Raw genomic sequence first — 46,436 nt, 5'->3', positions numbered from 1 at the left:
GGCTGGTTATGGCTGAGCTCAGCCATAACCAGCCCGTCCGGCATTTGAGGACGCGCCCGCAGGGTGCTCGCCGCCGCAGGCGGCAACGGTGCGGCGGCGTCAGCCGACCGGTACCCCGTCGACCCGCAGAGCGGAATGGTGGCGGCGGGCGACCCCGGGGTGGGCGCGGAGCCAGCCCTTGATCTCGTTGCGGCCGTACTCGGCGAACAGCGGATTGGCGGCGTCCTGGGTGACCCCGGGCGCCCGGTGGGCGTGCGGGAAGGGCACCGGCTCGATCCGGGCGTCCAGCCGGGGGTTGTAGAAGAAGGGCACGGAGTACCGCTCGCGGTTGCCGGGCGGGCTGACCACCCGGTGGTTGGTCGCCTTGAGGTACCCGTTGGTCGCGACCTCCAGCAGCTCGCCCAGGTTGACCACGAACGCCCCGGGAACCGGGGGGACGTCCAGGAACGATCCGTCGGGCCCCTCGACCTGAAGACCGCCGACCTCGTCCTGCAGGAGCAGCGTGAGGAAGCCGTAGTCCTTGTGCGCGCCCACCCCCTGGGCGGCGCCGTCGGGGGCGCTGCCGGGGTAGCGGACGAGCTTCAGGTGCAGATGCGGACGGTCGGCGAAGGCGTCGTCGTAGAACGAGGCCGGGGCACCGATCGAGGCCAGCAGCTCGTGCAGCAGCCGCTGGGCCACTCCGCTGACCTTCTCCACCCAGCCCAGGGCCGCGGTCCGCAGCTCCGGGAGGGCGGCGGGCCACTGATTGGGGCCCTCCAGCCACCAGTAGGCGGGCTCGTCCGCGCCGGGTACGCGGGGCGCGCGCTCGGCACCGATGTCGATCTGGTCCCGCCAGTCCCGGCTGCCGCCGGTCCGCTCGTCGCCTATGCGGGTGTAGCCGCGGAAGTGCGGGGAGTTGAGGTTGCTGATGGACAGCCGTTCCGCCTCGGGCAGAGCGAAGAACGCACGGAGCGTGCGCATCAGTTCGGCGGTCTCGCGCGGGTCGATGCCGTGGCCGGTGAGATGGAAGAAGCCGACGTCCCGGGCGGCGGAGTGCAGGGCCTCGTGGAAACGGGCGCGGGCATCGGCACCACCGGCGGCGGCGGAGAGGTCGAGAACGGGAAGCTTGTCACTCATGAGGTATCCACAGCGTGAGGGCCCGGTCGGGTACGGCGGTACGCCGGACGGCTCGCGCTGCCGTGCGCAGGGTATGCGGGCAGCGCGGTCGAGGACCGGGGAACGGCAGAAAAGCTGGAGAGCAAGAAGAAAAGAGCGCCTCGGCCGACGACGGGGGCCGGGCGGATGGGGTCAGCCGTAGTGGCGACAGGACATGCTGGTGACGCGGAGGAGGTCCACGTGGCGGCGTTTCACGAGCATGGTCACATCGGCCATCGTATACGACCGGCTGTGCGAATACCTCGGACGCCTGTCTCCTGCGGTCGCGCACCGGGCCCCGCATGAGAAATCCCCCTTCCTCGGGGCCCGTGCACCCGAGGAAGGGGGAAGTTCTGTCCGGCAGTCGCTACGGTCAGTGACCGTGGCCCTTGCCGTCGTGGCCGCCGCGGCCGTCGTAGCCGCCGTGACCGTGTCCGCCGTGGCCCTTGCCGTGGTGACCGTCGTGGCCGCCGTGACCACCGAGGCCGCGGTTGCCCGAGCCGTTGCCCGAGAGGAGCGGGATCTCGTCGAGGATGTGCGACAGCGGGTCGTCGCCGTCGTCGATCGTCGAGTTGTCGGTGCACTGCTGCTGCTGCTGCGAGGTGAGGATCGGGATGTCCTGGATCCCGATGTTGATCAGCGCGACGAGGGACTGCAGACCGACCTTGCCGATGGCGATGCACGGCTTGTTGAGCGTGCCCTGGATCAGGCTCATCTGCGGGCTCTGGTCGCCGCCGGTCTTGGTGTTGCCGTAACCGACCTTGGAAGCGTTGCCGTTGGCGACATCATGGTCGTTGCCGATCGCCATCGCGGGGCCGGCCATGGTGCCGACCGCGGAAGCCGTCAGGGCGGCCGTGGCGAGTACCTTCTTGAGCACGTCTGTGCCTTTCGATCGAATTGCGCCTCAGGGAAGCGATCTGAGTAACTCGACCCCATTTGCAGAAGTTTCGGGCATTCACTCGTTTGCTTCATCGCCCCACCAGTTGCAGCAACACCACCGGCCGGCGGCCCCTCCGGCCGTGCGCGGCGCGCCCCCGAGACGCCGGGTGCATGTGGGTGACGACTCCCGGGGCCGGCCCGCTTCCGCCTGCTACGGTGCTGCGCGCGGCGGATCGCTCGGCCGTCAGCCCGCCCGGACAGCGCCCCCACAAGCCGCGTCCGGGCGGGCTTCCCGCTCTTGGGCGGCCGGGCCGCGCTCCCGGAGGGCCGCACGTCCGCGCCGTCCTCCGGCCGGACCGGGCCGGGCTCCCGAGGGCGCCCCCCTCCGGGCGCCGCGCCGGCCCCCGGGCATCCCTCGGGCACCCTCCGGGAACGCCCCCGGTGCCGCCGCACCGGAGTCTCCCCGGGGTCACGCCCCGGCCGTGGGCACGTACGATGTGTGCATGTCGTTCCTCCGCCGCCGCAGCGCTGCCACGCCCACCGGGCCGGACTTCGACGTCCTCGCGATGGACCCGGGGGACTGGCCGGGCGACCTCGGGGCCGGGCTGCTGCCCGCACCCGACGGCACCTGCCAGGGCGTCTTCCTCCGCTACGACCTGTTCGGCGGGCGCGGCCCGGCGATGATCATCGGCAACCTCCCCGAGGGCTCGCCCGCCCGCGAGCCGGGCGAGGGCCAGGTGCCCTTCGAGGTGGCACAGCTCCTCGCCGCCCTGGGCAACGAAGAGCCCGTGCACGTGGTGGACACCGAGGACATCCCCGTGATGCACGAGGACAACCTCCTCATCGTGCGGCGCGTGAAGTGCTCCGAGGGGCGGATCTCCTGCACCCAGTTCGACCGCAGCGACGGCGTCCTCGTCACCATCGCCGCCTGGGACCGGCCCATCACCGACGAGCTGTACCAGCTCCTCAAGCCGCTGCCCGCGGAGATGTTCCAGCAGGTCTGATCACCCCCGCCGACACACCGGAGCCCGGTACACCCGTACCGGGCTCCTTCGCGCGCCCCGCTAGCGGTTGGAGGACCGCACCGTCACGTCGGACGCCTTGACGAACGCCACCCGGTGGCCGAACTGGATCTCGTAGTAGACGTCCTTGCCCCGGACCACCTTGTGGCCGGCCGGGTCGAAGGTCTGCGCCCAGAGGTATTCGCTCGTCACCTTCTGGCCCAGGGCGTACGTCTGCCCGGCGAGCATCTTGTACGGCAGCGGCGTCACCGCCTGCACCGGCACGTCCGCCGGGTACGCCTCCTTCTCCGGGTAGGCCCGCCCGTACACGGCGACCTCGCCCACCCCCTCCTTCGGGGTGACGACCTTCCCGTAGGCGTTGACGGCGGTGGCCCGCCACCACGGATTCTGGAACCACGCCTTCTGCCCCAGATACCAGATCGCCGTCCACGAGTGGTGCCGGTCGGCGATCGCGAACTGCTGCCCGGTGGAGGCACGGGCGCCGATGTCGTTGACGTCGACCGTCGAGGCGGAGCCGTCCGGGCGCAGGCCGACGTCCTTCACCAGCGGCGCCTTCGCGCTGGGCGCCGTGTGCAGCCGCACCGCGCCCGACCCGTGCGCGGCACAGGGCTTGCCCGGCTCCACGCAGCCGGTGTACGCGGGCTTGTGGGCGTCGTAGTCGGGCCGGATGGTGACCAGACCGCCGAAGGCCCCGCCCGTCGGGTGCAGGGGCTTGCCCATCAGCTCGAAGTAGTGCGCCCAGTCCCAGTACGGCCCCGGGTCGGTGTGCATGCCCCGGATGGCCGCCGGGGTCGTGCCCGGGACGTTGTCGTGGCCCAGGATGTGCTGCCGGTCCAGCGGAATGGACAGCTTCTGCGCCAGGTGCCGCACCAGCCGCGCGGAGGTGCGGTACATCTCCTCCGTGTACCAGGCGTCCGGCTGGGCGAGGAACCCCTCGTGTTCGATGCCGACCGACTTGGCGTTCACGTACCAATTGCCCGCGTGCCAGGCCACGTCCTTCGTCGGCACGTGCTGGGCGATGTGCCCGTCCACCGAGCGCACCGTGTAGTTCCACGAGACGTAAGCCGGGTCCTTGACCAGCTTGATCGTCGTCTCCCACGAGCCCTCGGTGTCGTGGATGACAATGAAGTCGGCCTTCTGCGACGTGGGGCGGTTTCCGAGGTCGTGATTGCCGTAGTCGGCCCCCTCCAGCTGCTGGTACGGCGCCGGGATCGACTCGCAGGCCACGGTGGCGGGGCACTCGACGCCCCCGTCCGCCGGCTCCTTCAGGCCCAGCCGCCGGAGCTGGCCGGTACGGGCCGCCAGGTGCGGGACGCCCGTGAGGGTGACCCGCTCGCCCGTGTCGGTGGTGCGCTTCTCACCGGAACGGATGACGTCGTAGACGTCGTCGGCGAAGGTGGCGGCCGAGCCGGAGTCCGTGGCGCCCGGATAGCCGGCCACCGCCCCGTACCAGTCGGCGGGGTTCTCGCTCAGGGGCAGCCCCAGGCGCTTCTGCCCGTCCGCGAGCAGCGCCGCGCCGCCCTGCAGATTGGCCGCCGGGTCACGGCGCAGCGCCCCGGCGGGCAGGCCGGAGAGCCGCGCCGCCCGGGCCAGGGTGCGCAGCCGCGCCGGGAGCTCACCGGACGGCGGAACGGCCGGCCGGGCGGAGCGGGCGGCGGCGAGCGGCCGGGCGGTGTCGCCGCGGGGGTCCTCACGGCGCTCGCTGTGGTGCGGGGCCGAGGCGAGGGCGGTGGCGGCGTCGGTGAGGTGCATGGGCCCGTAGCCGCCGGTGACGCTGGGCGCGCCACCGTGGGTGTCCCAGCGCGACTGCAGATAGGAGACCCCCATCAGGACGCTCTGCGGGACGTGGTACTTCGCCGAGGCGTCGGCGAACGCCCGCTGGAGCGAACCGGCGGACGCCGGCCCGGCACCGGCCGACGGCCCCGCCGAGACCACCGGCAGCAGCAGGGCGGCCGACGCGACCGCGACGGCCGCCCGGACACCGCGGCGACGGCGGCGCGGCGGTCTGGGAGGGGTCGTCCACGGTGGGGGAGCGGATCCTCGCATGGGTGGCCTCCTCGGGGCGTGCAGTGCCAGAGCGGGCGTGCGGGGCCGGACGTACCAGAGGTAGCCGCTGGATAACGATCCGTCAATCATGCGGGAGGGGCCGGGCAGGGCATGTCAACGCCCGTGCCGGGAGATCACCCGGCACGGGCGTCAAGGACCGGCGGCGCGCCGCTGGGCCGTATTGATGAACGGCGGCACGCCGCGCGGGGAGGACGCGGCGTGCCGGAGCGGACCGGGCGGGCCCGGGCAGATCTTGGCAGGGGGCGTCAGCGGGTGCCGACCGCCGCCCGTACGGCGCGCCTGGCGAGCGCGCAGTCGTCGTGCAGCCGGCGCAGCAGCAGGCGCTGCTCCTCGCCGGACTCCGCGGCGCCGGGCGCCGCCGGGGCGGGGTCGTGCAGGGCGCGCTGCACGGCCGTCTCATAGGTGCGGATCTCGCGGGTGAGGACGAGCATCAGATTGACCAGGAAGGCGTCGCGCGACACCGGCCCCGCGGCCTGGGCGTGCTGGCTGATCCGGCGGCGCGCCATGGGGGCGTCCCCGAGGACCGTCCACAGGGTGGCCAGGTCGTACCCCGGGAGGTACCAGCCGGCCTGGTCCCAGTCGACGAGCACCGGCCCGGCGGGGGAGAGCAGGATGTTGGAGAGCAGGGCGTCACCGTGGCAGAACTGGCCCTGCACGTGCGCCAGGCCGTGCAGCAGCTTCTGCAGGTCTCCCAGATCCCGGTCGGTGAGCAGACCGAGCTCGTGGTAGCGGGCGATGCGCTTGCCGTAGTCGAGCGGCATGTCGAACATGCCGGCCGGGGGACGCCAGAGGTTGACCCGGCAGATCGCGCCGAGTGCCGCCTGGACGTCCGCCCGGGGCGGGGTGTCCCCGGGGTGGCGCTGGGCGGAGGCCGGCCGTCCGGGCATCCGCTCGATGACCAGGGTGCAGTTGTCGGGGTCGGCGGCGATGAGCCGGGGGACCCGTACCGGCGGGCGATGACGGACGAACGCCCGGTATGTAGCTATTTCGTGGCGGAACCGCTCGGCCCAGGCGGGTGAGTGGTCCAGTAAACACTTGGCCACTGCCGTGGCGCGGCCGGTGGAGCCGACCAGGAGCACCGAGCGCCCGCTGCGGCGCAGGACCTGGACGGCGTTGAACTCCGGGCAGATGCGGTGGATCGCGGCGATCGCCGTGCGCAGCTGCGCGCCCTGGGGGCCGGACAAGTCGATTCTCCCGCTCAGCGGTTGGCCGGCGAGCCCCGGCGGCCGCCGGGCCCGCCCGCCCCCGAAGCCCGCTCCCGCGGCGTGGGAGGGATCGAGGTACGGTCCGCCGCCGGCGTGCTGCGGACGGAGCGGCCGAAGCGGGGCGGACACGGAGGACGAGGCTGCATACATGGGCGGAACAGATCCCTTCGTGTGCCGACGAATAGCCGCGCTCCCCGGTCCCCGGGCCGTGAGCACCCTGGGGAATGCGGTCCGGCGGCCGGGTGGCCGGGGTGGCGCGTTCCTACATCACACCCGGCCGTGGGTGGCACACCATCTGGCGAGCCCTGGCGAACCCTGGCGAATACTCGCCTGGCCCATGTCGGCCCGCTACCTTCAAGTCAGCCGAGAACCTGGGGGCTTGACGTGACGAGGGAACCCAACACCCGCCTAGCAGACCTGTTCGGTTTGGCCGGATGGTCCAAGGGCGAGCTCGCGAGACTGGTGAACCGGCAGGCGGCCGTCATGGGCCACCCGCAGCTGGCGACCGACACCTCGCGGGTACGGCGTTGGATCGACATGGGGGAGTCCCCGCGAGATCCCGTGCCCAAGGTGCTGGCGGCCCTCTTCACCGAGCGACTCGGTCGTGTCGTGACCATCGAGGACCTCGGGTTCGGCCGCAGAGGGCGTGCGGGTAAGGGCAAGTCCGCGGACGGACTGCCCTGGCCGCCTGAACGGACTGCCGCGGTCCTCACCGAATTCACGGGAATGGACCTCATGCTCAACCGACGCGGCTTGGTGGGCGCGGGCGCCGCGCTCGCCGCAGGCTCAGTACTCAGCAGCGCCATGCACGACTGGCTGCACTCCGATCCGGTACTCGCCTCCGACGCACCCCGTTTCGACGACATGCGGCTGGGCACCGCGCACGCGGACCCCGCCGGGTACGACCGCTACGAGGCGGCGCCCGTGGGCTCCACGGAGATCGACGCCCTGGAGCGCTCGGTCGAGGTCTTCCGCGCCTGGGACGCGGCCCGCGGCGGCGGGCTGCAGCGCAAGGCGGTGGTCGGCCAGCTCAACGAGGTGGGCGGCATGCTCTCCTACCACCACCCCGAACACCTCCAGCGCCGGCTCTGGGGGGTGGCGGCCAACCTCGCCGTCCTCGCCGGCTGGATGTCCCACGACGTGGGCCTGGAGCCCACCGCCCAGAAGTACTTCGTCATCGCCGCCCACGCGGCCCGGGAGGGGGGCGACCGCCCCCGGGCGAGCGAGGCGCTCTCCCGGGCGGCCCGCCAGATGGTCCACCTCGGCCGTCCCGATGACGCCCTGGATCTGATGAAGCTCGCCAAGTCCGGCTCCGGCAGCGAGACGCTGCCGCGCACCCGCGCCATGCTCTGCACGATCGAGGCGTGGGCGCAGGCGTCGATGGGCCGCGGCCAGGCCATGCGCCGCACTCTGGGCGAGGCCGAGGAGCTCTTCGTCTCCGACAAGGGCGACGTGCCCGCGCCGAGCTGGATGCAGAAGTTCCACGACGAGGAATTTCACGGCATGCAGGCGCTCGCCTACCGCACGCTCGCCGAACACGACCCCTCGGTGGCCGTCATCGCCCAGCGGCACGCCAGAGAGGCGCTGGCGCTGCGGGGGAACGACACCCTCCGGTCAATGATCTTCGACTACATCTCCATGGCGTCCGCGTGCTTCATCGGCAACGACCCCGAGCAGGCGGACACCTACGCCCGGCTGGCCCTGGTGTCGATCGGCGAGACCTCCTCGCACCGCACCTGGGACCGGCTGCGGGAGATGTACCGGCTCACCGGGAAGTACGCGGGATACCCCCGGATCGAGGAGCTGCGCCGGGAGATCCAGCGGGCGCTGCCCAAGGCGCCGAAGGCGTCCAAGACCCCGGGGAAGGGCTCCGGCAAGGACGGGAGCGCGGCCGTGTAAGGGCGGCGCCGATCCCGGGCCCGTCCGGGCCGGGTACGGACACCGCCGGGCCCGCCCTGCCCACGGCCTGTCTGTCCGCCCGTCCCGCCAGTCCGCCCGTCGCGTGGTGGCGGGAGGCTAGGAGTTGATGCGGGCGATCAGCACACAGGCGTCGTCCTCGCGCTCCTTGACGCCGAACTCCTCCAGCACGGCTCGCACGCAGTCCTGGGCGGTTCTCGCCTCGGCGAACCGCGGTGCGAAGCCCAGGAGCCGCTCGGCGACCGTTTCGGCGAAGCCCGCGGCATCCGTGGTGCCGGTCTCCGGCCCGGTGCTGTGCGGTGACTCGCTGCTGTGCGATGCCAGGCCCTCGGTGTGCAGGACCAGGACGTCCCCGGGCTCCAGGGTTTCCTCGGCCTGGCCGTAGGTGACATCGGACACGGCTCCGAGCAGCAGGCCCTCCGGGGGCCGCAGCGAGCGGCCGCGCCCCCCGCGGAAGAGCAGCGGGGCGGGGTGCCCGGCCTGCGACCAGCTGAGGGTGCGGGCGGTGGGGTCGTAACGGCAGCACACCGCGCTGCCCAGGGCGGGCTGCGCGGAGGCGTCGAGGAGGTGGTTGAGCCAGCCCATCAGGGGGCCCGGCTCGGCGCCGGTGACGGCCATGCCGCGCAGCGCGCCGAGCAGCATCGCCATGGTGGAGGTGGCGGTCACGCCGTGGCCGGTGAGCCCGCCGACGCTCAGCAGCGTCCGCCCGTCGGGCAGCCGCAGGGCGTCGAACCAGTCACCGCCGATGAGGGCGCTGCTGGACGAGGGGAGGTAGTGCGCTGCGATGTCCAGGCTGCCGGGGGCGCCCGGGGTGCCGTCGGCCGGGCCGGCCTGTGGGAACCGCAGGGAACCGCGCCAGGCCGGCAGCACGGCTTCCTGCAGCTGCACCGCGAGCCGGTGCTCGGTCCGGGCGGCGTGCCGGTGGTGCCGGAGGGAGTCGCGGGTGTCGTGGACCTCCTCCCGGCGCCGGCGCTCCTCGGTGACGTCCCGTAATACGGCCCACATGGAGGCCGTGGCGCCGTCGGCGTCCAGGACCGGCTCGCCCATCATGTGCACCGTGCGGACCGCGCCGTCACCGCGCACGATGCGGAATTCGCCGTCGATCGGCCGGCTGTCCACCAGACAGCCGGTGACCATGGCGGTGAGGAGCCCGGTGTCCTCCTCGACCAGCCAGGAGGGCAGCTCGTCCAGGGTGGGCGCGCCGTCCTCGGGCCGGCGGCCGAAGAGCTCGAAGAGCTCCTCGGACCAGCTGACGTCGTCGGTGAGGAGATTCCACTCGGCGCTGCCCGCCCGGCCGGGCGGGTGCTCCGGCGGCGGCAGGAGCCGCCCGGCCGGCGCCTCCTCCGGGCCCTCGGCGCCGGGCAGCCCGGCGCGGAGCTGGTCCAGGTGCTCGCCGAGGCCGTCGAGGTGGTGCACGGCCAGCTCCACCAGGGCCCGCTGCCAGCGCAGCTGGGGGTCCTCCGACAGCGGCTCCTCGTCGGCCGTCTCCCGCCGCACGGCGTCGATGCCGCCACGGAGCGTGCGCGTCTGCGAGATGAGCGCGTCGACGGTGCCGTGCCCGGGCTGCCGGGCGGCGGGACGGTCCTCGTGGGGGGGCGGCATGTCGTACTCCCAATACGGGCGCGGCATACGGGTGCGGCTGACGGAGCGCGGCGTTGCCGGCTCCGCCGGCTCCGTCGGGTCCGGGAAAGGGCCGGTAACGACTCTGGCACAGGGAGCGAAGGCCCGTCAGGGCTTTGGCAACACCCGATCTGGTGGTGTCGAGGGCATATGCCGGAGGCTATAGGGCAGGCATTTCGGACAGGGCTCGGCGGAATGCCTCGCTCCAGGTAGGCTGCGGGCGCTCGGAGGACATCCAGTTCCCCCTGTTCACCAGGCATAGCCCCGCAGGACACCGGCAAGAATGCCGGACGACGGAAATCCCGTTGCCAGCCGACTCCCCGCACCGGATGCTGACCCCATGTTCGATCCAGACATAGCGCCCAGCGGCACCCTGCTCGGCCTCCTCCAGCGAGGCCGCGGCGACGGGACCCTGCATGCCCTCGCGGCGCCGCGGGCCGAGGCGCTCGCGGCACTGCACCACTGCGTGCTGCGCGACCCCAGGAGTGACTGGCAGGTCGAGAACCGCTCGCTGTACTACGCCCGGCTGCACATGGACCTCGACGGCGGGTTCGACGAGATCGAACAGCATCTGTTCCACCCCGACGATCACCTTGACCCGGCGGAGGAGCGCACCGGCCTGGCCCTCGCGGTCCTCGGCCACCTCGCCTCCTACGGGCGTACCGACGCCCTCCTGCTGCTGCGCCGCTACGCCATCTCCGGGGCGAACTGGGCCTGGGCCCTCGACGAGCTGGCCCTGCGTGACGACGACACCGGTCTGCTCGGCCTCGGGGAGAGCGTGCTGGCCCGCTTCCCGGCCACCCCCGAGGGCGAGGCCGCGCTCGCCGCGGCGGTGCGCGACGCCTTCGAGCCCCGCCCCTGGCGGCTGTGGGCCGACGCACAGCAGTCCCCGGCGACGGCCGCCCGGGTGCTGGCCGCGCAGGAACAGGGCTCCTTCGACCGCTGGCAGCGCCAGCTCCGTCCCGCGGGCCCCCGGCCCGGCTGGAGCGTGCGCGAGGTGCTGGACTGGGCCCAGCAGGGCCTCGCCCTCCACCCCACCCAGCTGCGGCACGTCCCCGCGACCCGCTGCCTGACCGCCGTCGCCGGCCCCGAGGACCGGCTGGAGATCATCCGGGCCGCCGCGAGCGGCCCGGAGGCCGCCCGGGCCACGGCGCTGCGCTACCTCGCCGAGCACCACGACCCGCAGGCCCTCGACCTCATCGAGGCCGCCGCGGCCGACGCCGCCGAGCTCGTCGCGGAAGCCGCCGTCACCGCCTTCGAGCGGATGCGCAGCACCGCGGCCCTGGAGCGGGCCCGCGCCTGGATCCACCGCAACGACGCCCTCGGCGCCGCCGCCGCGGGCATGCTCGCCTGCCGGGGCGGCACCTACGACTCCGCGCTCGTGCTCAGTGCCCTGCGCCGGACGGTGCGGGCCGAGGGGCCGGACGCGGCCGTGCTGTGGGACCTCGTCCACGGGGCCGGGCGCCTGTCGATCGGCTGTGCCGCGCCCGTGCTGCGCCACGTCTACCGCGAGACCGCCTCCTCCCAGTTGCGCGGCCGTACGGCCCGGGCCCTGGCGGCCACGGATCCCTCCTTCGCCACCGGCTTCGCCGTCGAGTGCCTGTGGGACTGCGAGGAGAGCACGCGCGAGCTGGCCGCCCACCACGCCACGACGGCCGACGCCCGGGTGGTGGAGCAACTGCGCAGACTCGCCACCGACCCGGCCGAGGAGGCCGAGGTCCAGACGGCCGTCCGCAGCCGCTTTGGCACCGAGGTGCCTCCGGCGGGATGATCCCCCCATGAATCCCAAGATCATGTCTGTTGCCGGGGCCGGGACGCTGCTCATAGCCGTCGCCGCCTCCCTCGCCCCGGCCCCGCCCGCAGCGGCCGCCGCCCCCGGCGGCCTGCCGGCCCGGCCGGCGGCCGCGGCGACCGCCACCGCCGCCCCGGTGCGGATCACCGAAGGGCAGGTCGCCGAGGCCGCGCCCGGCGGTGTGCTCCTCTACCCGAGCGTGACGAGCTGTCTGACCGTGACGGTGCGGCTGCGCGACGGCGGCCTCGCCGGCGCCCACGCCAGCCTGTTCCAGGTGCCCGGCGAGTACCGCTCCGACCAGATCCTCCCGGCGCTCCGGCGCCTGGTCGGGCAGCGGCCCGTGAGCGCCGTCGAGGTCAAGGGCGCCGTCGGCGCCTGGCACCCCGGCTACTTCACCAAGGCCGTCGAGAGCTACGGCGAGGGCGAGAGCGTCCCGTTCCCGTCGGGTCCGGACGCCCCCGGGATCGCCAAGGCGGTGGCCGAGGGCCTGGGGCAGCCGGCGCGGAAGGTGACCGTCGAGGATCTTCCCGACGGGGACGTGCGGGTCGGCTGAGCCGCCCGTGCCCGATGACCTGCCCATCTGTGCGGAGCGCCGACGCGCTAGGCTCGGCGACGGCGGCCGGCCGGCGCCGGTCCACGCCCGCGGGGCGGGGACGGGCGGACCGGACGGGAAACCAGCTGCAGCCGAACGCACAGCCGTGCCAAGCTGGGGCAACGGCCGCCATGACCAGGAGGTTTTTCATGACTGACAGCACCACGTCCCAGGACGTGCCCGAGAATGACTCCGCCGAGGACGTGAAGCGGAAATTCCGGGAGGCCCTGGACCGTAAGCGCGGTCAATCGGCCGAGGGCGGCTCCGGCGGCCAGGGCCGTGACGGCTCCAAGATCCACGGGACCCACGGCAAGGCGGGCGGCCAGCGCTCCTTCCGCCGGAAGAGCGGCTGACCGCCTTCGCGCCTGTCCGTGATCAGGAACGGCGGCGCCTGAGGGCCCGCCGGACGAAGTAGACCGCCAGCACGATCAGCGCCACCACGAACAGGGTGACGAGGATCAGCAGCACGATCAGGAAGACCCCGAGCTTCTTGAAGAAGCTTTTCTTCTTCTTCTTTTTCTTCGGCTTGGCCGCGGTGCTGTGGTGATCCTTGGCGGTGGCCCGGTCGCCGTGTGCCGTGTGCTGCGCGGCGGCCCCGGCCGCCGCCGCGGTGCCGGCGGCCTCGGTCCGCCCGGCCTCGGTCTGCGCGGTCGTGGCCTGTGTCGTGGTCTGCGCGGCCACAGTCCGCGCCGCCGGGCTCATGGCCGAGGCGGACGGGGCCGTCAGGGTGGCGCCCAGTGCCAGGGCCAGGGCCGCGACGACTGAGGCCCTGCGGGCCCCGCGCCCGCGCCGCCGCCGGGCGGCGGCCCCTTCCGGCCGGCCTTCGTGCCGCTCGTCGTACTGCGGTTCGGCGGTCATCCACGCCCCCATAGGTGTTTCACGGTAGTGCCTGCTTGCTCGGGCGGCCCGGCGGCCGGGCCCGGGGGCCCGGCCGCCGGAGCGCGTACCCATTATCCGCACAGCCGGGGCCGCCCGAGCAGGGCGCACGGCGGCTCAGCCGGTCGTGACGGGCTCCTGGAGCTCGGTCACCCAGGCGTCCGGGTCCTCCGGGCTCTCGAGATAGACCTCACGCGCGTACCCCGCCGAGCGCCGGCCGCTGGTGTCGATCCACCGGGCCAGGGTCTGGGCGGTGGTCAGCACCCCGTCCATGGAACCGCGGTGCACGACCGTGGCGGCGCTCCCGATCGCCGGCAGGTCCACGATCGTCACGTCGAGCCCGGCGCGGGGCGCCACGGCGACCGTCATCCCGGCGTGCACGACGATCGTGCCGTCCTGCGGCCCGTCCTCGTAGTAGGCGACGGCCGGCCCCGCCGGGCTCACCCCGGCGGCCTCCAGCCGGCGGCACAGCTCCGCGAAGAGCGGCTGGATGACCGGCCCGATGTCCTCGGGCGCGAAGCTCGCGGCGATACCGGACAGTTCGGCCAGCCTGACGGCCGGCACGCTCTTGACCACAACGTCGTCGGTGGGCATGTGTCCCTCACTTTCGATCGACCGGAGCCTCGCCTCGACATGGGCGAGCCGCAGGGCGTCAGCGGCCATCGCCGCCTCCAGGTCCGCGCGCCGCAGCCGGAGCATGCCGCGCAACTCCCCGGTGTCCACCTGCTCGTCCAGGACCGTGCGGACCTGTTGGAGGGTGAAGCCGAGATCCTTCAGGGCGATGATGCGGTTGAGCCGGGCGAACTGGCCCGCCGCGTAGAAGCGGTAGCCGCTGACCGGGTCGACGCGGGCGGGGCGCAGCAGCCCCAGGGCGTCGTAGTGGCGCAGCATGCGGACCGACACGCGGCCGTGCTTGGCGAACTCTCCGATACTGAACATGACGTCCCCCAGTGCAGGGCCTGACACGGTGGCAGGGTCAAGGCTCCCTGTCCGCGGGCCCTTTCTCGTCGGCTGTCTCCTCGGGCGCGAGCGGTGCGAAGCCGCCCGCTCAGGGCATCCTCGCCCCTCGGCGCCGACGCGCCGGACTCCGCGGAGCGGCGCCCCACCGGCCCCCGGCCGCGGTTCAGGCGGTGCGCTGCGGAGCGGAGCCGAAGCGGGCGACGAGTTCCTCGTAGTCGTCCTCGCTCAGGAATGTGAAGCCCAGCCCTTCGAAGGCCGCGATCTCCTGGGGCGTCGGCTCGCTGTGGTACTGCCGCCGGGTCCGGTCCTGCGGCTGTGCGGCGGGCCGGTGGCCCTCGGCGAGGCCGGGGAGCGCCTGGAGGAACAGCTCCACTCCTCGTACGTACAGCTGGGGGAGGTGCCAGAACAGCGAGCGCGTCCGGTCGACGGGGATGTCGTCGCTCGCGATGACCGGCCCGGTGTCGATGCCCCGGTCGATCTCGTGCAGGGTGCTGGTGAGCTTCTGTTCGCCGGCGATCATGGCGTGCATGGGCGCTGCCAGCCCGGCGTACCGGGGGAGCGCTCCCGGGTGGACGTTCAGTGTCCCCAGGGGCGGCAGTTCCAGGACGGGTTCCTTGAAGATCTGGCCGAAGCGCACGGACAGGATCAGGTCCGGCCGGAACTCCCGGGCGACGGTGAAGCCGTCGCCCTTGTTGATGTCCGTGAGGCGGTGGAACGGGATGCCGTGCCTGCGGGAGAGATGGCGGTAGGTCAGCAGCTCGCCGGCGGGCCGGGGGAGGGCGTCCAGCGGGGGGAAGACCCGCCGGTCGGTCAGGTTCCGCTCGAACCACCGCTGGCGTTGCAGGGGATTCCCCGAGCTCAGGTCACCCGGTGGCGGGTCCTGCAGGGCCACCGCCACCGTGTGGCCGCCGAGTTCCGGCAGCAGGCGGTTCAGGGCCACACAGACCACGAGATCCCGCTGGGCACACACAAGGATGCGCACAGGTCTTCCTCCTCCGGGCGGCCGGGCCTGGGAATCAAAGGCTCTCAGACCACGGGGGGCCGGGCATCTCCGGCGGCCGGGCGGGTGCCCGCGGGCTCAGCGGCACGGCGAGCCGCACGGGACCAGCAGGGCCCGGCGGCCGGCCTCCGCGGCCGACCGGAGGCCGTCCGGGCCCGGCCCCGCGGCGCGGTGGACGGAGGCGGTGAAAGCCGGCGGGCCGTGGCCCTCCCAGGTGGGTCACTCCCTGCCGTCCGGCGGGAGCCGGGCCACCACGGCGCCCGTGCCCTCCGTGGCCGCCGGGCTCACGCCCGGCCGCGGCAGGCCCCTCCGGCGCCCGGCCGTGCCCGAGGGCAGGTGCGTGCGGGCTGCCGCGGCCAGGGTCGTCACGGAGGGAGCCGGACGCTGCGGGAGTGACGTCTGAGCCGGACGTCTGAGCCATGGGCCGATCGGGCATGCCCCCCCTGACCATCCGGCCCCCTGATGATCCGGCCCCCGGGCTCCGCTACCGCCGGAGCAGCTTCGCCTCGACCTCCGGGTCCAGCCCGAGCACGGGCCGGTCCGGCCGCTGGGGCGCCACGCCGCCCAGTTCCCGCAGCCACGACCAAGTATCGGCCACCGTCTCCGCCACGGGGCGGCAGCGCAGCCCGGCGGCGAGCGCCTTGGACACGTCGCCCTGGTGCAGGGTGTCGTACAGCTCGCCCCGCGGCACCCAGACCGGGAGGTCCATCCATGGCTGGACGCCCGCGGCGAGGATCGGCCCGGGGTCGGTCCAGCGCAGCTCGGCGTCGGATCCGGTGACGCGCTTGCAGCTCTCCAGCAGCTCGCCCATGGTGGTGTGCCCGGGCGGACTGATCAGGTTGTACGGGCCGTGCAGGCCCCCCTCGACGGCGTCCAGGATCCAGGTGGCCAGGTCGCGCGCGTCGATGTACTGCAGCCCCAGATCGCGCGGCCCGGGCGCGAGCACCGGCCCGCCCCGCGCGATGCGGCTCAGCCACCACGGCAGCCGTCCGATGTTCTCGCGGGGGCCGAGGATCAGGCCGGCGCGCGCCAGCAGCGCCCGGTCCCCGAAGGCCGCGGTGACCGCGAGTTCCCCGCCGCGCTTGGCCGCGGCGTACTCGACGTCACCGGCGTCCGGCGAGCCCTCCACCACGGGCCAGTCCTCGGCGTGCCCGGCCGGGGAGGGATAGGTGTACACCGAACCGCTGGACACGTACACATAGCGGCCGACCCGCCCGGCCAGCGCGTTCGCGGCGTCGCGCACCACGCTCGGCGCCGCCGACCAGGTGTCCACGACGGCGTCCCACTCGCCCGTGCCGAGGCCGGCCAGACCGGCCGGGTCGAGACGGTCGCCCCGCACGGAGGTGGCGCCCGGCGGCGGCTCGTGGTGGCCGCGGTGGAGGACGGTCACCTGCCAGCCCCGGGCCAGCGCCGCCTCGGTGACGGCGTATCCGACGAACTCTGTTCCACCCAGCATCAGTAGTCTCATGCCCCCGACCCTGCCCGCCGCGGGTCGCCAGGGGAAGCGGCGCATGCTCTCAGCGAATCCGCCGAGAGCGGACGGCCGGTCGGGGGAAATCCGCGTCCGGTCAAGGCGTGCCGCGGGCCGGTGACGCCGGGGCGCGGGCCGGGCGCGCGGGGAGGCCGCGGATCCACCGCATCACCGGCATGCCCTCCGGGTACAGGGCAACCTTAGTGAGAGGGGGGAGAGTTGCTTCCGGTTGCGTCCCCGGCCGGACTCCCGCCGCGGGTTCCCCGGTGACGGCGCGCGGGGAGCGGGGGATGTACCCGCTGAACAACGGGCGCAACAGGCAAGCCGGACAGCCGTCATCAGGCCGATCTCCGGGCGCCCCGTGCTGGGTGTGACCCCTGGGGCCCACGGCGTGCGCGCAACTCCCCGGTCCCGTGGCGGCGGAGGTCGGCACAGGTCAACGCCGCGACGGGCGTCACCCTCGCCCCGGCCGGGGGCCCGCCGGGGCGCTCGCGGCACCCCGGCCGATTCCGGCCAGCGATCCATGAATGCCGTACGGCTCATGGGAGTTGGGCCGACGCGATCTCCGGGCATGGCGCACTATATGGCTGGGCGGTCGAGCGAGGCCGTGATGCCTCTCCGGGCGCGGCACCGCCGTGTCCGGCGCCCGCGCACATCGTCATGCGGCCCGGGCTCCGGCCGCAGGGCCGGGGCCCGGGCATCGGTGCCGGGGCCGTGGGGGAGGAGTAGCGGGCGGTCGGGTGGGGAGGCGCGACCGCGACGGGGCCGCCTTGGGGATGTTCGGGGATCGTTCGATGTGGGGGTCGGCGCCGGGAGCGGTGCTGCGCACACGTCTTGACCGGACGGCAGCGCACGCCGTGTGCGCGCCGTTCTGGGGGGAGAAAATCATGGGTCGTACGACCCGTCTTGCCGCAGCGTGCGCTGCGGGCGTCCTGCTCGCGGTGGCCGTTCCGGCGACCGCCGCACACGCCGCGGAGCCGGTGCCGCGGATCGACCTGCGGGTGCTCGTCGTCGACGACGGCGGCCCCGCCACCGAGGCCATCCGCGCCGAGCTGGAGGAGGCCGGCACGCCGTACACGACCGTCGAGCTCTCCGCCGCCGGCCGGCCACGCGTCGACGAGGCGTTCCTCAGCGACACCGTGGACGGCAGACCCCGCGCGAAGTACCAGGGCGTGGTGCTGCCCAACGACAACCCGTTCGGGCCCGGATCGCCGGAGATGGCCGCCCTGGCCTCCTACGAGAAGCGCTTCGGCATCCGGCAGGTCGACGCCTACACCTATGCCCGCCCCGCCGTGGGCCTGAACACCCCGCAGGAGGCGGGATACAGCGGCTCCCTGGACGGCACGTCGGCGCAGGTGACGGGGGACGGCGCGGCCGGCCCGTTCGCCTACCTCAGGAAAAACGTTCCTTTCGAGGACAACGACAGCGCGGTCAACGAGAGCTGGGGCTACCTCGCCACCCCCCTGGAGAAGCAGGCCGAAGGCGCGGCGTACACCAGCTACCTGGACGCCCCCGTACCCGGCGGCACGGCCCGCGGCTCGCTGATCGGCCAGTACACCCACGACGGCCGCAGCGAACTGGTCGTCACCTTCGTGGCCAACCAGTACCAGAAGCAGTTCCGGCTGGTCTCCCGCGGCATCGTGGAGTGGCTGACCCAGGGGGTCCACCTGGGCGCCTCCCGCAACTACTTCGGGGTGCACGTCGACGACGTCTTCGCCTCCGACGACCGGTGGGACAGCAAGCTCAAGTGCACCCCCGGCGACGTCGACTGCCCCGGCAACCCCGGCCCCCAGCACCCGCCGATCCGGATGACGGCCGCCGACGCGGGCTACGCCAAGCAGTGGTCCGAGCGCCACGGCCTCACCCTGGACCTGGCTTACAACGGCGTCGGCAGCGAGGAGTACCGGGCGGAGCACGGCGGCGCCGCCGACCCGCTCCTGCGGCAGCTCGCTGCGGACCAGAAGTCCTACCGCTGGATCAATCACACCTACACCCACGCCTTCCTGGGCTGCGAGCAGAACACCACCGCCGTGCCCTGGAAGTGCGCCACCGACCTCCTGGGCCGGGTGCGCTGGGTCAGCCGTCAGACGATCGACGGGCAGGTCAACGACAACCTCAACTGGGCCGCGCGCCAGGGGCTGGTCCACGACAAGGACGAGCTGGTCACCGGTGAGCACTCCGGCCTGCGGACCCTGCCGCAGCAGGGCGAAGACAACCCCGAGCTCGCCCCCGTCCTCACCAAGAGCGGCGTCGGCTGGATCGCGAGCGACAACTCCCGCGAGCCGCAGCAGCGCAAGGTCGGCACCGCGCTGACCGTGCCCCGCTACCCCATGAACGTCTACTACAACGTCGGCACGGCGGCCGAGCAGACCGACGAATACAACTGGCTGTACACCAAGAAGTCCGACGGCGGCAGCGGCACCTGCGAGAACTCCACGACCACCACCTGCCTGAAGGCCCCCCTGGACGTCCGGACCGGCTTCACGTCCTACATCGCCCCCCTCGAAGGGCGCATCGCCCTCGGGCACGTCCTGGCCAACGACCCGCGGCCGCACTTCATGCACCAGTCCAACCTCGCCGAGGAGCGCATCGGCTACACCGTCATGGAGCAGGTCCTCGGCGACTACAAGGACCTCTTCGCCGACAGCACCCCGCTGGTCAACCTCCGCATGCGGGACGTCGGCGCCGAGCTGGGCAAGCGGGCCGCGTGGAAGGCCGCCCTCGCCTCGGGCAAGGTCACGGCGTACCGGATCGGCTCCGCCGTCACCGTCACCGCCCCCGCGGGCGTCGCCGCCACGGCGACCCTGCCGGACGGGACCGTGCAGGTGCAGGGCGGCGGCGCCGGCGTGCCGTTCGGCGCCGCCTACGCCGGGCGGCGCTCCGGCTGGGCCGAGCCCGCCGCCGGACAGGCGCAGATCACCTTCACCCTGCCCGCAGGCGCCACCCCCGCGGCCCGCGCGCTGCCGGGCGACGCCGCCCGGGTCCAGGCCCCGGCCGCGGCCCTGCCGGTCCCCGAGGGCACCGGCAAGCGCGTCCCGTACGGCCCCGGCGGGACCGCCCGCCCGTGAGCCGCGCCGCCGTCGCTCCACGGCACCGCCCCGTCCGCGCCACCTCATGCCGCGCCATCTTGGGAGAGAACCGAATTTCATGCACGGACCGCTTGCCGAAACGGCATTCGACAAGCCCTCGGTGACCCTGCTCACCGAGGGGACCTACCCGCACAGCCACGGCGGAGTGAGCGTGTGGTGCGACCAGTTGGTCCAGGGCATGCCCGACATCGACTTCCGGGTCATCGCGGTGACCGGCACGGGCCGGGAACCGCTCGCCTGGGAACTCCCCGCCCACGTCCGCGGCGTGGCCGTCCACCCGCTGTGGGGGCCGCCGCCCGCCGGCCGCGCACCGCGCGGCCGGGCCCTGCGGGGCTTCCTCACCGCCTACGAGCAGTTCCTCCTGGCCCTCCTCGACCCCGCGCAGGAGCACCACTTCCCGCGCGCCTTCTACCGCCTCGCCGACCACGCCGCCACCGGCGCCCTGTCCGCGGCCCTGCGCGGGGAGGCGGCGGCCCGCGCCCTGGTGCGCGTGTGGAACCGCCCGCACCTCGCCACGGCCGCCGCCCGCCCCACCCTGCACGACGCGCTGCTCGCCACGGACCTGCTGGAGCACGCCCTGCGCCCGCTCGCCGCGGACCCGCCCGCCGACGGCGTCACCCACGCCGTGAGCGGCGGGCTCGCGACCCTGCCGGGCCTGCTCGCCCACCACCGCCACGGCACGCCCTTCCTCCTCACCGAACACGGCATCTACCTGCGCGAGCGCTACCTCGGCTTCCGGGCCGAGCCCTACCGCTGGCCCGTCAAGGCCCTGATGCTGGGGCTGTTCCGGCTGCTCGCCGTGGAGAGCTACCGGTGCGCCGCGCTGGTGACCCCGGGCAACCGCTACAACCGGCGCTGGGAGGAACACGGCGGCACCCCGCCCGACCGCATCCGCACCGTCTACAACGGCGTCGACCCGGCGGCGTTCCCGCCCGCCGGCCCGGAGCCGGAAGTGCCCACGCTCAGCTGGGCGGGGCGCGTCGACCCGATCAAGGGCCTGGAGACGCTGATCACCGCCTTCGCGACCGTCCGGGCGGAGCTCCCCACCGCGCGGCTGCGCCTCTTCGGCGGCACCCCGCGCGGCGGTGAGGGCTACCGCACCGCCTGCGAGAAGCTCGCCGCGGAGCTCGGCGTCGGCGAAGCGGTCGTCTTCGAGGGGCGCGTCGAGGACATCCGCGACGCCTACGCGGCGGGCAACGTGGTGATGCTCTCCAGCATCAGCGAAGGCTTCCCGTTCACCCTGATCGAGGCCATGTCCTGCGGGCGCGCCACCGTCTCCACCGACGTGGGAGGGGTGCGCGAGGCCGTCGGCGACGCCGGGCTGGTCGTCCCGCCCCGCGACCCCGCGAGCATGGCGCGGGCCGCGCTGAAGCTGCTGCGCGACGCCCGACTGCGCGCCGAGATGGGCGAGGCGGCCCGGCTGAGGGTGATCGAGCAGTTCACCCTCCGGCAGACGATCAACGCCTTCCGCGACATCTACTGCGACCTCACCGGGCGCCGCCGGCAGCCCGTCACCCGCCCCTGGCGCGACCACCGGACCCGGCAGGACCGGCACTCGGGAGCGCCCGTCATGGCCCTGGCCGCGGGCGGTGCCGGATGAGCGGATTGCTGCGCCTGGTACCGGACGAGCCCGAACCCGCCCACGACCTCGCCACCACCGCCGAACCCACCCGCCGCAGACCCGGGCCGCGGTGGGCGGCCGACCCCGTCGACGCCCTCGCGGAAGAACTGGCCGAGGTGTGCGCGGTGGCCGTGCACCCCGACGAGATCGCCGCCGTCCTGGAGGCCGACGGCCTCACCGGCGAACAGATCACCGAACGCTACGGCCGGCGGGACGCCTTCGAACTCGCCGCCGAGCTCTACGCCCGGGTGCCCCGCAGCCACCCGGAGCCCGCCCCCCGCGCCGACCCCTGGAAGGCGCGCCCCGGCCCATTCGCCCTCAGGGCCCTCGTCTTCACCCTGCCCGGCTTCGGCTACTCCCTCGGCGCGCCCCTGATGACCGGCGCCCGGGACGGCTACGGGATGCCCCTGGGCACCGTCGGCCTCGTCGCCTCCGCACTGGTGGCCTGGGCCTGGAACCAGGGGCTCGCCCACCGCGCCTACGTCCGCCTGGCCTCGGGCGGCCGGCCCGCGGCGGGGCGCTGCCTGCGGTGGGGGGCGCCCCTGGGCGCCCTGCTGGCCACCGCGGCCGCGCTGACGGTCCCCGGCACGGCCGGTGTCCGGTCCTTCGCGGCCGGCCAGGCCCTCTACCTGGGGGCCGCCACCGTGCTGCTCGTCCTCGGCCGGGAGCGGCTGCTGCTGCTCACGCTGCTCCCGACCGCCGCCGGAGGAGCCGCCCTCCTCGCCGTCCAGCCGCCCACGGCGCTCCGCGTCCTGCTGCTGCTCACCACCCTGGCAGGGGTGCTCGGCGTCGCGGCCCACGAGATCCTGCGCACCGGCAGGGACGCCCCGGCCGAGCCACCGGACCCGCTGTCACCCCTGGCCTCGCTCCCGTACGGCCTGTTCGGCCTCGGCTGCGGGGTGCTGACGACGCTGGCCGCGCTCGGTGACGTCCTGCGCCACACCCCCGGGGCCCGGACGGCCGGCGCCGCCGTCATCGCGCTCACCCTCAGCATGGGGGCGGCGGAATGGCTCCTCTACCGCTGCCGGGGCCGCTCCCTGGCGGCGCTCGCCCGCGCCACGACCCCCCGCCGCCTGCTGGCGGGCGTCGCCCGGGTGCTCGGGGGGTGCGTGGCCGGATATCTGGCGGCCCTGACCGTTCTCGCCCTGGCCACCGGGGCGCTGTGGCAGGATGGCCCGCCCCTGACGGCCCGTCGGCTGGCCGCGCTGCTGGCGCTCGGGGCGGTCCTGTGGACCGGACTGCTCCTCCAGGCGTTCGCCGCCGCCTGGATCCCGGCGGCGGTGTGCCTCGCCGCCGCCGGGGCCGAGACGGCCGCGCTCGCCCTGGACGTCTCCGCTCCGGCCACCGTCCAGCTCGTCGTCTGCACCGGGGCGGCCGCCGCCCTGCTCACCGTCGCCACCGCAACGCTCGGCAGGCTCACGACCCACCGCTGAGGCACCGCCCGCTCCGCCGCTCCGCCCGCCCGCTCGCACAAGGAGACCAGCATGTCCGACCCCGCTCCCGTCGCCGTCACCGGCGCGGAAGGATTCATCGGCTCGCACCTGGTGGAGGCGCTCGTCGCCGCCGGCCACCGGGTCCGCGCGATGGTGCAGTACAACTCCTTCTCCTCCTACGGCTGGCTGGAGGACCTCGGCGAGGAGACGATGTCCCAGGTCGAGGTGGTCCTCGGCGACGTCCGCGACCCCGGCTCGGTGCACGGGCTGCTCGCCGGCACCGAGGCCGTCTACCACCTCGCCGCGCTGATCGCGATCCCGTACTCCTACCGCGCCCCGCACAGCTACGTCGAGACCAACGTCACCGGCACCCTCAACGTCCTCGAAGCCGTACGGCACCTGGGCATACCGCGGCTGGTCCACACCTCCACCAGCGAGACCTACGGCACCGCGCGGACGGTGCCCATCACCGAGGACCACCCCATCAACACCCAGTCGCCGTACGCCGCCTCCAAGGCCGGCGGCGACCGCCTCGCCGACAGCTATCACGCCAGCTTCGGCCTCCCCGTGGCGACCCTGCGCCCCTTCAACACCTTCGGCCCCCGCCAGTCCATGCGCGCGGTGATCCCCACCGTCATCGGGCAGGTCGCCGCCGGACAGCGCGTCATCACCCTCGGTGACCTGCGCCCCACCCGGGACTTCAGCTACGTCAAGGACACCGTGGCCGCCTTCCTCGCCCTCGGCACCGCCCCCGCCGCCGACGTCGTGGGCCGCACCTTCAACTCCGGCACCGGTGAAGAGATCTCCATCGGCGACCTGGTGACCCTCATCGGCAAGGTCATGAACACGGAACTGGACGTCCGCGCCGACCAGGAGCGCGTCAGGCCGGCGGCCTCGGAGGTCATGCGCCTGGTCTGCGACGCGACCCGGCTGCGCGCCGCCACCGGCTGGGCACCCGCCCACACCCTCGAAGAAGGGCTCGGCCACACCGCCGAGTTCTTCCGCGACCCGCTGAACCTCGGCCGGTACAAGGCCGGCATCTACAACGTCTGACGCGACGGTACCGCTCGCCGCGCTGTCACCCACGCAGAGAGGAACGGCCATGCACGCAGTCATACTTGCCGGAGGCAAGGGTGTCCGGCTGCGCCCGTACACCACCGCCCTGCCCAAACCGCTCGTGCCCATCGGCGAGGAACACGCGATCCTGGAGATCGTGATGCGCCAGCTGGCCAACGCGGGCTTCACCAGCTGCACCCTGGCCATCGGCCACCTCGGCCACATCATCCGCGCCTACGTCGGCGACGGCTCCCAGTGGGGCATGAGCGTCGACTACACCACCGAGGAGAGCCCGCTCGGCACCATGGGACCGCTGCTCACCATGATCGACCGGCTGCCCGAGCACTTCCTGGCGATGAACGGCGACATCCTCACCGACCTCGACTTCGGCGACGTCCACCGCACCCACGTGGCCTCCGGGGCCCCGCTGACCATCGCCACCTACGCCCGGCAGGTGAACATCGACTTCGGGGTCCTGACCACCGACTCCGGCCGCGTCGTGGGCTTCGCGGAGAAACCGAGCATGGACTACCGCGTCTCCATGGGCGTCTACGGCGTCTCCCGCAGCGCCCTCGCCCGCTACACCCCCGGGCTGCCGCTCGGCTTCGACGAACTGGTCCTCGACATGCTGGAGGCCGCGAACCCGCCGCACGCCTACGACTTCGACGGGTACTGGCTCGACATCGGCCGCCCCGACGACTACGACCGCGCCAACCGGGAGTTCTCCCTGCACCGCGACATGCTGATCAAGGGAGCGTGAACGGTCCGCATGCGCATCCTCCTCCTGGGCGCCACCGGCTTCCTGGGCCGGCACACCGCCGCACGCCTGCGCGCCCTCCCGGGCGCGCGGGTGTGCGTCGCCGGCCGGACGCCCGGCACCGGCCTGTCCGTCGACCTGGCCGCCGCCGACCCGGGCCCGCTCGCCGCCGCGCTGCGCGCGAGCCCGCCCGACGCCGTCGTCAACTGCGCGGGCGCGGTCGGCGGCGGCGCGGTGGCCCTCACCGCGCTCAACGCCAGGGGCCCCGCCGTCCTGTGCGCGGCCCTCGCCGAAGCCGCGCCCCGGGCCCGCTTCGTCCACCTCGGCTCCGCCGCGGAGTACGGGCCCGCCGTGGCGGACCGCCCCGCCACCGAGACCGGGCCCGCCCGCCCCGTCGGCCTCTACGGCGCCACCAAACTCGCCGGCACCCTCGCGGTCACCGGCGCGGGCCTCGACGCCGTCGTCCTGCGGGTGTTCAACCCCGTCGGCCCCGGCGCGCCGCCCGCCTCCCTGCCCGGCCGCCTCGCCGCCGAGCTGCGCCGGGCCGGGCCCGAGGGCGTGGTCCGGGTCGGCGACCTCTCCGCCCACCGCGACTTCGTCGACGCGCGGGACGTCGCCGAGGCCGTCGCCCGCTCCGTCACCGCGCCCGGCCCCCTGCCTCCCGTCCTCAACATCGCCTCCGGCCGGGCCCGTCCGTCCCGGCACATCGCCGACGGGCTGATCGCGGCCGCCGGTTTCCGCGGCCGGCTGGAGGAGGACGGCGACGGCTCGCCCCGCTCGGCCGCCGTGCCCTGGCAGCAGGCCGATGTGAGCCTCGCCGCCCGGGCCCTGGGCTGGGCCCCGCGGCTGCCCCTGGACCGGTCCCTGGCCGATCTCTGGGCCGAAACGCATCCCCGCACGGCGGAGCCGGCCTGATGCCCGCCACCGCGGGGTCCACCCCGGGGCTCGAGCGCCGGCTGCTCGTCCCGCTGTACGTCCACCCGGCGGCCGACCCGCAGGCGTGGACGGCGCTCGTGGCGGCCGCGCCCACGCTCCACGGCGTGGTCCTCAACATCGCCGACGGGCCCGGGACGCGCCCCGACCCGGCCTTCGCCGCGGCGGCCGGCCGGCTGCGCGAGGCCGGCGTCCGGCTGCTCGGCTACACCGACACCGGCTACGGCCGCCGCCCGCCGCGCGAGGTCGTCACCGACATCCGCCGGCACCGCAAGTGGTACGGCGTCGACGGCGTCTTCCTCGACCAGGTGGCGGCCCACCCCGCGCTCCTGCCCCGCTACCGGCGCCTGGTGCTGCTCGCCCGGGCCCTGGGCGCGCGGACGGCCGTCCTCAACCCGGGCACCCACCCCGACCCCGGGTACGCCCACCTCGCCGACCTGCTGGTCACCTTCGAGGGCACCTGGGAGGAGTACCGGCGGGCGCGGGTGCCCGACTGGACCGCCGACCACCCGCCGGGCCGCTTCTGCCACCTCGTCTACGGGGTGCCGCCCGGGCGCGAGGAGCACGTGGCGCGCACCGCCGACGGACGGGGCGCCGCGGTGCACTGCGCGGTGCCGGGGGACGGGGCCAACCCCTGGCAGACCGTGCCGGGGGCCGCCGGAACCGGAGAGGACGCCCGATGAAAGGCCGCCGCCTCGCCGCAGCCCTCCTTGCCACCGCGCTGCTGGCGCTCGCGGGCTGCTCCTCCACGGGCCCGGACACCGAAACGGACGCCGGGCCGGACACCGGCTCACCGACCGGCTCACCGACCGGCCGGCCGGACACCGGCCGGCCCCGCACCGACCGCCCGGAGACCGGCCCGCCGCGCGGCGGCACGCCGTCACCGGAGCGCACCACGGCGCCGCCGGGCGACGGCAAGCGCGCCGGCCCGTGGCGGCCGCGCCCCGGCACGCGCTGGCAGTGGCAGCTCGACGGGCGGGTCGACACCGGCGTGGACGTCCCCGTCTACGACATCGACGGGTTCGAGAACGAGGCCCGCACCGTCGCGGAGCTCCACGCCCGCGGTCGCAAGGTGATCTGCTACATCAACGCCGGGGCCTGGGAGAGCTTCCGGCCCGACAGCAGCGCCTTCCCGGCCTCCGTGCTCGGCCGGAACAACGGCTGGGACGGCGAGAAGTGGCTGGACATCCGGCGGCTGGACGTCCTCCGGCCGATCATGGCGGACCGGATCGAGATGTGCCGGAAGAAGGGCTTCGACGCGGTCGAGCCGGATCTGACCGAGGGCTACCGCAACAACACCGGCTTCCCGCTGACCGCCGCCCACCAGCTCGCCTTCAACCGGATGATCGCCCGGCTCGCCCACGACCGGGGGCTGTCCGTGGGACTGAAGAACGACCTCGAACAGATACCGGAGCTGGTCGCCGACTTCGACTTCGCGGTCAACGAGCAGTGCGCCGAGCACGACGAGTGCGAGAGCCTGAGGCCCTTCGTCGAGGGCGGCAAGGCGGTCTTCCACGTCGAGTACGAGCTGGAGACCGGGGACTTCTGCCGCGAGGCGGGACAGCTCGGGCTCTCGTCCATGCGCAAGCGGCTCGGGCTGGACGCCTGGCGCAAGCCCTGCTGACGGTCCCGGGGAGGCGCCCCCCGGGACCGTCACGCGATGGCGTCGAGGTAGACCCAGTGCCCGTCGACCCGCACGAAGCGGCTGTTCTCCTGCTGGGCGTCGCTGTGGCCCCGGACGCTGTAGTGGGCGCGGAACTCGACCGTGCCCTCCTGGTGGAACGGCGTGCCCTGCGTCGTCCCGAGGATCTCCAGGCGGGTCCACCGCTGCCCCGGGTCGAAGTCGAGCTCGTCCGGCCGGGTGCTCGGGTGCCACGTCCGCAGCAGGTAGGCGGCGTCGTGGACGGCGAAGGCGCAAAAGCGCGAGCGCATCAGCCGCTCGGCGGTGGACGCCGCCCGCTCCCCCCGGTGGAGGCTGCCGCAGCAGTCGCCGTAGTTCTGGTCGAGCCCGCAGGGGCAGGGGGAGGCGGCGGTGACGGCCGTGCGGGGGCGGGTGTTTTTTCTGGACACCCCACGATTGTGCCCGCCCGCCGCCGCCGGGGCCTCAGCGGGCCGCGGGGAGGTACGCCAGGCCGTGCGCCCCCGCCTCGCCCCGCCGCGCCACCTCCAGGGTGGTGATCACCCGCAGCCGCTCCAGGTCGACGACGGTCACCGTGCCGGACACGACGTTGGCGACGTACCCCACGGTGCCGTCGGGCGAGGAGGTGATGGTCAGCGGGAACCGCCCGACCTCCACGTGCCCGACGGGTTCGAGGGTGTCCGGGGCGAAAACCGTCAGCACCCCGTTCTCCTGGGAGCCCAGCGTGCCGCCCGCGCCCCCGGCCGTCCGCAGCTCACCCGCGAGGACCGCGCCGGTGGACGTGGTGTGCACCGGGAAGACCAGCCCGCCGGTGGGCAGGGTCCGGACGATGTCCTCGGTGGCGGTGTCGATCACCCGGATGCCCGGCCGCGCGGCGGACGGGGCGGCGAAGTCCCCCTTGGGCGCCGCGGCGAAGACGTACCGGCCGTCCGGCGAGACGTCCAGCCCCTCGCTGCCCGGGACCGCGACGCGCCCGGCGAACGCGTCGCGCTCCAGGTCGACGACGGACACGAACGGCGCCTCCTTGTTGGTGGAGTAGCCGCGGCGCCCGTCCGGCGTGATCGCGAACCAGTGCGGGCCGTGCGCCATGACCGGGATCCGGCCGATCCGCTCGCGGGTGCCCGCGTCGAAGACGACGACCCCGCCCGGCTCCGTCGCCGTGGCCTCGACGCTGACGTACAGCCTGTCCCGGACGGAGTCCAGGGCCAGGCCGTGCGGCGCGTGGTCGGGGCTCGTGTCCAGGGTGTCGACCACCTTGCGGGCGTCGACGTCGATGACGGCGACCTGCCGGCCCTGCCCCTGGTGGGCGTGGTAGTAACCGGAGACGTAGGCGCAGCTGCAGTACAGCAGACGGCGGGCCGCGTCGAAGCACAACTCATGCGGCTCCGAGGGCACTTCGAGGACGTCCAGGAGCTCGTAGGTGGCGGCGTCGAAGAACGTGACGGTCGGTCCGCTCTGGCTCACCACGGCCAGCATGTCACGGGCGGAACCCGTGGATTCGTAGGTCATGACCGGCATCCTGAGCGCCACCGGCGGGTGACTCCAGTGCGGCGCGGGCAAGGAATCCTTGCCGCCCGCGCAATGATCCAGGTGGCGGCGGAAACCGGCGCGATCCGGCGTGAGCGGGGTCACTCCGGCCGGGCCCGGGCCCGGGCGCCTCGCCGGGCGTCGCTCTGCCGGCGGTCCGGCCCGGGTGCCCCGATCATCGGACCGGGGCGGCGACCACACGAGGAGAACCCGCATGTTCCCACCCCGGCACGGCATCCGTGCCACCCGCCGACCGCTGTCCACGGCCCTGGCGGCCGCCCTGCTCGCCCTCGCCCTCTGCCCGGTCCCCGCCACCGCCGCGGGGCCCGGCCGCTATGACCACCGGCGGTGCGGCAACACCTCCCAGCGGGTCCTGCTGACCCTGGACGACTGGCCCTACGGCGACGACGGCCGGGCCGTGCGCGTGGGCTCCTACCTCCACGGCCGGGGCATCCGCGCCGCGTTCTTCCTCATCAACGCGTACGCCGCCCGGCGCCCCGACATCACCGCGACCCTCCGCGCGCAGGGCCACTGGGTCGGCAACCACAGCCGCTCCCACCGCAGCCTGCCGGAACTCCCGGAGCGGGACGCCCGCGAGGAGATCCGCGGCGGCCTCCCCAGCACCCTGCTGCGCCCGCCGTACGGCCGCTTCGGGGACCGCGAGACCCGTATCGCCGCCGCGCTCGGCTACCGGATCTGCACCTGGACCGTGGACACCCGCGACTGGGAGGGCACCGGCGGGGAGTTCCCCGGCCCGGCGGCACTGCGGGCGGGCGTGCGCGCCGCCCCGGCCGCGGCCAAGCGCGGCGGCGTCGTCCTCGGGCACCTCTTCACCCGCTTCCCCGAAGCGCTGCCCGGCATCGTCGACGACCTCCGGAGCCAGGGCTACGGACTGTGCCGCTCCACCGGGCCCACCACGTCCCGCATCCCCTACCCGCTGGACTGCTGAGCGGCCGCGCGCGGGTCATACGCGGTGCGCGGCCGCCTCCGGATCCGCTGCGGGCCGTTCCGGCGGCACGACCAGGACCGGGCCCGGGGCGTGCCGCACGCAGTAACGGCTCACCGAGCCCGCGAGGAGGCGGTGCACCGGCCCGTGCGAGCCGCCGCCCACCACCAGCAGGTCACCGTCCTCGTGCGCGGCCTCGACCAGCAGCGGGCCCGCCGGCCCGAGGGCGACGACCGGCTCGCAGGGGACATCCCGCGGCAGGCCGCCCAGAGCGCGCTCGCAGGCGCACTTCAGCCGGTCGTGCGCCTGGTGGGAGAGCTCCCGCGCCTCCTCCTCGTCCGGCGGCCACACCGCATCGAGGTAGTCGCCCCGGGGGGAGGAGTACACGAGGACCGGGCACAGCCGGGCGCGATGACGGCGGGCCTCTCCCGCGGCCCGGCGCAAGGCGAGAAGGCTTCCGGCCGATCCGTCGACCCCGACCACGACACGGCGCACTGAATTCTGCATTTCCTCGGTCCTTTCTCTTCTCCGGCCTTCTTCCCGGCACTTCTCCCGGCGGCCTCGGGGGACCGCTTTCCGGGGTTTTCCGGGCGGCTCCCGGGCAGTGGTCGATCACCGCGCCTTCCACGCTAGAACCGCCGCGACCTCGGCGGAACCGGCCGGCCGGGCCACCGGGCGGGGGAACCCGATTCCACCGATCGGCTCCCCCTCGGAGGTAATCTCGAAGCGATGACCACACGGTGGCGGGAGCGGCAAGTCGGCGAGATGGCCGCGCAATCGTCGCGCTATGTCGCCTGGTGCCGGCTGCTTTTCCTCGTTCCGCTCTTCCTGGCGGGCCGGCAGCCGGAAGTCGATTACTTCTACCATTTCTGGTTCAACTGCCTGCTCGTCGTTTATGCGCTGTGGTCGGTGGGCCGGCTCGGGTGGGTGTACCGCCGTCCGGTCACCGGATTCCGCGGCGCGGTGGCGGCGCCTGCCGTCGACCTCCTGATCGTCACGGGGCTGGCGGTGGCGGCCGGCGGCCCGGACTCCCCGGTCCGCTACGCCTACTTCATCTGGCCCCTGGCCACCGTGCTGTGGCAGTTGCCCAAGGTCACCGCCGCGTTCGGGGCGGTCTGCATGGCGGCCTACGCGGCGATGTCGCTGCCGCACCTGCTGACCCGCGCCGGGGAGAGCGTCTGGCCGGTCGTCGTCGACGAGGCGTACGTCCTGTGGATCGTGATGGTGTGCACCCTGGTCGCGGCCCTGCTGCGGCGCCGGACGGAGACGGTCTCCGAGCTCCTCGACGCCCGTGAGCTGCTGCTCGACGACGCGCTCGCCGCGGAGGCCCGGGAGCGGGCCGATGTCGCCGACGCCCTCCACGACGGCGCGGTGCAGACGCTGCTCGCCGCCCTCCACGACCTGGAGGACGTCGAGGCCGTCGTGCCCGCGTCCGGCGCGCCGGCGCTGGAGCGGGCGCAGACGGAGGTCCGCCGGACGGTCCAGGAGATGCGGGAGATCATCTTCGATCTGCACCCGCAGATCCTGTCCGCCGCCGGGCTGTCGGCCGCCCTGGAGGCGGCCGGTGACCGCTGCGCCCGGCGCGGCGGCTTCACCGTCGACTACGACCTGAGGCTGCCGGGCCGGGTCGGCCACGAGGCCCTGCTGTACTCGACGGCCCGCGAGCTGCTGGGCAACGTCGTCAAGCACGCCCGGGCGACCCACGTCCGGGTGGGGCTGGCGGTGGAGGGCTCCGGCGCCGGGGCCGAGACGGTCCTGACGGTGCGCGACAACGGGGTCGGGTTCGACAAGCGGATCGTCCAGCGGCGGCTGCGGGAGGGGCACATCGGCCTGGCCAGCCACCACGTCCGGGTGGAGAGCGCGGGCGGCCGCCTCCGCGTGGACAGTTCCGGCGCGGGCACGGCCGTCGAGGTCCGGCTGCCTGCGGACGCGCGTCCGGCCGGGCCCGCGCCGGATGCGCCGGTCCCTTAGGAGCCCGGGGACACCGGGCCGGGCGGAACGACGAGTACCGGGCAGTGGGCGTGCTTGAGGCAGTGCCGGCTCACCGATCCGCGCAGGAGGCGGCGCACGGGCCCGTGGCTGCCCGCGCCCATGACGAGCAGGTCGCCGCCGTGGTGCGCGCAGGCCACCAGCGCCGGGCCCGGGTCGGCCCGCAGCACCCGCGGCGCGATGCTCGGGCGGTCCGCGCGCCCCGCCAGCGCCTTGTCGCACGTCCGCATCAGCCGCTCCCGGGCGGCCCGTTCCCAGTGCGCGCGGACGTCCCGGGGGGCCGGCGAGACGGCGTCGGCGGCCTCCCCGCCCGGCGGCGCCCAGGCGAGCACCGGACACAGCACCGCTCCGTGGCGGACGGCCTCCCGGGCGCCCTGCCTCAGGGCCGCCACACTGCCGGCCGACCCGTCCACGCCGACGACGACGCGCTCCACGCGCTCCACGGTCTCCGACATCTTCCGACCTCCTCGCGTGCTGCTCCGTAGCTGACCCTTCCGACGCTAGGACCCCGCCCGCCCCCTGGGGATCGGTCCGACGGGGGATGCGCCGGGGGAGACGAGGGGGCCGATCGGCCGATGCGGGCGGCGGCGTCACCGGTCCGCGAGCGGGCCGTGAGCGGCACGGTCCGCCGGATCGGGCCCGGGATGCGGGGCGCCGGGGCCCGGGTTAGGTTCCGTTCCGGGGCACAGCGCACGTGGTCCCCGAAGGGACGGCACTCCCCGTGGATCATGTCTCCTCCGCCGGGCCGCCAGGGCCGCCAGGGCCGCCCGGTGCAGCCGGTCCCGCCCCGGCGGATCCGGCCCGCTGGGCGATGCTCGCCGTCCTGTGCGCGAGCCTCCTGCTGGTGGCCATGGACGCCACCATCCTCAACGTGGCCCTGCCCTCGCTGATCACGGAGATGCAGCCGGACGCCCTGGAACAGCTGTGGATTATTGACATCTACGGGCTGGTGCTGGGCGGGCTCCTCGTCACCGCCGGCGCGGTGGGCGACCGGTTCGGCCGCAAGCTGCTGTTCATCGCCGGGTTCACCGTGTTCGGCGTCGCCTCCGTGCTCGCCGCGACCGCCGGAGTCACCGACAACATCCTCCAGCTGATCGCCGGCCGGGTCCTGCTCGCCATCGGCGGAGCCATGGTGATGCCCTCCACCCTCTCGCTGATCCGCACGATCTTCACCGACCCGCACGAGCGCACCCTCGCGATCGGCGTCTGGGCCGCCGTGGCCGGGGCGGGCGCGGCCATCGGCCCGCTGGTGGGCGGGGTCCTGGTGGACGCGTTCTCCTGGTCGGCCGCCTTCTGGGTGAACGTGCCCATCGTCCTGGTCACCCTCGTCGCGGCCGTCCTGCTGCTCCCCGAGTACCGCAGCCCCTCGCACCACGCCCTCGACCTCGTCTCCGCGCTGCTGTCCGTGGCCGGGATCATCGCCGCCGCCTGGGGCATCAAGCACCTGGCCGGCGGGTTCCGCCCGGTGGACCTGGCCGCGCTGCTGGTGGGCCTGGCCGCCCTGACCTGGTTCGTCCGCCGCCAACTGCTCTCCTCGGACCCCCTCCTGGACGTCCGGCTCTTCGCCAACCGGCCCTTTCTCGCCGCCGCGCTGGCCACCCTCATCGCCATGACGGCCATCGGCGCCGCCCTCTACCTGATCTCCCTGTGGCTGCAGTACGTCCACGGCTACGACGCCCTGCAAGCGGGCCTGCGCACCCTGCCGGTGGCCCTCGCCGCGCTCGCGTCCTCGCTGCTGACACCGTGGCTGCTGCGCCGGATCGGCGTCCGGACCGTGCTGACGGTGGGTCTGGCCGCCCTGCTGTGCGGGTTCGCGGTGCTGGCCGCAGCGCCCCAGCCCCTGGGGTACGGGGCGGTGGCCGTCGCCCTGGTCACCTTCGGCATCGGCGACGGCATGGCCATCACCGCCTCCGCGGCCGTGATGATCTCGGCCGTCCGGCCCGAGCGGGCCGGCCAGGCGGGCGCGGTCTCCGAGAGCGCCTACGAACTGGGCATCGGCTTCGGCGTGGCCCTGCTCGGCAGCGTGCACACCACGCTGTTCCGCTCCGAGATGACCGGACTGCCGGCGCAACTGCGGGGGGACGACCTGGAGACCGCGCGGGAGTCGGTGGGCGGTGCCGACCACGTGGCCCGGTCCTTCGGCCACGACACCGAGGTGGGCCACGCCCTCCTCGACACCGCCCGCACCGCCTACGACGACGCGCTGACCAGCACCTCACTGGTGTCCCTGGGCATCGTGGCGGTGGCCGTCGCGCTGGCGGCCGTCCTCGTGCCACGGGGCTTCCGGGCCGATTCCGCCCACTGAGCCGCGGCTGCGGGCGGGGCGCGCCGGTCCGCCGGGCCCGGCCGGGGCGGCCTGCCCGGCCCGCGCTTCGCCCGCCGGCAGGCCGCCTGCCTCCGCGTCCTCCTCGCGGTGCGGTCCGCGCCGGCCGGCGGATCCGCCGGCCCGTCCCGGACTGTGTCCCCCGGGCCTTGCCGCCGTGCTGCCGTCCACGCGTTCCCGTGCACCCGCCCGCGACCGCCCGCCGGTGCCCGGGCGGATCGAGGGCGATCCCGCTGCCCGGCCCGCGCGCCGGTACCGCCCTTCCCGCCCGTCCGGGCGGTCACGGCTCGGTGATGAGGTCGGTGAGGGCGCGGATGCCGTCCGCGGCCAGGACCCGGCGCTGCCGGTCCGCCGGGGTGCCCCGCCGCAGGAGACGGTGGACCAGCGCGCTCACCTGACGGGTGTCACCCGACTCCGCCAGCGCCTGCTCGATGTGGGCGAGCAGGGAGTGCACGACGTCCTCGGCGCCCCGGCGCTTGCCCTCGGTGTCGACCAGCACCCCCTCCAGCCCGTGCCGGGCCGCGTGCCAGTTCGAGGCGTTCAGCAGCTCCTGGGGACAGTGGGAGACCGGGGGCCCGGTCTTCTCGTCCCGGATGGCCGTGGCCACCAGCGCGCGGACGATGCCCGCGAACATGACGGCGTCGTCGACCCGCAACTGGACGTCCAGGCACCGCACCTCGATGGTGGGGTAGCGGTCCGACAGCCGCGCCTGCCAGTACAGCTGCCCCCGGTCGCTGATCGCCCCGGCCACGAACAGCGCCTGTATCCGCTCCTCGTAGTCGGCGAGGCCGGCGAAGTGCGGGGGCGGCCCGCAGACGGGCCAGCGGCTGTAGACCACGGTGCGCCAGCTGGCGAACCCGGTGTCCAGGCCGTGCCACATCGGGGAATTCGCCGCCATGGCCACCAGCACGGGCAGCCACGGACGGAGCCGGTTCAGGACGGCGACGCCCGTCTCGCGGTCGGGGATGGCGATGTGCACGTGCATGCCGTTGACCAGCTGTTCGTCCACCAGCTGGGGGGCGCGGGCGTGCATGGCCAGATACCGCGGACTGCGCGTGACGGGGACGGGGGCCAGGCCCGCGCGCGGGGACGTCCCGCAGGCGGCGATCCGGCAGCCGTTCTGTTTGGCGGCGGCGCTGACGGCGCGGCGCAGCCGCAGCAGGTGCCGGCTCGCCTCCGCGAGGTCCGTGCAGACCGGAGTGGCTACTTCCACTTGGGCCTGCAGGAGCTCCGCTTGAATCTCCCGCTCGTGCACGGCCGGCTCCAGGTCCAATGCCGCGCAGACCTGCTCTGCCAGGGCTACGGGCAGTGCGGTGGCCGGGTCGAGCAGAAGATACTCCTCCTCGATCCCTAGGGTGAGCATGCCGTATCGCTACCCCCGTGCCCCGGCACCGAACCGCGCGGACCCGGCCGCCGCGTATTTGTGACGCAAAGCAGCCCCGTGTTCGTGCGGGTACCCGTGTCAGGGGCACTCATGTGACGCGATTTCGGTCTTCCGCTTTCTTCAAAGCCCTTTGGATAAAAGGGTTTGCGTGGTTCGCCCGAGGCATCGACAACCCCCGGTTCCGCGGCGGGCGATGAAGTGAAGAAGTTCACAGATGCCCCTTCCGACGCGGGATTCGGGCGTTCCGTGATGCAGGATCTTGGCTCGAACAACAAGATCCCGTCACCGAGGCGGGCGACCCGGGCGGACGCCGAGTCCTGCCGCTGTCCGGGTGCGGACAGATCCCTATGGATCGGCAGGAGCGGGAGACCCGAGCAAGGCGAACCACGATCGCGGTGGTTCTTGGGGTGAAGCCACAACTGTGGCCGGGCAACTTCGACAGCCCGAACCCGACAGGTCATCTTTCGCAGGCGGATGACGAAGGGTTTTGGCATGTCTGCGTTCCCTCGCATACCCGCGCTCGTTTCCAAGGCCGGGGCCGCGTCCGTCCTCACCGCGGCCACCGTGACCGCGTCGATGCTGCTGCCCGGCATGGCCGGTGACGCCCAGGCGGCGACGGCCGGCCAGAGCGCCCTGAAGGTCGCGGCCTCGAAGAAGGGCTCGCCCTACCAGTACGGCGCCGCGGGCCCCAACCGGTTCGACTGCTCGGGCCTGACGCTCTACTCGTTCAAGAAGGTCGGCAAGTCGCTGCCGCGCACCGCCGCCCAGCAGTACAACAAGACCCGGCACCTGTCCGCGGGCTCGCGCCAGGCCGGTGACCTCGTCTTCTTCCACTCCGGCAGCAACGTCTACCACGTGGGCATCTACGCCGGGGACAACAAGATCTGGCACTCGCCCAAGCCCGGCGCGTCCGTCCGGCTGGAGAAGATCTGGAGCAACAGCGTCTGGTACGGCCGCGTCAACTGACGCGCCACCAGGACGCGGCGCGGCCCCCGGCGCCGGGAGGCGTACGCGGGGGCCGGGCCGGCGGGCCGGGGGTCAGGGAATCTGCGCCCCGTAGGCCCGCAGGGCGTCGGTCACCGGCTGGAAGAACGTCTCGCCGCCGGAGCCGCAGTCGCCACTGCCGCCGGAGGTGATCCCCAGGGCGGTGCCGCCGTCGAACAGGGCCCCGCCGCTGTCGCCCGGCTCGGCACAGACCGTGGTGGCGATCATGCCGTCGACCGCGCCCTCCTCGTAATTGACGGTCACGTCGAGGCCGGTCACCTCGCCGTCGTGCAGCCGGGTGGTGCTGCCGCTGCGCCGCACCTGCTCCCCGACGGTCGCCTCACCGGCCGCGGTGATCTCCTGCAGCCGGCCGTTGTAGAGGTTCACCGCGCTGGGGTGGGCCACGGTGGAGGTGTAGCGCACCAGCGCGTAGTCGTTGCCGGGGAAGGACGAGCTCTCCGTCACCCCGATCCGGCCGCCGCCCTGCGAGGCGGACCAGCTGGAGGAGACGTTGCCGCAGTGACCGGCGGTCAGGAAGTACGGCTTGCCGCCCTTGGTGACGTTGAACCCCAGCGAACAGCGCACGCCGCTGCCCCAGATCGCGTCGCCGCCCGCGATGAACGGCCGGAGCTTCCCGGGCGTCCGCCTGAGCGCCGCCTTGTCGCCGAGCCCGGCGACGGCCTTCTCCAGCCGCGCCAGCGCGGTCCCCTCCACCGTGCTGTCGGCGGTGACGGCGAGCCTGTTGGCCCGGGGGTCGACGGACCAGGTGGTGCCCGGTATCGCGGCCTGCGCGGCGAGCGCGCGCCGGGCCGAGGCGAGCTCGGCGGCCGAGTGCCGGACGAACCTGGCCTCGGCGCCCGCCGCCCGCACCGCGTCGGCCGCCTTCCGGCTGACGACGCCGACGACGAGCCGCCGCGCCCCGGCGTCGTAGTACGCACCGGCCGTCTCCGCCGGGAGCGCGGCGGCGAGCCGCTGGGCGAGGCGCGACGCATCGACGCCGGAAAGGGCCTCGGGGCCGGGGGCGGGGGCGGCGTGGGCGTTCGGCAGGGTGAGGGCCGCCGCCGTCAGGGCCGCGGCCGCGGCGCCGGCCAGGGCGGCACGGCGGCGTGCGGGAATGCGTGAGCGTGTCACTCGGGACCTCCTGTGGGGGAGCGCCCGGTGACATCGATGTCCGGGCGCGGAGGACGTACGGGGTGAGCGCGTGCGGGTCGGGTGGGGACCGGGCGCGACACCGGGTGGGGGCCGATGAAAAACGGTCGCGTCCATGTCAAGTGCGATCGAGTATCCGGTCGCCCGGAGCGACGTTCAAGAGCAGCATTCGGCCTTCCGTGCGAGGCGTCCCCGCGCCTCCTGCCGCACAGGGGCACCACGCGCCGCACCACTGACCGCGGGTGACAAGCGGGAACCGCCGTGGAGCGCTGAGCGGACATCGGCCCCCGCGCCTGTCCGATAATCGCTCACCGGCTCGGCCTCCGGTGGGCGCACTCCGCGCACGCGCCGACCTGCCGCACGCCCGTGGCGGACATCGGGCTCCCGCCACCGCCACCTGTACGGGTGATGCCCGCGTCGGAGCGGTGGCAGGGGAGGCCGCTGCTGGAAGGCTGCACGGCATGAGTCGCCGTACCTTCGTCGTCTCGGCCGCCGGCGCGGCTCTCGCCACGACCTTTCCCGGCGCGGGAGGGGCGGCCCCGGCCGCGCCGGCCCTCACCGCCCGGTCCGTGCCGCCCGCGCTGGGGGCGGAGTTCCACGGCATGGGCAAGGGGTACTGGCAGGACGGGCGGCCCCGCCCCGCCTTCCACCGCCACCTCGACACCCTGCGGGCGTACGGCGTCGGCGTCGTCCGCGTCGAGGTCGCCTGGTCCAGGAGCGAGCGCGGCCGGGGCGGGCCCGATCCCGGTCACCCCTACCACCAGCGCCTTCAGGCCCTCCTGGACGCCGTGGCCGGGCGCCGGATGAAGGCGCTCGTCACCCTCCACGGGTCGCCCGCGTGGGCACGGGCGGGCGCGACCCTCCAGGATCCCGCCGCGCGCTTCCCCGACGACCCCGGGGCCGTCACCCCCTGGGCCGCCTGGCTGGCCGCCACCTACGGGGACCGCGTCCACGCCTGGGAGGTGTGGCACGAGCCCAACGTGCCGGACACCACCGGCGTCACCGACCCGGCCGAGCGCACGGCCCGCTACGTCGCGCTGCTCGGGGCGTGCGCGCGGGGGCTGCGGTCGGCCCGCCCGTCCTCCGTCGTGGTGCTGGGCGGGCCCCGCCACACCGACCACCGCTTCGTGCGGGACGTCTACGCGGCGGGCGCCCGCGACCACTTCGACGTCCTGGCTCTCCGCCCCGGCCTCGGCCCCGGCCCGGAGGAGGAGCCCGCCGCCCTGGGGCCGGGGAACTTCCCGGCCGTGGCGGAGGTGATGCGGGCGTACCGGGACGGCGGCAAGCCGGTGTGGTGGACCGGGTTCGCGCCCCTGGCCGGGGACTCCGCGGCCCCGCCGGCGCAGCCGGTGGTCCGGGCCTTCGACCTGGCCCGCGCGCGGCACCCCCAGATCCGCCTGGGGGTGCTGCCCACGGCACACCGGCCCGTCCTGCCGCACCTGGCGGCCCTGCGCACCTACTTCGCCGGGTACGGCGGGCAGCGAGAGCTGCTCTGAGGGGCCGCCCCGGCTTCGCTCAGTCGCGCGCGCAGGTGGTGTCGGCGGCGGGCAGATCGCCCGTCAGCAGGTAGTCGTTGACCGTCTTGTTGGCGCAGGCGTTGGGGTAATACGCGAACACGGCGTGGGTGCGCACGGGGACGGTCACGAGCGTGGAGCCGCGCATCGCCTTGTGCATGCCGAGGCCCTGCTCGTAGGTGGTGCGGGTGTCACCGGTGGCCTGGAGCTGGAGGGCCGGCACGGTGTTGTCGATCTCGGTCCGCCGCTCGTGCGGCTTGTGCTTCCACCAGCCGCACGGCATCGGGGCGTTGACGACGGGGCCGAAGACCGGCTGCCGGGGGCGGACCCGCTCGATGGTCCTGCGGTACTCCTCCGGGTCGCCCGGCATCGTGGTGTCCGCGCAGAGGACGGCGAGCTGCGCGGCGTAGTCGGCTCGGGTGCCGTTCTCGTCGGCGCCGGTGGGGAACATGGCGGCCAGCAGGCCGGCCAGCCGCTCGGTGGCCTCGACCTTCCTGCCCGCCGCGGCGTCGGCGAGCTGCCGCAGGACGGCGGCGTACTGCGCGTTGTCGAAGTCGTCGGTACCCATGGCGAAGAGGATGAACGGCAGGTTCTGCGCGTCCAGCCGGTACGTGCCGATGGCGATCGGGCGCTCGGCGGCCCGGCGCACCAGGCCCTCGACCGTGGCGCGCACGGCCGCGGGCGTCTTCCCCAGGTGGTAAACCGCGTCCCGCGGTGCGGCCCAGGCCGCCAGCTCGTCCAGGGCCTTCTCGTTGGCCGGGCCCATCGCCTGGGTGGTCTTGCGGCCGTACTCGCGGGGGTTCAAGGCGCTGTCGAGGACGAGCCGGTCCACCTTGCCCGGGAACATCTGCGCGTACACGGCGCCGAGGTAGGTGCCGTAGGACTGGCCGAACCACGAGGTCTTCCGCTCGCGCAGGGCACCGCGTACGACGTCCACGTCGCGGGCGATGTTGCGCGTGGAGTAGTGCCGCAGTGAGTCGCCGTATGCGCTGTCGCACTTGGCGGCGTCGTCGGCGGCCTGCTTCGCGACCCGGTCGAACGCGGCCCGGTCGAAGCCGGTGCCCCGCAGCCAGCTGAGGCTGTTCAGCCCGCAGTCGAGCGGTTCGCTCTTCCCCAGGCCCCGGGTGTCCATGCCGATGACGTCGTACGCCGCCGCCACCTGCGGGGTCATCTTGGCGCGCAGCGCGGCGGGGAAGTCCAGGCCCCGCCCGCCGGGGCCGCCGGGGTTGGTCTGGATGATGCCCCGGCGGGCGGTGGCCGGGCCGGTGGCCTTCAGCCGGGAGACGGCGACGGAGAGGGTACGGCCGGTGGGCGCGGCGTAGTCGAGCGGCACGGTGACCTTCGCGCACTCGGTGCCGGTCCGGGCCAGGTCCGGACTCTCGCAGGGCCCCCACCGGACGTTCTGCTGGTAGAAGCGGTCGAGCGCCTTGGGGGCGCCGGTCGCGGAGGTGCCCGGCTCAGGCCGGGGGCGAGGCTGGTCGGCACCGGCGTCGGCGGACGCCGCGAGGACGAGGGCCAGGGCCGCGGCGGTCACCGCGGTCAGGGTGGATTTCATGATCACAAACCTAGGAAATCCACCCCTGCGTGCCCAGCGGCCCAGCCCCCGGAAAGGAGGTGGAGCAAACCCCCGGGTCCGCCCGGGGGTTTCCCTCAGGGCGAGGCGGCCCGCCTCGCCCTGAGGGAAGGTTTCGCTTAAGTCAGGTCAGGTCGCCCTTGTCGTGCCGGACCTGGCTGTCGGGGCCCGGGCTCATGATCGACTCATGGCCGTTCGCGGCCCGCACCTTGAAGGGGGGCGTGCCGTCCGGTCCGAGGACCTCGACGATCTCGACGACCCGGTCGTGCTCACCGACGACCCGGCCGTGCATCACCAGCCGGTCACCCTTGCTCGCATGCATGATCCGCACCTTCCGCTGTGCACAGCGTTCCGTGCTGTTCATCGTAAGGTCCGCCCCGCCGCGGCGCCTGCCGGGAATCCGCGGGGCGCCCCGGCGGTTCGATCATGTGGCGGTGCCCGGGTCGCGGGCACCGCGGCTCAGCTCGCCGAAGGGACCTCGCATGACCGCTCCCGTCTTCAGCCCCGCCTCCGGCGCTCCGCTCGCCGGCCGTGAGGTCGTCATCGTCGGCGGGGGCTCGGGCATCGGCCTGGAGGTCGCCCGCCGCGCCGTCGCCGGCGGCGCCCGGGTGACGCTCGGCGGGCGCGGCGCGGACCGGCTCGCGGCGGCGGCCGAGTCGCTCGGGGAACGGGCGCGGTGGCACGTGGTCGACACCACCGACCAGGAGTCGCTGGCCGCGTTCTTCGCCGGCGTCGACCGGGTCGACCACCTCTTCACCCCGGCGGCCTCCTACCGGGTCGGTCCCATGCGGGAGCTGAGCGACAGCGACGCGGAGAGCCCCTTCGTCTCGAAGTTCTGGGGGCAGTACCACACCGTCAAGCACGCCGCTGCGAAGCTGACTCCGGACGCCTCCGTCGTGCTGATGGCCGGTGCCGCGAGCGTCCGGCCACCGGCCGCGGCACCGGCGTACGTGGCCTGCAACGCGGCGATCGAGGGGCTGGGGCGCGGCCTCGCCGTGGAACTCGCCCCCGTGCGCGTCAACGTGGTCTCGCCCGGCACCGTCGACGGCAATCTGTGGGCCGGGCGCCCGGACCGGGTGCGGGAGGAGAGCTTCGCGCAGTACGGCCGGGACGCGCTGCTCGGCAGGGTCGGCACGGAGGCCGAGATCGCCGACGCGGTGCTCTTCCTCTTCACCAGCACCTTCACCACCGGCTCGACGCTCTACCCCGACGGCGGCTACGCGCTGCGCTGAGCGACGCGGTGCAGAGGCCGGTGCGGGGCCGCTGTGCCGCGGCCCCGCACCGCCCGGACTCCGTCAGGAGCCGCTGCCGTACGGGCGGGTGAGGACCTCCATGTAGTGCCCCGACGGGTCCAGGAAGTACACGCCGCGTCCGCCGTCGTTGTGGTTGATCTCGCCGGGCCGCTCCTGACGCGGGTCGGCCCAGTACGGTGTCCCGGTGTCCCGCATGCGCTCGAAGATCCCGTCGAAGTCCTCCTCGGCGACGAGGAAGGCGTAGTGCTGGGCCGCGATGTCCGGGCCGGTCTCGGCGAAGTCCAGCGTGACGCCGTTGTCCGTCGTGACGGGCAGGAACCGGCCCAGGGGCGGGCCGACTTCAAGGCCCAGGACGGTCGCCAGGAACACGGCGGAGGCCCGGCGGTCCCGGGCGTGGATGATGGTGTGGTTCAGCTCGATCGGCATGGTGGAATGCCTCCGTAGGCATCTCACAGGCACCTCGTGCGCCTCACCCGGACGGTGACGACGTTCGATGCCGCGCTGGAGATCGTAAGCGACGCCCGGGGCCGCCCGCCAGAGGGAGAAGGAACGCCCGCCCGGAGTCCGTCCCGGGCGGGCGTGCGATGCCTCAATGAGCCTCAGCGCGCCGTCAGTGGCCCCGCGCGATCCAGTCCGCGAGGGCCGGGGCCTCCGCGCCGACCGTGGTGCTGTCACCGTGCCCCGTGCGCACCACCGTCTCCGGCGGCAGCGTCAGCAGCCGGTCCCGGATGGAGTCGACGATGGTGGGGAAGTCGGAGAACGACCGGCCCGTCGCCCCGGGCCCGCCCTGGAAGAGAGTGTCCCCGGTGAAGACGGTGCCCAGCGCGGGCGCGTACAGGCAGACCCCGCCGGGGCTGTGGCCCGGGGTGTGCAGGACGGTCAGCGTGACGCCGGCGACGGACAGCTCCTGCCCGTCCGTCAGGGAGCCGCCGGGGGCCGCGCCGGGGTGCGTCTGCTCCCACAGCTCGCGGTCGTCCGGGTGCAGGAGAACCACGGCCCCGGTGCGGGCGGCGAGCTCGGGGGCCGCGTCGATGTGGTCGTTGTGCGCGTGGGTGCACACCACGGCCGTCAGCCGGCGGCCGCCCACCGCCTTCTCGATCGCCGCGGCGTCGTGGGCCGCGTCGATGACGAGGACCTCCCGGTCGTCCCCGACGAGCCAGACGTTGTTGTCGACGTCCCAGCAGCCGCCGTCGAGGGCGAACGTGCCGGACGTGACGAGGTGTTCGATGCGGGCGGTCGTCACAGCTCCACCACCGAGCGCAGGACCTCGCCCTTCTCCATGCGGGCGAACGCCTCCTCGACCTCGTCCAGCGCGATCGTCTCGCTGACGAACGCGTCGAGGTCGAGCCGCCCCTGGAGGTAGAGGTCGATCAGGAGAGGGAAGTCGCGGGAGGGCAGGCAGTCGCCGTACCAGGAGGACTTCAGCGCGCCGCCGCGCCCGAAGACGTCCAGCAGCGGCAGCTCCAGCTTCATCTCGGGCGTCGGCACGCCCACCAGGACCACGGTGCCGGCCAGGTCGCGGGCGTAGAACGCCTGCCGGTAGGTCTCCGGGCGGCCGACCGCGTCGATCACGACGTCCGCGCCGAAGCCGCCGGTCAGCGCACGGATCGCCTCGACGGCGTCGTCCGAGCGGGAGTTGACGGTGTGGGTGGCGCCCAGGGACGCGGCCGTGGCCAGCTTGGCGTCGGAGAGGTCCACCGCGATGATCTTCGAGGCGCCGGCCAGCCGCGCGCCCGCGACGGCCGCGCTGCCCACGCCGCCGCAGCCGATCACCGCGACGGTGTCGCCGCGGCCCACCGCGCCGGTGTTGATCGCCGCGCCCAGGCCCGCCATCACACCGCAGCCCAGCAGCCCGGCCGCGGCCGGGGAGGCGGCGGGGTCGACCTTGGTGCACTGCCCGGCGGCCACCAGGGTCTTCTCGGCGAAGGCGCCGATGCCGAGCGCGGGGGAGAGCTCGGTGCCGTCGGTGAGCGTCATCCGCTGCTCGGCGTTGTGGGTGTTGAAGCAGTACCAGGGGCGCCCGCGCAGACACGCCCGGCACTGCCCGCAGACCGCACGCCAGTTGAGGATCACGAAGTCACCCGGGGCCACCTCGCTCACCCCCTCGCCGACCGACTCCACGACGCCCGCGGCCTCGTGGCCGAGGAGGAAGGGGAACTCGTCGTTGATCCCGCCCTCCCGGTAGTGCAGGTCGGTGTGGCACACCCCGCACGCCTGGATCTTCACGACCGCCTCACCCGGGCCGGGGTCCGGCACCACGATCGTCGCGACCTCGACGGGTCGGCCCTTGCCTCGGGCGATGACACCGCGTACTTCTTGCGCCATGGGGAGCTGCCTGCCTTTCTCGGTGATGAAGCCGGTGTCCACTCTGCGCCGGAACGGGAGCGGTGTCCAACACACCAACCCGATCACATTCAGCAGAAGTGATGCTCAATCGGCATTCACCGGCCTGACTGGTCCCGACCATTGTTGATCATGTCCAGGAGGGCCCGGGCCGCGGCGCCCGGCCGCCCGGCGGCGGGCACCGCCACCCCCACCTTCCAGGACGTCGCCCCCGCCAGCGGCACCGCGCTCAGCCCCCGCGCCTGCTCCTTGAGCGTCACCGGCCGGGGCACCACCGCGGCCCCCAGGCCCCGGGAGACGAGGTCGAGCAGCGTGTAGACGTCGTTGACCTGGAGCGCCACCTTCCGGGTCACTCCCGCCTCGGCGAACGCCGAGTCCGCGGCCCGCCGCGCGCCCCAGTCCGGGTGGAGGTCGACGAAGACCTCCCCGGCCAGCCGCGCCGGCGGCACCGGGCCGCCGAGCCCCGCCAGCGGATGGTCCGCCCGGCACAGCAGCATCAGCGGCTCCTCGGCGATCCGGTGCAGCCGCACCCCCTCGTGGACGTCGTCGTGGACGACGAACGCCACATCGAGCTCGCCCCGCCGTATCTGCTCCAGCAGCCGCCCGGAGCCCGCCTGTTCCAGATGGATCTCCACCTGGGGGTGGCGGTCGTGGAAGGCGGCCAGCAGGGCCGCGGCGTCGACCGTGCCCATGCACTGCTCGGTGCCCACCGACAGCGTGCCGCCCAGCAGGCCCTGCACCGCCGCGACGGCCTCCCGGGCCGCCGCCGCGCAGGCCAGCGTCCGCCGCGCCTCGCCCAGGAGCGCCCGGCCCGCGCCGGTGAGGCCGACCCGCCGCGTGGTGCGGACGAACAGCTGGGCACCCAGCTCGCGTTCCAGGGCGCGCACCGAAGCCGACACCCCGGACTGGGCCACGCGCAGCCGCTCGGCGGCACGGGTGAAGTGCTGCTCCTCGGCGACGGCCACAAAGTGTTCGAGGTGTCGGAGTTCCATGATTGAGCATGGTAGGTGCTGGATGTGCCCCGATCGGCCGACCCGGCGCCGGCGGCTGCGCGCCGGGCGGGCGGAGACGGGCCGGAATGCCGGGTACCGGGGCCCTGGCCACCCCGTCCGGGCCCTTTTCACTCCTCCACCACCCACACTTCCCGGCCAACTCGCCACACCACCGCAACCCGGCCTCCTGCCTCACACCAGCTCCGGGAGTCACACCGGGGCGGTCGCCCCTGGCCGATCCTGTGCGGTGGGTACAGCCAAGACCCGAGGTCTCTGTCTACGCTCCCTCGCCATGCGCAGACCAACACCGGGACGGCTCAGCCTGTCCGCGATACTCGCCTTCGTCGTCGCCCTGCTGGGCCTGGCCGCCCAGCCGGCCTCCGCCGCCGACACCCCGCCCATGACGATCGCCGTCGACAAGGCGTCCGCGACGCCGGGGTCCACGGTCACCATCAAGCTGACGTTCACCAACGACCAGTCCACCAACGCCCAGTTCGTGTACCAGTCGATCCAGCCGACGTGGAACACCTCGTCGGACCCGGGGCTGAAGTACGCCTTCTCCGAGTGCACCGGGGACACGACCTCGTGCACCGTGGCCGCCAAGCAGAGCGGCGCGGTCAGCTACAGCGTGCCGGTCCTGCCGGGCGCCAGCCGTACCGTCACGCTGACCTACCAGGTCGCCGCCGACTCGGCGTGCGGCCCCAGCCGGCGGATCGAGTTCTACACCTACCTCTACTACGAGTACCAGGGCGGGCAGGCCAAGAAGGACGGGATGTACCCGGTGGGCGGCACCGACATCACGTGCCCGGCCGCGACACCGGCCGGCGCCGGGCGCTGAGCGCGCACAGCCACGGAGCCGGCCGATCCCGCCCGGGGAGGCGGGATTTCCGCGGACTTCCCAGGGCAGCCATAAGAAAATTGTAGGGTAAAAGCACCATTTCGGCCGGTGGGGCGGGGATTAGCTCCGGCGGGTGAAGGGCGCGAGGCGAAGGACATTTCTCCGCCACGGTGCGGGGAAGGTGGAGACGCCGGGGTTGCTCGTGAAGACCGTGGCCGGTGCGACGACAGCGCACCGTTGGCTTGGGAAAAAAGGGAATGGAACCGATGGCAACAGGCAAGGTGAAGTGGTTCAACGCGGACAAGGGCTTCGGCTTCATCGCGCAGGACGACGGCGGCCCGGACGTGTTCGTGCACTTCTCGGCCATCCAGACCACCGGCTTCAAGGAGCTGTATGAGGACGACCTCGTCGAATACGACGTGACGCAGGGGCCCAAGGGCCCCCAGGCGGAGAACGTCACCAAGCTTTAGCCTGGCCGACGGGTCGTGGGGGGTGGGCGCCCCCGCGCCGCGGGGGTGGACCCCCCCCCCCCGGGCGGGGGGGGTGTGGTGTTTTGGT

The 46,436-nt window shown here is 74.0% G+C and carries 42 protein-coding genes, 1 pseudogene and 1 riboswitch; of the genes and pseudogenes, 21 read left to right on the top strand and 22 right to left on the bottom strand.

Annotated features, from left to right (window positions below; translation table 11 throughout):
• Positions 1-99: 99 nt before the first annotated feature.
• From ABZ951_RS23160 to ABZ951_RS23150, 3 genes and pseudogenes are all read right to left on the bottom strand, one after another.
• Positions 100-1,116 (bottom strand): 2-oxoglutarate and iron-dependent oxygenase domain-containing protein, encoded by a 1,017-nt coding sequence (locus tag ABZ951_RS23160; protein WP_344094154.1) that lies wholly within the window; start codon positions 1,114-1,116, stop codon positions 100-102.
• Between the two features lie 171 nt (positions 1,117-1,287).
• The gene (locus ABZ951_RS23155; protein ID WP_361280589.1) at positions 1,288-1,371 is read right to left on the bottom strand and encodes a putative leader peptide; all 84 of its coding nucleotides are present in this window, start codon (positions 1,369-1,371) and stop codon (positions 1,288-1,290) included.
• A 259-nt stretch (positions 1,372-1,630) separates the two neighbouring features.
• A pseudogene (locus ABZ951_RS23150) lies at positions 1,631-2,011 on the bottom strand (rodlin); the annotation flags it as partial.
• 505 nt (positions 2,012-2,516) lie between these two features.
• On the opposite strand from ABZ951_RS23150, the gene ABZ951_RS23145 reads away from it, so the two are divergent.
• The gene (locus tag ABZ951_RS23145; protein ID WP_344094152.1) at positions 2,517-3,017 is read left to right on the top strand and encodes a hypothetical protein; all 501 of its coding nucleotides are present in this window, start codon (positions 2,517-2,519) and stop codon (positions 3,015-3,017) included.
• Positions 3,018-3,077: 60 nt separating this feature from the next.
• On the opposite strand, the gene ABZ951_RS23140 is transcribed toward ABZ951_RS23145, so the two are convergent.
• Together ABZ951_RS23140 and ABZ951_RS23135 are read right to left on the bottom strand one after the other, a co-directional pair.
• Entirely contained in the window at positions 3,078-5,081 is a 2,004-nt protein-coding gene (locus tag ABZ951_RS23140; RefSeq protein WP_361280587.1) for a peptidoglycan recognition family protein, read from the bottom strand.
• 266 nt (positions 5,082-5,347) lie between these two features.
• A complete protein-coding gene (locus tag ABZ951_RS23135; protein ID WP_344094147.1) occupies positions 5,348-6,457 on the bottom strand; it encodes an aminoglycoside phosphotransferase family protein in 1,110 nt (369 codons plus the stop codon).
• 234 nt (positions 6,458-6,691) lie between these two features.
• On the opposite strand from ABZ951_RS23135, the gene ABZ951_RS23130 reads away from it, so the two are divergent.
• On the top strand, positions 6,692-8,206 hold the full coding sequence (locus ABZ951_RS23130) for a hypothetical protein (protein ID WP_344094145.1): 1,515 nt from the start codon (positions 6,692-6,694) through the stop codon (positions 8,204-8,206).
• 117 nt (positions 8,207-8,323) lie between these two features.
• Here ABZ951_RS23130 and ABZ951_RS23125 read toward each other — a convergent pair whose 3' ends face one another.
• Positions 8,324-9,826, bottom strand: coding sequence for a SpoIIE family protein phosphatase (locus ABZ951_RS23125; RefSeq protein WP_344094142.1), 1,503 nt, complete (start codon positions 9,824-9,826; stop codon positions 8,324-8,326).
• 358 nt (positions 9,827-10,184) lie between these two features.
• Here ABZ951_RS23125 and ABZ951_RS23120 point away from each other — a divergent pair, with 358 nt between their 5' ends.
• The 3 genes from ABZ951_RS23120 to ABZ951_RS23110 all read left to right on the top strand — a co-directional run bounded on the left by ABZ951_RS23120 (position 10,185) and on the right by ABZ951_RS23110 (position 12,581).
• A complete protein-coding gene (locus ABZ951_RS23120) occupies positions 10,185-11,615 on the top strand; it encodes a HEAT repeat domain-containing protein (RefSeq protein ID WP_361280584.1) in 1,431 nt (476 codons plus the stop codon).
• Positions 11,616-11,622: 7 nt separating this feature from the next.
• Complete coding sequence (locus ABZ951_RS23115; RefSeq protein ID WP_361280583.1) at positions 11,623-12,189, top strand: hypothetical protein; 567 nt, start codon at positions 11,623-11,625, stop codon at positions 12,187-12,189.
• A gap of 188 nt (positions 12,190-12,377) precedes the next feature.
• Entirely contained in the window at positions 12,378-12,581 is a 204-nt protein-coding gene (locus ABZ951_RS23110) for a DUF5302 domain-containing protein (RefSeq protein WP_344096314.1), read from the top strand.
• A gap of 22 nt (positions 12,582-12,603) precedes the next feature.
• On the opposite strand, the gene ABZ951_RS23105 is transcribed toward ABZ951_RS23110, so the two are convergent.
• The 4 genes from ABZ951_RS23105 to ABZ951_RS23090 all read right to left on the bottom strand — a co-directional run bounded on the left by ABZ951_RS23105 (position 12,604) and on the right by ABZ951_RS23090 (position 16,520).
• Positions 12,604-13,086, bottom strand: coding sequence for a hypothetical protein (locus tag ABZ951_RS23105; RefSeq protein ID WP_344096312.1), 483 nt, complete (start codon positions 13,084-13,086; stop codon positions 12,604-12,606).
• Between the two features lie 135 nt (positions 13,087-13,221).
• Positions 13,222-14,043, bottom strand: a complete 822-nt coding sequence (locus ABZ951_RS23100) for a MerR family transcriptional regulator (RefSeq protein WP_344096310.1) — start codon at positions 14,041-14,043, stop codon at positions 13,222-13,224.
• A gap of 184 nt (positions 14,044-14,227) precedes the next feature.
• The gene (locus ABZ951_RS23095) at positions 14,228-15,046 is read right to left on the bottom strand and encodes a formyltransferase family protein (RefSeq protein ID WP_344096308.1); all 819 of its coding nucleotides are present in this window, start codon (positions 15,044-15,046) and stop codon (positions 14,228-14,230) included.
• 502 nt (positions 15,047-15,548) lie between these two features.
• Entirely contained in the window at positions 15,549-16,520 is a 972-nt protein-coding gene (locus ABZ951_RS23090) for an NAD-dependent epimerase/dehydratase family protein (RefSeq protein WP_344096306.1), read from the bottom strand.
• Between the two features lie 902 nt (positions 16,521-17,422).
• On the opposite strand from ABZ951_RS23090, the gene ABZ951_RS23085 reads away from it, so the two are divergent.
• The 8 genes from ABZ951_RS23085 to ABZ951_RS23050 all read left to right on the top strand — a co-directional run bounded on the left by ABZ951_RS23085 (position 17,423) and on the right by ABZ951_RS23050 (position 27,048).
• The gene (locus tag ABZ951_RS23085; RefSeq protein WP_344096304.1) at positions 17,423-19,603 is read left to right on the top strand and encodes a hypothetical protein; all 2,181 of its coding nucleotides are present in this window, start codon (positions 17,423-17,425) and stop codon (positions 19,601-19,603) included.
• Positions 19,604-19,682: 79 nt separating this feature from the next.
• Positions 19,683-21,224, top strand: a complete 1,542-nt coding sequence (gene pelF / locus ABZ951_RS23080; protein ID WP_344096303.1) for a GT4 family glycosyltransferase PelF — start codon at positions 19,683-19,685, stop codon at positions 21,222-21,224.
• Positions 21,221-22,678 (top strand): hypothetical protein, encoded by a 1,458-nt coding sequence (locus ABZ951_RS23075; RefSeq protein ID WP_344096301.1) that lies wholly within the window; start codon positions 21,221-21,223, stop codon positions 22,676-22,678. Before pelF ends, ABZ951_RS23075 begins: the two co-directional genes overlap by 4 nt.
• Before the next feature lie 51 nt (positions 22,679-22,729).
• Positions 22,730-23,731: an SDR family NAD(P)-dependent oxidoreductase gene (locus ABZ951_RS23070; RefSeq protein WP_344096299.1), complete on the top strand. Its 1,002-nt coding sequence runs from the start codon at positions 22,730-22,732 to the stop codon at positions 23,729-23,731.
• A gap of 49 nt (positions 23,732-23,780) precedes the next feature.
• On the top strand, positions 23,781-24,494 hold the full coding sequence (locus ABZ951_RS23065) for a nucleotidyltransferase family protein (RefSeq protein ID WP_344096297.1): 714 nt from the start codon (positions 23,781-23,783) through the stop codon (positions 24,492-24,494).
• Positions 24,495-24,503: 9 nt separating this feature from the next.
• Positions 24,504-25,406: an NAD(P)-dependent oxidoreductase gene (locus tag ABZ951_RS23060; RefSeq protein WP_361280578.1), complete on the top strand. Its 903-nt coding sequence runs from the start codon at positions 24,504-24,506 to the stop codon at positions 25,404-25,406.
• On the top strand, positions 25,406-26,107 hold the full coding sequence (locus tag ABZ951_RS23055; RefSeq protein ID WP_344096292.1) for a spherulation-specific family 4 protein: 702 nt from the start codon (positions 25,406-25,408) through the stop codon (positions 26,105-26,107). Before ABZ951_RS23060 ends, ABZ951_RS23055 begins: the two co-directional genes overlap by 1 nt.
• Positions 26,104-27,048 carry an endo alpha-1,4 polygalactosaminidase gene (locus ABZ951_RS23050; protein WP_361280576.1) on the top strand — a complete coding sequence of 315 codons (945 nt, stop codon included), beginning with the start codon at positions 26,104-26,106 and terminating at the stop codon, positions 27,046-27,048. Before ABZ951_RS23055 ends, ABZ951_RS23050 begins: the two co-directional genes overlap by 4 nt.
• Positions 27,049-27,077: 29 nt before the next feature.
• Here ABZ951_RS23050 and ABZ951_RS23045 read toward each other — a convergent pair whose 3' ends face one another.
• Together ABZ951_RS23045 and ABZ951_RS23040 are read right to left on the bottom strand one after the other, a co-directional pair.
• Positions 27,078-27,494, bottom strand: coding sequence for a YchJ family protein (locus ABZ951_RS23045; RefSeq protein WP_344096287.1), 417 nt, complete (start codon positions 27,492-27,494; stop codon positions 27,078-27,080).
• Between the two features lie 34 nt (positions 27,495-27,528).
• Positions 27,529-28,572 (bottom strand): YncE family protein, encoded by a 1,044-nt coding sequence (locus ABZ951_RS23040; protein WP_344096285.1) that lies wholly within the window; start codon positions 28,570-28,572, stop codon positions 27,529-27,531.
• Positions 28,573-28,804: 232 nt separating this feature from the next.
• Between ABZ951_RS23040 and ABZ951_RS23035 the strand changes: the two genes are divergently transcribed.
• Complete coding sequence (locus tag ABZ951_RS23035; protein ID WP_344096283.1) at positions 28,805-29,539, top strand: polysaccharide deacetylase family protein; 735 nt, start codon at positions 28,805-28,807, stop codon at positions 29,537-29,539.
• 15 nt (positions 29,540-29,554) lie between these two features.
• On the opposite strand, the gene ABZ951_RS23030 is transcribed toward ABZ951_RS23035, so the two are convergent.
• Positions 29,555-30,043, bottom strand: coding sequence for a universal stress protein (locus tag ABZ951_RS23030; RefSeq protein ID WP_344096281.1), 489 nt, complete (start codon positions 30,041-30,043; stop codon positions 29,555-29,557).
• A 222-nt stretch (positions 30,044-30,265) separates the two neighbouring features.
• On the opposite strand from ABZ951_RS23030, the gene ABZ951_RS23025 reads away from it, so the two are divergent.
• A complete protein-coding gene (locus tag ABZ951_RS23025; RefSeq protein WP_344096280.1) occupies positions 30,266-31,507 on the top strand; it encodes an ATP-binding protein in 1,242 nt (413 codons plus the stop codon).
• On the opposite strand, the gene ABZ951_RS23020 is transcribed toward ABZ951_RS23025, so the two are convergent.
• Positions 31,504-31,980: a universal stress protein gene (locus tag ABZ951_RS23020; protein WP_344096278.1), complete on the bottom strand. Its 477-nt coding sequence runs from the start codon at positions 31,978-31,980 to the stop codon at positions 31,504-31,506. The genes ABZ951_RS23025 and ABZ951_RS23020 overlap by 4 nt on opposite strands.
• 356 nt (positions 31,981-32,336) lie before the next feature.
• On the opposite strand from ABZ951_RS23020, the gene ABZ951_RS23015 reads away from it, so the two are divergent.
• Positions 32,337-33,830 (top strand): MFS transporter, encoded by a 1,494-nt coding sequence (locus tag ABZ951_RS23015; RefSeq protein WP_344096276.1) that lies wholly within the window; start codon positions 32,337-32,339, stop codon positions 33,828-33,830.
• A 298-nt stretch (positions 33,831-34,128) separates the two neighbouring features.
• On the opposite strand, the gene ABZ951_RS23010 is transcribed toward ABZ951_RS23015, so the two are convergent.
• Complete coding sequence (locus tag ABZ951_RS23010; RefSeq protein WP_344095507.1) at positions 34,129-35,211, bottom strand: glutamate--cysteine ligase; 1,083 nt, start codon at positions 35,209-35,211, stop codon at positions 34,129-34,131.
• A 346-nt stretch (positions 35,212-35,557) separates the two neighbouring features.
• Positions 35,558-35,721, top strand: a riboswitch (cyclic di-AMP (ydaO/yuaA leader).
• 3 nt (positions 35,722-35,724) lie between these two features.
• Here ABZ951_RS23010 and ABZ951_RS23005 point away from each other — a divergent pair.
• Positions 35,725-36,198, top strand: a complete 474-nt coding sequence (locus tag ABZ951_RS23005) for a C40 family peptidase (RefSeq protein WP_344095505.1) — start codon at positions 35,725-35,727, stop codon at positions 36,196-36,198.
• Positions 36,199-36,270: 72 nt separating this feature from the next.
• Here the strand turns inward: ABZ951_RS23005 and ABZ951_RS23000 are convergent, their stop codons facing one another.
• Entirely contained in the window at positions 36,271-37,347 is a 1,077-nt protein-coding gene (locus tag ABZ951_RS23000; RefSeq protein WP_361280572.1) for a S1 family peptidase, read from the bottom strand.
• Positions 37,348-37,826: 479 nt separating this feature from the next.
• On the opposite strand from ABZ951_RS23000, the gene ABZ951_RS22995 reads away from it, so the two are divergent.
• The gene (locus ABZ951_RS22995; protein WP_344095501.1) at positions 37,827-38,861 is read left to right on the top strand and encodes a hypothetical protein; all 1,035 of its coding nucleotides are present in this window, start codon (positions 37,827-37,829) and stop codon (positions 38,859-38,861) included.
• 19 nt (positions 38,862-38,880) lie between these two features.
• Here ABZ951_RS22995 and ABZ951_RS22990 read toward each other — a convergent pair whose 3' ends face one another.
• Positions 38,881-40,434, bottom strand: coding sequence for an alpha/beta fold hydrolase (locus tag ABZ951_RS22990; protein ID WP_344095499.1), 1,554 nt, complete (start codon positions 40,432-40,434; stop codon positions 38,881-38,883).
• A 142-nt stretch (positions 40,435-40,576) separates the two neighbouring features.
• The gene (locus ABZ951_RS22985) at positions 40,577-40,774 is read right to left on the bottom strand and encodes a DUF1918 domain-containing protein (protein ID WP_344095497.1); all 198 of its coding nucleotides are present in this window, start codon (positions 40,772-40,774) and stop codon (positions 40,577-40,579) included.
• A gap of 160 nt (positions 40,775-40,934) precedes the next feature.
• Between ABZ951_RS22985 and ABZ951_RS22980 the strand changes: the two genes are divergently transcribed.
• Positions 40,935-41,684, top strand: a complete 750-nt coding sequence (locus tag ABZ951_RS22980) for an SDR family oxidoreductase (protein WP_344095495.1) — start codon at positions 40,935-40,937, stop codon at positions 41,682-41,684.
• Positions 41,685-41,747: 63 nt separating this feature from the next.
• On the opposite strand, the gene ABZ951_RS22975 is transcribed toward ABZ951_RS22980, so the two are convergent.
• The 4 genes from ABZ951_RS22975 to ABZ951_RS22960 form a co-directional block, all read right to left on the bottom strand.
• A complete protein-coding gene (locus tag ABZ951_RS22975; RefSeq protein ID WP_344095493.1) occupies positions 41,748-42,131 on the bottom strand; it encodes a VOC family protein in 384 nt (127 codons plus the stop codon).
• Between the two features lie 184 nt (positions 42,132-42,315).
• Positions 42,316-42,948: an MBL fold metallo-hydrolase gene (locus ABZ951_RS22970; protein ID WP_344095491.1), complete on the bottom strand. Its 633-nt coding sequence runs from the start codon at positions 42,946-42,948 to the stop codon at positions 42,316-42,318.
• Positions 42,945-44,030: an S-(hydroxymethyl)mycothiol dehydrogenase gene (locus ABZ951_RS22965; protein WP_344095489.1), complete on the bottom strand. Its 1,086-nt coding sequence runs from the start codon at positions 44,028-44,030 to the stop codon at positions 42,945-42,947. Before ABZ951_RS22965 ends, ABZ951_RS22970 begins: the two co-directional genes overlap by 4 nt.
• A 116-nt stretch (positions 44,031-44,146) precedes the next feature.
• Positions 44,147-45,040, bottom strand: coding sequence for a LysR family transcriptional regulator (locus tag ABZ951_RS22960; RefSeq protein WP_344095487.1), 894 nt, complete (start codon positions 45,038-45,040; stop codon positions 44,147-44,149).
• A 292-nt stretch (positions 45,041-45,332) separates the two neighbouring features.
• On the opposite strand from ABZ951_RS22960, the gene ABZ951_RS22955 reads away from it, so the two are divergent.
• Both ABZ951_RS22955 and ABZ951_RS22950 read left to right on the top strand, forming a co-directional pair.
• Positions 45,333-45,878 carry a hypothetical protein gene (locus ABZ951_RS22955; protein ID WP_344095485.1) on the top strand — a complete coding sequence of 182 codons (546 nt, stop codon included), beginning with the start codon at positions 45,333-45,335 and terminating at the stop codon, positions 45,876-45,878.
• Positions 45,879-46,144: 266 nt separating this feature from the next.
• On the top strand, positions 46,145-46,348 hold the full coding sequence (locus ABZ951_RS22950; RefSeq protein WP_340491335.1) for a cold-shock protein: 204 nt from the start codon (positions 46,145-46,147) through the stop codon (positions 46,346-46,348).
• Positions 46,349-46,436: the final 88 nt, after the last annotated feature.

This window comes from Streptomyces sp. NPDC046215 (assembly GCF_040646215.1).
In the GTDB taxonomy this organism is placed as follows: Bacteria; Actinomycetota; Actinomycetes; order Streptomycetales; family Streptomycetaceae; genus Streptomyces; species Streptomyces stramineus.
The sequence above is the reverse complement of the archived record's forward strand: the minus strand, read 5'-3'. Positions and strand labels throughout refer to the sequence as shown.

What these genes read in the sequence shown, in the direction of transcription:
- ABZ951_RS23160 (WP_344094154.1), bottom strand. Translation starts at nt 1,116, where the DNA reads ATGAGTGACAAGCTTCCCGTTCTCGACCTCTCCGCCGCCGCCGGTGGT.
- ABZ951_RS23155 (WP_361280589.1), bottom strand. Translation starts at nt 1,371, where the DNA reads ATGGCCGATGTGACCATGCTCGTGAAACGCCGCCACGTGGACCTCCTC.
- ABZ951_RS23145 (WP_344094152.1), top strand. Translation starts at nt 2,517, where the DNA reads ATGTCGTTCCTCCGCCGCCGCAGCGCTGCCACGCCCACCGGGCCGGAC.
- ABZ951_RS23140 (WP_361280587.1), bottom strand. Translation starts at nt 5,081, where the DNA reads ATGCGAGGATCCGCTCCCCCACCGTGGACGACCCCTCCCAGACCGCCG.
- ABZ951_RS23135 (WP_344094147.1), bottom strand. Translation starts at nt 6,457, where the DNA reads ATGTATGCAGCCTCGTCCTCCGTGTCCGCCCCGCTTCGGCCGCTCCGT.
- ABZ951_RS23125 (WP_344094142.1), bottom strand. Translation starts at nt 9,826, where the DNA reads ATGCCGCCCCCCCACGAGGACCGTCCCGCCGCCCGGCAGCCCGGGCAC.
- ABZ951_RS23120 (WP_361280584.1), top strand. Translation starts at nt 10,185, where the DNA reads ATGTTCGATCCAGACATAGCGCCCAGCGGCACCCTGCTCGGCCTCCTC.
- ABZ951_RS23115 (WP_361280583.1), top strand. Translation starts at nt 11,623, where the DNA reads ATGAATCCCAAGATCATGTCTGTTGCCGGGGCCGGGACGCTGCTCATA.
- ABZ951_RS23110 (WP_344096314.1), top strand. Translation starts at nt 12,378, where the DNA reads ATGACTGACAGCACCACGTCCCAGGACGTGCCCGAGAATGACTCCGCC.
- ABZ951_RS23105 (WP_344096312.1), bottom strand. Translation starts at nt 13,086, where the DNA reads ATGACCGCCGAACCGCAGTACGACGAGCGGCACGAAGGCCGGCCGGAA.
- ABZ951_RS23100 (WP_344096310.1), bottom strand. Translation starts at nt 14,043, where the DNA reads ATGTTCAGTATCGGAGAGTTCGCCAAGCACGGCCGCGTGTCGGTCCGC.
- ABZ951_RS23090 (WP_344096306.1), bottom strand. Translation starts at nt 16,520, where the DNA reads ATGCTGGGTGGAACAGAGTTCGTCGGATACGCCGTCACCGAGGCGGCG.
- ABZ951_RS23085 (WP_344096304.1), top strand. Translation starts at nt 17,423, where the DNA reads ATGGGTCGTACGACCCGTCTTGCCGCAGCGTGCGCTGCGGGCGTCCTG.
- pelF (WP_344096303.1), top strand. Translation starts at nt 19,683, where the DNA reads ATGCACGGACCGCTTGCCGAAACGGCATTCGACAAGCCCTCGGTGACC.
- ABZ951_RS23075 (WP_344096301.1), top strand. Translation starts at nt 21,221, where the DNA reads ATGAGCGGATTGCTGCGCCTGGTACCGGACGAGCCCGAACCCGCCCAC.
- ABZ951_RS23070 (WP_344096299.1), top strand. Translation starts at nt 22,730, where the DNA reads ATGTCCGACCCCGCTCCCGTCGCCGTCACCGGCGCGGAAGGATTCATC.
- ABZ951_RS23065 (WP_344096297.1), top strand. Translation starts at nt 23,781, where the DNA reads ATGCACGCAGTCATACTTGCCGGAGGCAAGGGTGTCCGGCTGCGCCCG.
- ABZ951_RS23060 (WP_361280578.1), top strand. Translation starts at nt 24,504, where the DNA reads ATGCGCATCCTCCTCCTGGGCGCCACCGGCTTCCTGGGCCGGCACACC.
- ABZ951_RS23055 (WP_344096292.1), top strand. Translation starts at nt 25,406, where the DNA reads ATGCCCGCCACCGCGGGGTCCACCCCGGGGCTCGAGCGCCGGCTGCTC.
- ABZ951_RS23050 (WP_361280576.1), top strand. Translation starts at nt 26,104, where the DNA reads ATGAAAGGCCGCCGCCTCGCCGCAGCCCTCCTTGCCACCGCGCTGCTG.
- ABZ951_RS23040 (WP_344096285.1), bottom strand. Translation starts at nt 28,572, where the DNA reads ATGACCTACGAATCCACGGGTTCCGCCCGTGACATGCTGGCCGTGGTG.
- ABZ951_RS23035 (WP_344096283.1), top strand. Translation starts at nt 28,805, where the DNA reads ATGTTCCCACCCCGGCACGGCATCCGTGCCACCCGCCGACCGCTGTCC.
- ABZ951_RS23030 (WP_344096281.1), bottom strand. Translation starts at nt 30,043, where the DNA reads ATGCAGAATTCAGTGCGCCGTGTCGTGGTCGGGGTCGACGGATCGGCC.
- ABZ951_RS23025 (WP_344096280.1), top strand. Translation starts at nt 30,266, where the DNA reads ATGACCACACGGTGGCGGGAGCGGCAAGTCGGCGAGATGGCCGCGCAA.
- ABZ951_RS23020 (WP_344096278.1), bottom strand. Translation starts at nt 31,980, where the DNA reads ATGTCGGAGACCGTGGAGCGCGTGGAGCGCGTCGTCGTCGGCGTGGAC.
- ABZ951_RS23015 (WP_344096276.1), top strand. Translation starts at nt 32,337, where the DNA reads ATGCTCGCCGTCCTGTGCGCGAGCCTCCTGCTGGTGGCCATGGACGCC.
- ABZ951_RS23010 (WP_344095507.1), bottom strand. Translation starts at nt 35,211, where the DNA reads ATGCTCACCCTAGGGATCGAGGAGGAGTATCTTCTGCTCGACCCGGCC.
- ABZ951_RS23005 (WP_344095505.1), top strand. Translation starts at nt 35,725, where the DNA reads ATGTCTGCGTTCCCTCGCATACCCGCGCTCGTTTCCAAGGCCGGGGCC.
- ABZ951_RS22995 (WP_344095501.1), top strand. Translation starts at nt 37,827, where the DNA reads ATGAGTCGCCGTACCTTCGTCGTCTCGGCCGCCGGCGCGGCTCTCGCC.
- ABZ951_RS22990 (WP_344095499.1), bottom strand. Translation starts at nt 40,434, where the DNA reads ATGAAATCCACCCTGACCGCGGTGACCGCCGCGGCCCTGGCCCTCGTC.
- ABZ951_RS22985 (WP_344095497.1), bottom strand. Translation starts at nt 40,774, where the DNA reads ATGCATGCGAGCAAGGGTGACCGGCTGGTGATGCACGGCCGGGTCGTC.
- ABZ951_RS22980 (WP_344095495.1), top strand. Translation starts at nt 40,935, where the DNA reads ATGACCGCTCCCGTCTTCAGCCCCGCCTCCGGCGCTCCGCTCGCCGGC.
- ABZ951_RS22975 (WP_344095493.1), bottom strand. Translation starts at nt 42,131, where the DNA reads ATGCCGATCGAGCTGAACCACACCATCATCCACGCCCGGGACCGCCGG.
- ABZ951_RS22965 (WP_344095489.1), bottom strand. Translation starts at nt 44,030, where the DNA reads ATGGCGCAAGAAGTACGCGGTGTCATCGCCCGAGGCAAGGGCCGACCC.
- ABZ951_RS22960 (WP_344095487.1), bottom strand. Translation starts at nt 45,040, where the DNA reads ATGGAACTCCGACACCTCGAACACTTTGTGGCCGTCGCCGAGGAGCAG.
- ABZ951_RS22955 (WP_344095485.1), top strand. Translation starts at nt 45,333, where the DNA reads ATGCGCAGACCAACACCGGGACGGCTCAGCCTGTCCGCGATACTCGCC.
- ABZ951_RS22950 (WP_340491335.1), top strand. Translation starts at nt 46,145, where the DNA reads ATGGCAACAGGCAAGGTGAAGTGGTTCAACGCGGACAAGGGCTTCGGC.